The sequence below is a fragment of the Rhizobium sp. WSM1328 genome (assembly GCF_057653715.1).
This window is the reverse complement of the sequence record NZ_CM172788.1, coordinates 563,767-621,437: the sequence shown is the minus strand read 5'-3', so window position 1 is coordinate 621,437 and position 57,671 is coordinate 563,767. Positions and strand designations below refer to the sequence as shown.

The window sequence follows — 57,671 nt, the reverse complement described above, 5'->3', positions numbered from 1 at the left end:
CGTGAAGCAGATCCGTGATGCCGGCGGCGAGGCCGATTGCTGGACGGCCGATGTCTCGGACGAAGCCGCCGTCAAGGCCGCCGTCGCTGGTGTCGAGGCCCGTTACGGCGCAGTCACCGTGCTCTTCAATCACGCCGGCACGATCGTCATCAAACCCTTCCTGGAAACCACCGTCGAGGAATGGGACTGGCTGCATGCCGTCAACGTGCGCTCGATGTTCCTGATGACCAAGGCGGTGCTTCCAAAGATGATTGCCAGCGGCGGCGGGTCGATCGTCTGCACCTCGTCGATCTCGGCGGTCGCCGCTACGCCGATGGAAGTGCTTTACGACACGACCAAGGGGGCGGTGCATATGTTTGCCCGCGCCATCGCGGTGGAATTCCGCGATCGCAACATTCGCTGCAACGCCGTCTGCCCCGGCTTCATCCGCACGCCGCATGGCCTGCGCGAGGTGGCCGACCTGCAGGCGCTCGGCGTCGACGTTTCGGATGCCGCCATTGCCGCCCAGCAGGGGCGGATCGGCGAACCGGAAGACGTGGCGCGGGCCGCGCTTTACCTCGCCAGCGACGAATCGAGCTTCGTCAATGGCGCCCATCTCTTCGTCGACAATGGTTTTACCGCGATCTGAGCCCAACGCGCGTCCGATTGGACGCGCGGCGCGCTTTCAGATGCCGGAGCGTCTTGGCGCGTCCGATTGGACGCGCGGCGCTCCAGGCGCTATCTGTGGGCGATGACGCTCGGCACTGTAGCGATCGGAGATTCCAATGTCCTTCTTTCCCGGTAAAGACCCCCTGCCCGGCGATGCCTTCGCCTGCGATGCGATCGAGAACCTGATCATCCCGCGCACCAGCGATATCGGCGGTTTCCAGGTACGCCGCGCGCTGCCGAGCCGGCAGCGGCGGCTCGTCGGGCCGTTCATCTTCTTCGACCGGATGGGCCCGGCGATCCTGAAGCCGGACGAGGCGCTCGACGTCAAGCCGCATCCGCATATCGGGCTGTCGACGGTCACCTATCTGTTCGACGGCGAGATCCGCCATCGCGACAGCCTCGGCACCGAAAAGGTCATCCGTCCCGGCGATATCAACCTGATGACGGCCGGCCGCGGCATCGTGCATTCCGAGCGCACGCCCGACAATCTGCGTGGCCATCCGCTGCTGATGTCGGGGCTGCAGACCTGGCTGGCGCTGCCCGATGACAAGGAGGAGATCGATCCCGCCTTCGCCCATACGGAAAAATCCGCCATGCCGCTGATCGAGACGAGCGGCGTGCGCGGGCGTGTGGTCATCGGTTCGTTTGAAGGCATGACATCGCCGGTCGGCGTTTTCTCCGACACGCTCTATGTCGATCTCGACCTGCAGGCCGGCGCCAAATTTCCCTTCGGCGCTGCGCATGAAGAGCGCGCCGTCTATGTGCTGTCGGGCGAGGTCGTCATATCAGGCGACCGCTTCGCCGCCGACCAGCTGCTGGTCTTCCGGCCGGGCGATGCGATCACGCTGGAGGCCGGCCGCGATGGCTGCCACCTGATGCTCTTCGGAGGGGCGGCGCTCAATTCGAAACGTTATATCTGGTGGAATTTCGTCTCCTCCTCGAAGGAGCGGATCGAACAGGCCAAGGAGGAATGGCGCACCGGCCGCTTCGATATCGTTCCGGGTGATGAAGAGGAATTCGTGCCTTTGCCGGAAGGCTAAATGGATCCCGATGATCCGAATCCTCCGGATCGGATCGAGAAATAGAGCTGGATCTCCGCCGAAAACCGCTCACACTTTTCGGCACCATGCTTTAACAGTGGGAGCATGATGTTGCCCGAAAACCGCTCACACTTTTCGGCATCATGCTCTAAGGTGAAAACCTTCGGTTCCTGAAATGCACTTGTTTTGCCGCAATCTAATCGAATAAAGCGGAACAAGGAAAAGCAAGAAAGAGCGCCCGCCCGTGACACAACTGCCGAAGACCCCCCTGCTCGACCAGGTCATCTATCCCGCCGACCTGCGCAAGCTCGAGGATCGCGACCTACCGCAGCTTGCCCGCGAAGTCCGGGACGAAATGATCGATGCGGTGTCGCGCACCGGCGGCCATCTGGGCGCCGGTCTCGGCGTCGTCGAATTGACGATCGCCATCCACAGCGTCTTCGACACGCCTGATGATCGGCTGATCTTCGATGTCGGCCATCAATGTTATCCGCACAAGATTCTCACCGGCCGGCGTGACCGCATCCGGACGCTGCGCCAGGAAGACGGGCTGTCCGGCTTCACCCGCCGGGCGGAAAGCGAATATGATCCCTTCGGCGCGGCGCATTCCTCGACCTCGATCTCGGCCGGCCTCGGCATGGCGATTGCCGCCGACCTCGACAAATCAGACCGCCGCGTCATCGCCGTCATCGGCGACGGGGCGATGTCGGCCGGCATGGCCTATGAGGCGCTGAACAATGCCGGCGCACTCGATGCGCGCCTGATCGTCATCCTCAACGACAACGACATGTCGATCGCACCGCCGACGGGCGCGATGAGCGCCTATCTCGCGCGCCTTGCCTCGGGACGCACCTATATGGGCTTCCGTGACTTCGGCAAGAAGCTGACGGCCTATCTCGGCAAGAATATCGACCGGGCGATCACCCGCGCCGTCGAGCATGCGCGCGGCTACGTCACCGGCGGCACGATGTTCGAGGAGATGGGCTTCTATCATATCGGGCCGATCGACGGGCATTCCTTCGACCACCTGCTGCCCGTGTTGCGCAATGTGCGCGACAATGGGCGCGGGCCGGTGCTGATCCATGTCGTCACCCAGAAGGGCAAGGGCTATCCGCCGGCGGAAGCCGCGGCCGATAAATATCACGGCGTCAACAAGTTCGACGTCATCACCGGCGCCCAGGCAAGGGTGAAGCCGAATGCGCCGAGCTATACCAGCGTCTTTGCCGAAGCGCTGGTGCAGGAAGCCGCCCTCGACGACAAGATCGTCGGCATCACCGCCGCCATGCCAAACGGCACCGGCCTCGACAAGCTCGCCGAGGCCTATCCGTCACGCTGTTTCGACGTCGGCATTGCCGAACAGCATGCCGTGACCTTCGCCGCCGGCCTGGCAGCGGAAGGCTACAAGCCGTTCGCCGCCCTCTATTCCACCTTCCTGCAGCGCGCCTACGACCAGGTCGTGCACGACGTGGCGATCCAGGGACTGCCGGTGCGTTTCCCGATCGACCGTGCCGGCTTCGTCGGCGCCGACGGGCCGACCCATGCCGGCTCCTTCGACACCGCTTTCCTCACCACCCTGCCCGGCTTCGTGGTGATGGCGGCGGCCGACGAGGCCGAACTCAAGCATATGGTGCGCACGGCTGTCGCCTATGATGCCGGGCCGATCTCGTTCCGCTATCCCCGCGGCGAAGGCGTCGGCGTCGACATGCCGGTGCGCGGCGAAATCCTGCAGATCGGCAAGGGCCGCATCGTCAAGGAAGGCACCAAGGTGGCGCTGCTCTCCTTCGGCACACGTCTTGCCGATTGTCTGCTCGCCGCCGAGGATCTCGATGCCGCCGGGCTGTCGACGACGGTCGCCGATGCGCGCTTCGCCAAGCCGCTCGACCACGACCTGATCCGCCAGCTTGCCCGCCACCATGAGATCGTGATCACCGTCGAGGAAGGCTCGATCGGCGGCTTCGGCAGCCACGTGATGCACTTCCTCGCCACCGAAGGCCTGCTCGACAACGGGTTGAAGCTGCGCTCGCTCGTGATGCCCGATATCTGGATGGAACAGGCCAAGCCCGAAGCCATGAACGCCCACGCGGGGCTGGATCGCGCCGGCATCGTTTCGACGGTGTTCAAGGCGCTGGGGCGTGGGGTTGCGGTTGGGGTTGCTGGATAATGCTTTGGTGAGGGCGTGCCGTGTGGCCCCCTCATCCGCCCTACGGGCACCTTCTCCCCGCGGGGGAGAAGAGGGAATCGAGACGTCGCCGCAAATCTCTTCTCCCCCCGGGGAGAAGGTGCCGGCAGGCGGATGAGGGGGCTGCCCGGCAGGTCCTCTCAATAAAAAAGGCGGTGCATCACTGCACCGCCCGCTTCATTTAACGTCCCTTCGAAGGGCCTTCTCAGAACTCCGTCCAGTCTTCCTTCACGGCCGCAGCGGCTGCCTGTCTTCCGCCGAAAGCCTTGGCGACGGTGCGCGTCAAAGCGTGGGCCGGGGAGGCGACCGGGCGGGAGGTCGTGCCGGCAACGCTTGCGCGCGGCGTTGGAGCCACCTGGCCGAGCTTGAACTGGCGCAGCAGTTCTTCGAGGGCGTTTGCCTCCTGGGCGAGCGCATGGCTGGCCGCAGTCTGCTCCTCGACCATGGCCGCGTTCTGCTGCGTGCCCTGGTCCATGTTGTTGACGGCGGTGTTGATCTCCTGCAGGCCGATCGACTGTTCGCGCGTGGCGGTGACGATGGCACTGACATGGTGGTTGATCTCCTGCACCTCAGAGACGATGACCTCCAGCGCCTTGCCGGTCTCGCCGACGAGGCCGACGCCGGCAACGACTTGTTCGCCTGAGGTGGTGATCAGCGCCTTGATCTCCTTGGCCGCCTTAGCCGAGCGCTGGGCGAGCTCACGCACTTCCTGGGCGACGACCGCAAAGCCCTTGCCGGCATCGCCGGCACGAGCGGCTTCGACGCCTGCGTTCAAGGCCAAAAGGTTGGTCTGGAAGGCGATGTCGTCGATGACGCCGATGATGTTGGAGATTTCGCCGGAGGACTTCTCGATCTGTTGCATGGCGGAGACGGCCTTACGGACGACTTCGCCTGACTTTTCAGCACCGAGGCGGGCGCGCTCGACGAGATTGCCGACATCCTCGGCGCGCTTGGCGCTGTCGCGGACGGTCGTCGTCACTTCCTCGAGCGCTGCGGCCGTCTGTTCGACGGCGGCAGCCTGCTGCTCGGTGCGGTGGGCAAGATCGTCGGCGGCCGAGCGGATTTCGCCGGCGCCGGCATTGATCGCCGAAGCGTTGCGGCCGACCGATTGCAGTGCTGCCTGCAGCTTTTCGACAGCATGGTTGAAGTCATTGCGCAGGCTGTCATATTGCGACGCGAACGGCGTCTGGAGACGGCCGGCCATATCGCCATTGGCAAGCTCGGCAAGGCCGCCCGCCAGAGCGTCGATGGCATAGCGGATCTCGCCTTCCTCGCGCGCCTTCTGCTCGTCGCCTGCCCGGCGCTGGCGTTCGGCGTCGTCGCGCATGCGGTCGGTCTCGCCGGCAAGGCGCAGCTTCTCGATCGCCGCCTGCTTGAAGACCAGGACGGATTGAGCCATGCGGCCGATTTCGTCGCCGCGGTCGGTCGCGGGAACCTCGATGTCGTTCTGACCGCCGGCGAGGCGATCCATGGCCGCAGTCATGCCGACGACCGGGCGGACGATGGTGCGCGACATCAGCCAGGCGAGAACGGCAGCGGCAAGCGAGGCGAGGACGCCGCCGGCAAGCAGCGTCGTCTTCAGATCGCTGTTGGCATCGGCGCGGATCTCGGCGAGCGCGTTCGACTTTTCGCGCGCGGTGGCCTTGATCTTGGCTGAGGCCTGGCGGAACCCGTCGAGCTGGCCCTTGGTGGCGTTGACGCCGATCTTGACGACCTCTTCGATCGGCATGTCGGTTTCCTTGCGAGCCTTGGTCTGCGGCTCGGCAAGTTCGTGGAAATAGAGGTCGGCGGCCTTCTGCATGCCGTCGATCATCTCGACCAGCTGCGGCTCGCCGGCGGCCGTCTGCTTGGCAGCGGCAATCGCCTTCAGCATGCGCTCGCGGTTGGTGAAGACATCGCCATAGGTGCTGTCGCTGCGGAAGAGGATGAAGCCACGCAGGTTGACGGCCTGCTCGAGCATTGCCTGCAGCGCATCGTCGATCTGGTTGACGAGCAGCTCGGACTTTTCCTGCTCAGCAGAAGCGGCCGCGGACGCCGTCGCCTTGGAATAAACGAAAGTGGAAATGGCGACGAAAATGAGAATGAGGGCTGCGAACGTGGCCGCAAGTTTACCGTTCAAGGATATGTTTTTGGCGGACATCGGTGATTTCTCCTGACGACAGTCGACGCGGCGAAAGGCAGGTCGCACGAGACGCAACCGCCGGAATGTTTGAACTTGAGAACATGATCGGCGTGGAAACGCTTGCGCCTTCATGGCGCCGAGCGGCTTGGATGAACCGCTACAATCACGCTGAACCTATATGGCCAGGCTTTAAATTTGTTTAAATTTGTGCACCGCAACAGCGGCCGAGCCTACGGATTATTGTGCCGTTTCTGGAGGGTTGAGGATCAGGATGTCGAAATCCTTTGCGGGATCGAAATCCTGGGCCGTCATCCGGAAGGTGGTCGGGCCGATCTTCTGAACATTGCTGCCGCAGAAGCTTATGAGGCTGCCGGGCTTGCCCTTGTCGATCGTCAGCTGAAAGCGCTTGATCGGCCCCGCCCAGTTGGCGCCGGTCGACAGCACATAGGAGATCCAGCTTTCGGTATAGTTGGCGCCTCCGGCCTCGGCTTCCCGCGCACGCTGCTGGGCAACCCTGACGAAATCTCCGTCGAGGCAGTATTTGCGGGAATATTCCTCGAAGCGCTCACCCTTCGGCTCGCCACCTTCGAGAAAGCTGATGGCGACGGTGCCGCCGACGGCCGGCTTGTAACGGTGCGCGACGCTGACTTTCTTCTTTGCCGGGAAGGTGGTGCGCCACCAATAGGTCGAGCGCAGCGTCCAGAGCGGCACGAGATCGACCCCGGCGGCATCGCCGGCGCCCATGGGATAGACGAGGCCGCGGGCGATCCAGTCTTTGCGGACGGTTTCGGGGAGCTTGGCAAGCGCCTTGGTCGTCTTCTGGCTATAGGGCAGGACGGGAATGCCCTGCTTGGCGAACTCGTCGGTGACGTCGATGCCGAGCGAGACGACGCGCTGCTGCAGCTTGGCGGTGATCGGGCTGCCGTCCTGCACGGTGGAAAAATGCAGGAAATTATCGCTGTCATAATCGGAGATGGCGGAATTATTGTCGACCTGGCCCGATATGTCAGGCATCGGAAATGCGACCAGGCTTTCGACATCCTTGTCGGAGCTGTTCTCGAAGACGTAGTCGACACGCACTTCCGAAGCGGAGATGAAGAGATCCTCTTCCGCCATGCTGACATCGTCGGATTGGGCAAAGATCAGCCCGCCGGTCTTGACCTCGGCCATAGTGTCGTTCGCGAGCGCGGGCGATGCGATCCCCGCCGCGACAAGAAGAGTGAAGAGCTTCAGCATGGAACACCCCCGTGTCTGCGGCACGCCCCGCGATCGCCGCGGGGGGATTATCGCCGAAAGCTTTTGAGGGTCAATGACGGTCTTGGGAACAAAATGCTTGCAACCGGCGGCTTTGCCGGTCATGCACAGCCGATGTCAGATCAAAACACCCAACGTCTCGACCAGCTTCTCGTCTCCCTCGGCCTCTTTGCCAGCCGCTCACGCGCCCGCGACGCCGTGCAGCGCGGCACCGTCAAGATCGGCGGCCAGGTGGTCACGAAGGCCGGCGCGCTGTTTGGCGCGGACGCGGCCATCGAGATCGACGATCCGGCGCAGGACTATGTGTCGCGCGCCGCACTGAAGCTTGCCGCTGCCCTCGATCATTTCCGGCTCGATCCTGCCGGCCATCACTGTCTCGATGTCGGTGCCTCCACCGGCGGCTTCACCGAGGTGCTGCTGCAGCGCGGTGCCGCGCATGTCACCGCGATCGATGTCGGCCATGGGCAGATGCATCCGCGCATATCAGGCGATCCGCGCGTGACGAACAGGGAGGGCCTCAACGCCCGCAACCTGACGGCAGACGATATCGACCATCCCTCCACCTTCATCGTTTCCGACGTCTCCTTCATCACGCTGAAGCTGGCGCTCGCGCCGGCTCTTGAGATCGCCGAACCGGGCGCTGTCGCCGTGCTGCTGGTCAAGCCGCAGTTCGAGGCCGGGCGCGAAGCGATCGGCAAGGGCGGGATGCTGAAGGACCCCTCGTCTGCTCCCGCCGTTGCTGCAGAACTGGAGCGCTGGTTCGTCGAGGACATGGGCTGGAAAAGCCTCGGCCTCATCCCCTCCCCGATTTCCGGCGGCGACGGCAATCAGGAATTCCTTCTGGCAGGATTAAAACCGTGAGCACCGAAACCGTCACGATCGAGAAGCTCGGCGCCCAGGGCGACGGCATCGCCAGCAGCGCCGGCGGGCCTGTCTACGTACCCTTTTCCCTGCCAGGCGAAACCGTGGCGATTGCCCGGGTCAAGAGCCAGGGCACGATCATGTCGATCACGACGCCCTCGCCTGACCGGCAGGAGCCGCCCTGTCGGCATTTCGGTCCGGATGGTGTCAACGGCACCTGCGGCGGCTGCACGATCCAGCATATGGCCGATGCGCCCTACCGCGCCTTCAAGCGCCAGCTGGTCATCGATGCGCTGAAATCCAAGGGTCTGACATCAGAGGTCGGCGAGATCGTTCCGGCCCGGCCGGGCGAACGGCGGCGTGTCGTCTTTGCGGCGCGCAAGACCGAGAAGGACATGCTGGTCGGATTCAACCAGGCCGAAAGCCACCATATCGTCGCCATCGAGGAATGTCCGATCTCGTCGGCAGGGATCATCGCCCGGCTGCCGGCGATCAGGGCGATTGCTGCATCGCTGGCGACCAGTGCCGAACCCTTCCGCGTCGCCGTGCTCGAAACGCTTTCCGGTCTGGACATCTCCGTCGACGACGTGAAGAAGCTCTCCGATCCGCAGCGACGCAAGGCGATCGAGACCGCGCTCAGCTTGCGCGGCATCGCCCGTGTTTCGCTGAACGGCGAAATCCTGGTCGAGCCGTCGAAGCCGATGGTCGAATTCGGCGGCATCCAGGTTTCACCACCGCCGGGCGGTTTTACCCAGGCGACCAAGCCGGCGGAAGAGGCGATGGCGGAGCTGGTCATTGCCCATGCCGGCAAGTCGAAGCGGATCGCCGATCTCTTTGCCGGCTCCGGCACGTTTTCACTGCGGCTGGCGCGGATCGGCCGCGTGCACGCCGTCGAAGCCGAAGCAAAGGCGCTCGCAGCACTCGACCATGCCGCCCGCAACACGCAAGGGCTGAAGCCGGTCACCGTCGAAAAGCGCGATCTCTTTCGCCGTCCTTTGATGACGCAGGAGTTCAAGCCCTATGACGCCGTCGTCTTCGACCCGCCGCGCGCCGGTGCCGAGTTCCAGTGCCAGGAGCTCGCCCGCTCCGGCGTGAAGAAGATCGTGGCAGTCAGCTGCAATCCGCTAACGCTGGCGCGGGATCTGGCGATCCTCGTCGAGGGCGGCTACCGGATCACGCAAGTAACGCCGATCGACCAGTTCCTCTGGACCTCGCATGTCGAGGTGGTGGCGACGCTGGAGAAATAGGCGTGCCTGTCGGAAAGACCAAAAGACGCAACCCATACTATAACGGCCCAGTGTCCGATCACTTCGACGGCACGCATTTCTTCAATCCCGAAGGTATTGAGCCCCTTGGCTTCCGCGATCTGCTGCGCTGGCAATTCGGCGGTGGCCGTGAGCGCTGGCCTCAGTCGGTCCCAAGTCCGTACCCGGCGGCCAAGCCGGATCCATGCGTCGATGGCGAGGATCTGAGGGTGACCATGGTTGGTCATGCAACAATGCTCGTGCAGGTCGCTGGGCTCAATATCCTCACCGACCCGGTTTGGTCGGAGCGCGCGAGTCCCCTCGCTTTTGCCGGACCCAGGCGCGTCGTCCCACCGGGCATCGCGTTCGATGATTTGCCCCCGATTGATCTCGTGCTGGTGTCGCACAATCATTATGATCATCTCGATATCGCAACGCTCAGGCGGTTGGCTGCGAAGCATCGGCCGCTTGTCGTGACGCCACTTGGCAATGACACGATCATTCGCCGTGCCATGCCCGATATAGAGACGACATCGATGGACTGGGGCGAGCGCATTTCGCACGCCGGAATAAGCATTGATGCGGAGCCTGCACACCATTGGTCCGCCCGCGGAACCGCCGATCGGCGGATGGCACTTTGGGCGTCGTTCGTTTTATCGACTCCGGCCGGAAAAATTTATCACGTCGGTGACACGGGCTTTCACGACGGCATCAATTACAAAGCGGCACAGCAGAAACATGGCGGCTTTCGTTTGGCCATTTTACCCTTCGGCGCCTATGAGCCGCGCTGGTTCATGAAAGGGCAGCACCAGAATCCGCAAGAGGCGGTGATCGGAATGAAGTTGGCAAATGCGGCCTATGTGGCCGGGCATCACTTCGCCACGTTCCAACTGACAAATGAAGCGGTCGACGCGCCGGCAAGAGCGTTGCAAGACGCAATGAGCGAGCACGATATTCCCCCGGAGCGGTTCCGGCCACTCAGGGCCGGCGAAGTATTCAATGTGCCGGCGGTCTAATCGGTATCCGTTTGCTCCCGGACTGGTGCTACCAGGCGGCGCTCAGCGGCGCATGAAGGCTTCGAAGGCCGCCCGGGCCTCGGCACTTTTTAGCCGCGCGGAGAAATAGCGGGCCTCCTCGTCGATGCGGGCGATGATCTCGCCGCGATCGCCACGAATGAGGTCGCGGGCGATGCGCAGCGCCTCCGGCGGCTTGGCCGCGAGCTTTGCCGCCAGGCCAAGCGTCAGTGAATCGACCTCGCCTGGGTCGACGACCTTCCATACCAGGCCGGCTTCCTTGGCTTCTTCGGCGGAGAATGCTTCGCCGGCCGCCAGCAGGGCGAAGGCGCGCTGATGCCCCATCAGGCGCGGCGCGACGAGGCTGGAACCGGCCTCGGGCACCAGCGCCAGATCGACGAAGGGGGTGCGGAACTGGCTGCGGCTGGAGGCGATGGTCAGGTCGCAATGGAGATGGATCGTCGTGCCGATGCCGATCGCCAGGCCGTCGACGCCCGAGACGACGGGTTTTTCGGCATTCACCAGCGCATAGAGGAAATCGAGGATTTCCTGCTCCAGGCCGCGGCCGCCCATCGCGGCAGCAAGAAAGTCGTTCATGTCGTTGCCGGCCGAAAAGCAGCCTTCGGTGCCGAGCAAAGCGGTGGCACGGATGCCGGGATTTGTGTTGGCGGCATTCAGCGCATCGGCCATGGTCCGGTACATGGCGCGGGTGATGGCGTTCTTCTTCTCCGGCCGATTGAAGCGGATAGACTGGACGCCGGGATGGGCGGAAGGCTGCTCGACGATGATGTGATCGGTCATTGGGTTTCCTCAGGCAAGCAGGATACGGGCGGCGGCAAGGCTTGCCGCGCCATTGACGACGCGGTCGCGCAGGGCTGCGGTCTCGGCAAGCAGGTTTTCGGCGGCGAAGCGGCAGAGCGCGATGCGGTTTTCACCTGCCCCATCGGCTGCCTCGGCGAGACCACCCTTGGCAAGATAACAGCCGGTGAGCACCAGCCCGAACAGGCGCTGATAGGGGGTGGCACCCGAGAGCGCCTCGGCGGTGCTGTTCTCGGCAAGCGTCTTCATCAGCCAGGCGGTCGCCTGTTCGAGATCGACGATCGCCGCGTCGAGCCTGACAGCGGTCTCGCCGAAACCATCGAGATTGGAGCGGCGGACGTCGTCGGCGATCTCTCTAAGCTCGGCGATGAAGCCCTTCACCTGATCGCCGCCGGAGAGCGGCAGCTTGCGGGTGACGAGGTCGATCGCCTGGATGCCGTTGGTACCCTCGTAGATCGGGGCGATGCGGGCATCGCGGAGATAACGCGCCGCACCCGTCTCCTCGATGAAACCCATGCCGCCATGCACCTGGATGCCGAGCGAGGCGACGTCGACGCCGGCATCCGTCGAAAAGGATTTGGCAATCGGCGTCAAAAGGGCGGCGCGCTCCTGCCAGTGGCGGCTGGAGTCACCTGCCCGGTGCGACATGTCGATCGCATGGGCGCAGACATAGGAGATGGCGCGCGCCCCTTGCGTCAGCGCCTTCATGGTGAGGAGCATGCGGGCGACATCGGGATGTTCGACGATCGGGCTCATGCCGGCACTGCCTGAACCCGGTGCCCTGCCCTGGGTGCGTTCCCTGGCATAGGCGAGCGCCTTCTGGGTGGCGGCCTCCGCGATCGCCACGCCCTGCATGCCGACGGCAAGGCGGGCATTGTTCATCATCGTGAACATGCAGGCCAGCCCCTTGTTCTCCTCGCCGACCAGCCATCCCACAGCGCCCTTTTCACTGCCGAATTTTCCGTCGCCGTAGATCATCGTGCAGGTCGGCGAGCCATGGATGCCGAGCTTGTGCTCCAGCGAATGGCAGAACAGATCATTGCGGGGCCCAAGCGAGCCGTCGTCGTTCACCAGGAATTTCGGCACCAGGAAGAGCGAGATGCCGCGTGTGCCGGCCGGCGCATCCGGCAGGCGGGCGAGCACCAGATGGATGATGTTGTCGGCCGCGTCATGCTCACCCCAGGTGATGAAGATCTTCTGGCCGAACAGGCGGTAGCTGCCGTCATCGCGGCGCTCGGCGCGGGCTTTCAGCACGCCGAGATCGGAGCCGGCATGCGGCTCCGTCAGGTTCATGGTGCCGGTCCATTCGCCGGAGACCATCTTTTCCAGATATGTGTCTTTCAGCGCAGCACTGCCATGGGTGCTGACCGCCTCGATGGCGCCCATCGTCAGCGTCGGAGCGAGCGCAAAGGCCATGGAACCGGAATTCCACATTTCGAGTGCTGCGACATTCAGCATATGCGGCAAGGCCTGGCCGCCGAAAGCTTCGGGCGCCGTCAGGCCGTTCCAGCCGCCGGCAATCCAATGGCGATAGAGATCGCGCCAGCCATCCGGCAGCCTGACCTCGCCATCGATCAGGCGGGCGCCCTGGCGGTCGCCGATGTCGGCAAGCGGCGCCACTTCCTCTGTGGCAAAACGCCCGGCCTCGGCCAGGATGGCATCGACCAGATCTTCGCCGAGATCACCGAGCATCCCTTTTGACATCGCCTCGCCCATGCCCGCGACATGCTTCAACGTGAACGCGATTTCCTCGACGGGCGCCTTGTACATGGTTTTTCCTCCGCGGACCGGCCTCGCTCGCGGCAAAGCCCCTCCGAGGCAAGGGCTAATTGATTTTTACGTAAACGTCAATTTCGATTTCTTCGACCGGTATGCGATAAATCGCCCGGCATGACGCTTTGTTCTTGCACCGTTGGACAAATGGACGTCATGAACAAACTCTAAGGGAAGACATCGCCTTCGCAAAGGACCGGCGAACAATGGACACATTGCCCGTCAACATACCCGGTTTCGTCTGGGCCTATCGCTTCTCGCCCGAAGAAAAGACCGCGGTGCGGCTGAACAACAGTGCGACGGTGGCGGAACTGACCGCCGACAACTGTTTCTACTGGCTGCATCTCAACCTTGTCGACGCCCGCGTGCCGGCCTTGCTCGATACGCTGGACGGGCTGACGGAGGACGCGAAATCGGCGCTGACGACGCGTGACACACATGCGGCCATCACCGTCGACGAGCAGATGCTCTACGGCACGCTCGTCGATTGCCAGCGCGATTTCGCCGAGGATACCAACAATCTCGGCTGGCTGCATTTCGCCATGTCCGACCGCTTCCTCATCACCACAAGGCTGCAGCCGCTGCGCAGCGTCGAGCGGGCGCGGGCGCTGATCGATAGGAATCCGGGCAAATTTTCCCGGCCGGTCGATCTCTTCGAACTGCTGGTGATCGAGTTCCAGCGCACGCTGATCGCGATCGTCATCGAGCTCACCGAGGAGCTGAACCAGATCGAGGATATCGTCTACGACAGCGCGCAGCGCGACGAACGCCGACGCCTGGCGCCGGTGCGGCGCACCGTGGTCAGGCTGCATCGGCATCTGCGCACCGTGCTGGCGCTGATGCGCCGGGCGGCGGCGGCCGACGACGACGAGATGCCCTTCGGCTTCGACGACGTGGCGCGGCGGCTGACGAGCCGGCTGGAAACGGTCGACCACGATATCTATGCGCTGCAGGACCGGGCACGCCTGCTGCACGAAGAAATCGATTCGAAACAATCCTCCGAAACCAACCGCCACCTCTATCTGCTGTCGATCATGACGGCCTTCCTGCTGCCGCCGACGCTGGTGACCGGCTTCTTCGGCATGAACACGGCAAACCTGCCCTTCGCCGTCGGCGACTACGGCACGGAATACGCCGTCGTCCTCATCGTCGGCTCCATTGCCTTTGCCTGGTGGTTGCTGAGGAGAGTGGATATTCTTTGAGGGTGAAGTTTTCGGCATTCTGAGGGCGCGCAGCCCCTCATCCGGCTGCCGCCACCACCGGGGTCGAGCCACGGGTCTCGACCCGTCCTTCGGACCCCCGCGCGCGGGGAGAAGGGATGTGCCGCCACATCTCCGTTCCCACCAACCTCTCGCGGGGCACGTCCCTCTCCCCGTTTTTACGGGGAGAGGGTTAGGGTGAGGGGCAGACGTTTCTTGAGAACAGCACGTTTATCAATACGGCGAATAGCACTGCTGGCGCGGGCCGTTATAGGGCTGGAAGGTGTTGTCGTAGGCGCGATAGGACCGGTAGCGGTTGGCGCACCAGGCGACGTGGCTCGAACCCATGCGGGGCGCGGGCGCGACGTAACGCGGCTGCGCGACGATAGCGCCGCCGATGACCGCGCCGGCGCCGAAGGCGGCGAGCGGATACCAGTAGCCGTTATAACGGCGATAACCCGGACGGTAATAGGAATAGCCGCGATAGCCGCCGTAATAACCGGGCCGGTAATAGGCGCCGGGACGATAGCCAGGCCGATAGCCCGGACGGTAACCGGGGCGATAATAGCGGCGGTACTGGACATTCTCGACGTCGGAGGATTTTTCCACCTGCGGGGCGGTGGGCATCTGGATTGCCTGCGACGGCGCAAAGCCTGTCAGCACCACCGCGGCAGCCAGAACTGCGGTCGCGATCTTGTTTCTCAAACCGAACATTCTTCTCTCCCATTCAACAGCGAAAACCGCCTGCCCAGCAACGCTTTCGTGCCGGAATGGTTCCGAAAGCGGCCGGGGGCCAACTGCTTTCGTATGTGTACAGAAATCGATCTGAACCGGGCATTAACCGGGAGGCCGATGATGTCGCCCGGAACGCACTTCAGTCCTTTGTTCATGCATGCCGTTATCCCGGAACCGTAACAGTTCCGGGCTACATGCATTAGGCCACGGCGGAAATTTTCGCCTGGTCACCCTGCAGACGGTTCACCATGAAGTTCGAATACCATTCGAGGAACTGCATGACGCCGCCCTCGTGCAAGGCGGAATAGGGGCCGGGTTCATAGGCGGGCGAGTGAATGCCGAAGGCGTTTTCCTCGACGATGCGGCGATCCTGATCGTTGGTCTCGGTCCAGACGTGGGTCAGTTCTTCGAGATTATAATCCACGCCTTCGACGGCATCCTTGTGGACGAGCCACTTGGTCGTCACCGCTGTCTCGTTGGCGCTGAGCGGCAGCACGCGGAAGGAGATGGCGTGGTCACCGAGCAGGTGGTTCCACGTCGTCGGGTAGTGGAAGAGCAGCATGGCGCCGATATGGCTGATCGAAATATCGTCGGAGAGCTGGCGCTGGACGGCGCGCTTGCCCGACATGGTGTAGCTCTCGGCATCCTCGATCAGCGGCATGCGGGCGGTGCGGAACTGGCCGTCCGGCGAAATCTGGAACTTGCTCGGCAGGCCGGCGGCCTCGCAGCGCGCCCAATGGCCGGCGATCTCGGGATCGTCGGCGCCGCCATCCGTGCCGGTGACGCTCGGGGCTTCGGGATAGGTGCGGCAGAGCTCGGGATGATTGGCGGCGCAGTGATAGCACTCGCGGTTATTTTCCCAGACAAGCTTCCAGTTGCCCTTCTCGATGATCGTGCTCTGGAAGGCGACCTTGCTCTCACTGATCCGGTGCGGCGCGACATAGGGTTCGATCTTGTCGCGCACCGGCTGAAAATCCGGGGCGGTGTTGGCAAGGCAGATGAAGACATAGCCTGCAACGATCTCGCAATGGACGGGCTTCAGGTTGAAGCCGGTCTTGTCGAAATCATCGCCCATGTGGCGAGCAAAGGCGAGCTTGCCTTCGAGATCATAGGTCCATTGATGATAGGGACAGACGAGACGCACGGAGGAGCCGTGCTCCTTGGTGCAGACGCGCGAGCCGCGATGGCGGCAGCTGTTGTGGAAGGCGCGGATGACATTGTCGCGGCCGCGGACGATGACGACAGGATAGCTGCCGATCTGAACGGTGAAATAAGCGCCCGGCTTCGGCAGCTCGCAATCATGGCCGATGAACAGCCAATCGCGATAATAGATCATCTCCATGTCGAGCTGGAAATAATCCTCGTCGATATAGAACGGCTGTTCGAGGCTGAAGCCCTCACGGCGGCTCTTGAGCTGACGCAAAACGTTGCTGCGAATATCCATCTTCATGTCCTCGTGCACCGGTTGCCACCTTCGAGTGGGAAGGCCGGCGGAAGCGCGCCCGCTTCCTTCTCCTTCGGGAGAATTGTTCATGGCGTCATTTAAGCACCGAGCTTGCCTGGCGCTTGGTTGTAATGCGACATCGGCTTCGAAATTGACGACAGGATGCGGCAAGGCTTAAGGCTGCCCATCCCCGTCGATGACATCGCCCGACTCTCCGGGCAATTATCGTCAATTGCGACATGGCGTAAAGACCCGCTCCGCAAAGAGGTCGGCTGCCTGATATCGATATCAGTCGCGTTTGCGACACCTGCCGGCATTTGCCCCTCAGCCAGCCGGCTGCCGCGGCCGTTTTTTAACATCGCCTTAAGCATACGGTCCTATCCTGCTGCTGATTCAGACCGACCGAAGAACGCGAACCATGGCCAAACTCCGTTATTTCGACGCGAAAGAAGCAGGTAAACTGCAAGAGCCGCAGCTGATTGCCGCGCATTCCGAATTTTTGCGCACCGGCCGCATCCCCCGCGAGAGGCGGCACTGGCTGGCCGAGGAAAAACGCTATTTCACCCATGATGAGGTCGCGGCAAAGACCGGCCGCAAGCTGCAGGTGGCCGGCGAAAAGACGCATCAGCACATCAACGGCTTTCACCACTCGATCCAGTTTCCGAAGATGATCTTTCACCGGACGCTGGAGGACAGCCCGCATCTCGGCTATTGCCACGTCACCGCCGCGCGGACGAAATTCGCCCATTACGAAGAAGTCAGCTGGGCCTTCTACATCTCCAATTTCTATTCCGACATCGGCGAGAACGATAATTTCTTCGAGCGCATCGATGTCGGTTATTCCCGCATGTATTTCGCCGTCGCGATCAAACCCGGCGAAAACTCCGCCGAAAAGATGACCATCGACCGGTCGGTGCGCGGCAACGGCCTGCTCTTCCGCACCCATGATCCGCAGGCAGCGATCCGCAACATCCTCTTGCTCGGCGCCCGCAACGAACAGCTGCGCGAAATCATCCGGCAGCTTTAAGCGATTGATCGCGGGCGGCGGAAAGCCTAATGACTGCCAAGACTAACACGGGCAGGACATGGCACGCACGATCGATATCACGGCAGACAGGCAGGCAGCGCTGGAGGCGGCCTCCGCCGCCCTTGCCGACGGCTTTGCCATCGCCATCCCGACAGAGACCGTCTACGGCCTGGCGGCCGACGCCACAAATCCTGCAGCCATCACCCGCATCTACGAGACAAAAGGACGGCCGCGCTTCAATCCGCTGATCTGCCATATGGCCGACCTCGCCATGGCCGAAGAGCATGCCGAATTCGACCCGGTCTCACGGGCGCTCGCCAGAGCCTTCTGGCCCGGGCCGCTGACCCTCGTGCTGCCGCTGAAGCCTCAGAGCTCGATCCATTCGCTGGCGATCGCCGGGCTCGACAGCGTCGGCATCCGTGTGCCGAAGGGTTTCGCAGGCGCGTTGATAGGCGCCTTCGGACGGCCGCTCGCAGCCCCCAGCGCCAACACCTCAGGCGGGGTCAGCGCCACGAGTGCCGCCCATGTCGAAGCCGATCTCGGGGCAAGAATCCCATTGATCCTCGATGCGGGCCCAAGCGCCGTCGGCGTCGAATCGACGATCGTCAAGGCAGAGGGCGGCCGGCTGAGGCTGCTTCGCCCGGGTGGACTGGCGGCGCGCGAGATCGAGCGCGTCGCAGGCCAACCGCTGCTGCGGGCGAGAACGGCATCGGCGGCGATCGAGGCGCCAGGCATGCTCGCCTCGCATTATGCGCCGGGTGCTTCCGTGCGTCTCAATGCGACGGCGGTAGAACCCGGTGAGGCACTGATTGCCTTCGGCAGTGCTGCGGTCTCCGGCGCGGAGAGTGCACGGATCGTGCTTGATCTCAGCCCGCGCGGCGATCTGGCAGAGGCGGCGGCCAACCTTTTCGACTACATGAAGCGGGCCGATGCCAGCGGCGCCCAGAGCATCGCCTTTTCGCCGATTCCCGAGGAGGGGCTGGGCGAGGCGATCAACGACCGGCTGCAGCGGGCAGCTGCACCCCGCGACTGAAAAGACCTGCTGCATAATTCCTAAATCGGAATCGATTTAGGAATTATGCAGCAATTCAAAGTGCTACAGCGTCCTAAGCGCGTCTGAAAAGACGCGCGGCGCTGTAGATGACGATGGAGGACCGAGCCCGAATGAGCATTTCCACCGAACTCCTCGATCGCTTCGCTGCCATCGTCGGCGAAAAATACGCGCTGCGTAGCGAGGCCGATCTTGCACCGCATCTGATCGAAAACCGCGGGCTTTATCACGGCTCCTCCCCGCTCCTCCTGAAGCCCGGCTCGGTCGAGGAGGTCTCTGATATCATGAAGCTTGCGACGGAGACCGGAACGGCGATCGTGCCGCAGACCGGCAATACCGGCCTCGTCGGCGGCCAGACGCCGCGTCAGGGCAAGTCCGATATCATCCTGTCGCTCGAGCGGATGAACAAGATCCGAGATGTCGATCCGGTGGCGAACGTGCTGGTGGCCGATGGCGGCGCCATCCTGGCCGAGGTGCAGAAGGCAGCCGAGGCGCATGGGCGGCTTTTTCCGCTGTCGCTCGGCTCGGAGGGTTCTTGCCGCATCGGCGGCAACCTTTCCACCAATGCCGGCGGTACGGCCGTGCTTGCCTATGGCAATATGCGCCAGCTCTGCCTGGGCCTCGAAGTGGTGTTGCCGACCGGCGAGATCTGGGACGGTTTACGCCGCCTGAAAAAGGACAATACCGGTTACGACCTGCGCGATCTCTTCATCGGCGCCGAGGGCACGCTCGGCATCATCACCGGCGCGGTGCTCAAGCTCTTTCCCCAGCCGCTCGGCCATCAGGTGGCCTTCGCCGGCTTGAATTCGGTGACGGATGCGCTTGCCCTCTTCAACCTGGCCTCCAGCCTCTGCGGCGCCTCGCTGACCGGTTTCGAGCTGATGCCGCGTTTCGGGGTCGAGATCACCACACGCCACATCGACGGCGTGCGCGATCCGCTGGAAACGGCCTATCCCTGGTATGTGCTGATCGACATTTCGACGTCGGATTCGGCCGAGACGGCGGAGCGGATGATGAACGGGGTGCTGGAACAGGGTTTCGAGGCCGGGCTGGTGCTGGATGCCGCAATCGCCGCATCGGTAGCGCAGCAGAAGGCGATCTGGCACATGCGAGAAAGCATGTCGGATGCCCAGAAGCCGGAAGGTGGGTCGATCAAGCACGATGTTTCCGTGCCGGTGTCGAGGATCCCGCATTTCATGGCCGAGGCCGAAGAAGCGGTCATGGCGGCGATGCCGGGCGCCCGCATCTGCGCCTTCGGCCATATGGGCGACGGCAATATTCATTACAATATTTCCCAGCCGCTCGGCGCCGACAAGGCCGCCTTCATCGCTCGCTGGCGCGAGATGAACCACATCGTACATGGGCTGGTGTTGGCGCATGGCGGCTCGATCTCGGCCGAGCACGGCATCGGCCAGCTGAAGCGGGATGAACTGGCGGCGATCCGTCCAACGATTGAAATCGAGCTGATGCGCCGCATCAAGCGCGCCTTCGACCCCGCCAATATCATGAACCCGGGAAAGGTTGTCAGCCTCGATCCGTGAGGTTGACGGTCAGAGCGATCAAACCTGCTGCGTGCAGCAGGTTGGGGCGATCAGCTTTGCTGCGTGCCGCCGCCGGTCAGGATCATCAGCGCCGGCGACTGCTGGGCAGCGTTTTGGACATCGTACATCGCGGTGAACCGGCGCAGCAGCTTGTCGACCTTCTTCGGATCCTGGAGATCCTCGAGCTTGACGAAGCGGCTGAGGAGATCGCGCTGCTTGGTCACGTCCATGCCCGAGATCTGCGACGGCAGGTTGTAGGCTGTGGTGATGACCTGATAGAGCGCCTTGTCGCCGAGGATCGAATAGATCGAGGTGATGCTCGGGGCTTTGCGGGCGAAATAGAGCGCCAGGCGGACGCCGTCGTTGCTTTCGCCTTGCTGGGCTTCCATCGTCTGCTGGACGTAGAGTTCCTGGGTGTGCTCCTCGGCCGCCTTGTTCTGGATCGTGCCGATCTTGGCGCGGGTCAGATTGCCGTCCTTGTCGAAGTTGAAGGCGGCGACGATATCCTGGAAACGCGCATCGGCCTTGGTGTTGAGGTAGCTCTTCTTGTCGTCAGGATCGGAGGTGAAGATCTTCTTCAGCGTGGCCTTGTCGTAATCCTTGGGGTCAAGGTTGTTCGCCTTCAGCACCAGGTCGGTCAGGCGGCTGTCATCCAGGAAATCGTCGAGCGACTTCACCTTTGCCATGCCCTTGGCGAAATAGTCGACCTCGGCCGTCGCATCCTTTGCTGCCTTGTCCTTTACCGGTCCATCCTTCATCAGCATGGTGATATGCGACTTATAGTCGGTGGCGTATTTGGCCAGGGTCGCATCGGGAAGCGCCTGGAAAGGTGACGCCGCCTTGCCGTCGGGGCCGAAGTTGAAGGCGCGGGCAAGGTTGGTGATGCGTTCATCCTTGAGCGAGGCGATATAACCATCCGGATCATAGGCATCGCTCGTCAGGACCTTGCGCATCATCGAGCGCGGGACGTCCTGGTCGGTCAGGCCAAAGGCCTGCAGCGCCACATGGTAGAGATCCGGCAGATTGTCATTGCTCTTGCTGAAATCGGCGGCCGAATTGCTGCGCAGGAAATCATTGACACTCTTGACGTCGGAGAAATTCAGCAGGCTGCTGCTGTCGGCCATAAGCTTCTGGTAGTTGGATGCGACCTCGTCGAGCGCCTCGTCGCGCTCGTCGTCATAACGCGCCGCGTAATTGTCGTTGGTGGTCTGTGCCTGGTCGGCCGTCTGGACCGAGCTGACGACAGGAAGCGATCCGTCGGCAGCGAAGTTGAAGTCGGCATTGAGATCGGCATGGCCGGCGGCGGCAGCGGCCGTCGCATCGGTCAGGATGCTCTTCAGATCGGCGTCCGAGATATCGAAAGGCAGATTGTAGGTGCTCTTCAGGAAATTGGTGATGGCGGAATCGGCGAGCAGATCATCGACATTGGCGATCGTCGCCATCCGCGCGGAATAGTCGTCCGTGCGCGCTTCGGCGGCAAATTTCGTGCTGCTGATCTGGGTGGCCGTCTGCGCCTGCAAGCCGTCTTCGAGCGTGCCGTCCGCCTTGAAGTTGAAGGCGCCGGCGACATCGGCATAGGTGCCGGTACCGCTCTGATCGGTCAGGATATTGCGAAGAGCGACGTCGGTGACGGTCGACGGGATGCCGAAGGCGTTGCGGACGAAATTGTTCAGCTTCTGGTCCGCCAGCAACTGATCAACGTTTGAGATGCCGGCGATGGTTGCCTGGTAATAGACCGCCGCATCGCTGGCCTTGCTGGTGGTGCTGGCACTTTGCGTCGCACTTTGCGAGGCGTAAAGGGTCGGGACCGAACCATCCGATTTGAAATTGAAGAGATCGTGAACGTCGCTGTAGCCCTGGGCGCTGGCAGCCGTACGGTCGACGAGGAAAGTCCTCAACGTCGCATCGGAGACGCTATCGGCGATCTGCATGCTGTTTCTGATATAGCTGACCGCAACAGCATCGGACATGATGTCATCGACATTGGTGACATTGCCGATCATGCTGTTGAAGTGCGCTGCGTTCGCCGCCGACTTGTCGGTGGTCGATTTCCGCTGCGCCGCAGTCTGAATCACGGAACCGTTGATCGAGCCATCCGCCTGGAAGTTGAAGTCGGCATTGAGATCGGCATGGCCCTGGGCCGCGGCATAGGTCGAATCGGTCAGGATGCTCTTCAGGTCGGCATTGCTGAAACTCGTGCCGAGACCATAGGCATCCTTAATGTAGCGGGCCAGCACATTGTCAGCCAGCAGGGCGTCGACATTGGTGATGCCGCTCGACTGCGAGGTGACGGTATAATAGTTCTTCGTGCCCGATGCGGCCGCCTGCAGACTGTTTGCCTGATCGACCGTCTGGACGCGCGCCGTGCTGGAGGTCGACCCGTCAGCCTTGAAGTTGAAAGCATTGTAGACATTGGTAAAGCCCATCAGCTGGGCATAACCGGGGTCGGTCAGCACCGTGCGCAGTGCTGCGGCGGTGAAGTCGGCGCCCATGCTGTAGGCCGTCGTGATGTAGGATGTCAGGCGCTTGTCGGCGACCAGATCGTCGACATTGGTGATCGTGCCGATCTTCGCCGTGTAATAGGCCTTGTTGTAGTCTGCCGCCGTCTTGCCGACATAGTAGACATCCGAGCCGACCGAATTGTCGATGATGACAGACTGGGAATTCAGGGTGTAGGTCTCGATGACCGAGGCCTTCTGCGCAGCGGTCTGCGCCGTGCCGTTGACGGTGCCGTCGGCGTTGAAACCGAACTGGGCGGCAAGCGCCTTGTACTTGTCGCCGCCCTGCGTATTGACGACGCTGGTGGGGTCACTGAGATCGCTTGTCAGCACCTGCCGCAGAAAATCCTTCGACGCATAGGTCGGATCGATCTTGAAGGTCTTCAGCACATAGGTGCGCAGCCGCGTGTTGTTGACCAGATCGTCGACGGTCGTCACGCCGTCGATCGCCGTGCCGTAATAGCTGCTCTCGGCGCTGGCGGCTTTGTCGGCATCGATGAAGGACTGTTTGTAGAGGCCGATGAGATCGTCCTCCTGAGCGTCCGTCTGCACGTCCTTGGCCGGCTCGTTGAAATTGAAGGCGGCGGCGAACTCGCGGTAGCGTGTATCGGAAAGCTTGTTGGCGTAGCTGTTGGGATCGGTGAGATCGCTCTCGAGCACCTTCTTCATGAAGGCCTTGGCGTAGGTCATGTCCTCGAGGCCATAGGCCTTCATCGCATAGCTGTAGAGCTTGTAGTCGCCGAGGAAGTCGTCGACGGATGTGACCTTGTTGATATGGTCGGCGTAATATTGGGCATCCTTCTTGACCGTCGCCTGCGACGCAACCTTGTTGAGGCTCGACGTCATATCCCGCGACAGGATCGTGTAAGCGAGGGAAGCCGTGATCATGAAAAGCGCCCTTTTTGGCAAAATCTCTAAAAGAACGACGAAATGCTGGTGAGCACATTTTGCCACGGAAAGCTTACCTGAGGCTTACCTCCGGATGCATCGTTCCAGCACACCACACCGTTCACCTTCCGGAAACCCTGCCGGATTCGGTTTTGATAACCATCAGAGGAGGCAAAGTTTTCTTAACCGCAATTTTTAAGCTGTACGGAAGGGCGGCTGCCTATTGTCGGCCATAGAGGACGAAAAGTCCCAAGGAGAAGACCGGAAATCGGCTCTCAGGTAAGACAAGGGTAGAATGAAATGAACAATCCCGTTATGAAGCCCGCTTGGGCTGGCACGACGTTACGTCTCGATCCGTCCCGCTTTCCCCAACAGGTCAGCTACGCCATCCATGATTGTTCGGATGACGTCAATATCACCATAGACGAACGCGGCGCGGTCCTGCGCAAGGTCCTCCCCTCCAGCGGCCTGCCGCTCTCGATTGCGCTGCCCAAGCGCGTCTTCAAAGGTGTCGCCGCCCGCGCCATCGACCATGGCGACGGCGAAGTCACCGTGACGCTGGAGCTTCACCACACCGATCCGGAGCTCTGCATTCCGCTGCTCGTCGCCCATGATCTCAGCGATATCGCCGCCGACTGGCGCAGTTGGTCGGAAGCCTTCCGCATTCCGATGCTGATGGTCGAGGCCGACGGCGTTGCCCGGCCGCTCGAAGACCACATCGGCGCCTTACGCACCAGCGATCTCAAGCCGCGCCGCCGTCATTCCTACTTCGCCAATCGCCGTCCGCGCTTCCTCGTGCGCCGCACCACCGGCCGGCTGGGCGTCGCCATGAAGATCGAGGGCAAGGAAATCATCGCCCGCAACTGACCGAAATCGCGACACCGGACGCTCATTGGCGGGCATTCTGCGCACTCATCTGTCGCGGAATGCCCGTTTTGCGACGCTGTCGAACTCGGCCGCAAACTGTCGCTTCAATCTCAATCGGCACCGCGGGATGAATTTTGACAGGATCACTGCGTAGCCAGTAAAAATCCCCTCATTCAAGGACGGAAAGTCCCAATCCGTGCTTGACCGTTTTGAGTGCGATCAGGCTCTTGTATTTTCGCACGAGCGCCTGTTGCTCGCCCATAAGCCGCTCAATGAAGATATTATATTCCTCAAGATTGCGGACGGCCACGAGCAGGACATAGTCCATGTCGCCGGTGACATACCAGCATGACTGAACTTCAGGCGCATGGTCCAACCACCGCTGGAATTGCTCCAGCGTGTGTCGATGTTCGTTCTGGATTTCAAGCTCAACCAGAACGGACAGTGTGCGATCGACGGCTTTCGGACTGACCACCGCAACGATCCTCTCGATGATCCCATCCTGCTTCAGTTTGCTGATCCGCCGTTCGACGGCCGAAGGTGAGAGATTGACCGCGTCAGCAATGACCTTGCCGGGAATGTCGGCATTCTCCTGCAGCATCGACAGAATAGTTCGATCAATATCATCCACAGCGTATAACCAAGCCCATAAGCAGAAATTCCGCTATAAATTTGTCACGAGCGCGGTTTTTCCGCGCCGAAAATTCCTATCATCTGCCCATGACAAAACAAACACCTCTTTCAGCCGCCAAAATCGACGATGCACGCAAAAAAATCGATCCGATTTTCCTGAACACCAACTTGTTGCGTGCCGATAGGCTCGCGCTGTCACTCGTCGCCAAGGACGAAACGGAAAATCCCATCCGCAGCTTCAAGGGGCGCGGGACGGGGTATTTTCTCGCCGACGTCGTTGGAGACAGAACTCCTCTGGTCACGGCATCAGCCGGGAATTTCGGCCAGGGGCTTGCTTACAATGCCGCGCGGCATGGGCGATCTCTGGTCGTGTTCGCCAGTGTCAACGCCAATCCGTTGAAGATCGAAGCCATGCGCCGGTTTGGGGCAGAAGTCTTTCTCGCCGGAGAAGATTTTGACGCTGCAAAGGAGGCCGCCAAAATCTACGCCGCCGAACGGAAGCTGCAGTTCGTCGAGGATGGAGCGAGCGCAGCCATTGCCGAAGGAGCAGGAACGATTGCGGCGGAGCTGACTGAAGAGGTCGAAGATATCGACGCCGTTTTCATACCGCTCGGCAACGGTGCTCTGGCGGCCGGAATAGGATGCTGGTTCAAATCACGATCACCGCGAACAAGGGTCGTCGCAGTCGCCGCAAAGGGCGCACCTTGCATGGCACTGTCCTACAATGCGGGTGACGTGATCTCAACGCCGGAGGCACGCACGATTGCCGATGGAATTGCTGTGCGGATTCCCGTCCCGTCGGCCGTCGGCTGGCTTAAAGACACGATCGATGACGTCGTTCTCGTGGATGACGATCAGCTTCTCGATGCAATGCGATTTGCTCATGACACATGGAAGCGTCTCGTCGAACCAGCCGGAGCAGCCGGGCTCGCTGCTATTCTTGAGCAGGCATCTGCCCTGAAAGGCTGCCGTGTAGCGACTATGTTGTGTGGTGCTAACCTCACGGATCAACAGATCAAGGCATGGCTTCCATCTGCCATAAAGCACAACACGAATGCCTGCTAGACCAATCCTCCTATCTGGGGACAGGCGCCCGCGCCCGGTTCGTCCCAATCAGGGAATGGCAAACAGCAGCGAGACGAAGAGGCCGAAGAAGATGATCAGGCCGACGCGGTTGTTTGACTTGAAGAGCGCCAGGCACTGGTCGGCATCATCGATATCGAGCCGGACGATCTGCCAGGCGAACATGCCGGCCGCACCGAGCAGACCCAGAAAGGCGATGAGATTGGCGCCGGCGAGAACGAAAGCAATAAACATCAGCGCCAGCGTCAGTCCGTAAAGACCGATCAGCCACTGCCGCGTCCTGTCGCCGAATAGGCGCGCGGTGGAGCGGACGCCGATCAACTCGTCATCTTCCTTGTCCTGATGCGCATAGATCGTGTCATAGCCGATCGTCCAGGCGACGGAGGCGGCGTAGAGCAGGATGGCGGCAAAGGAGAGGCCGCCCAAAATCCCGGCCCAACCCATCAACGCGCCCCAGGAGAAGGCAAGCCCGAGGTAGAATTGCGGCCAGTCGGTGAAGCGTTTGGCAAAGGGATAAAATGCCACGATCCCGAGCGAGAGCACGCCGAGGAAGACGTTGAGCCAGTTGAACTGCAACAGCACGAACAGGCCGACCAGCGCCTGCAAGCCGATGAAGATCTTCGCCCGGCGGCGGGTGACGCGGCCGGAGGGCAGCGGACGTGACCGCGTGCGCGCCACTTCCATGTCGATCTCGTGGTCGACGAGATCGTTATAGGTGCAGCCGGCGCCGCGCATGGCGACCGCGCCGATGAAATAAAGGAACAGGTGAGACACCAGCAGGCTGCCGGAATAGAGCCCCTCGCCGATCGCCGCATTGGCGGCAAGTGTCGCCGACCAGAAGCACGGCCACATCAAGAGCTGCCAGCCGATCGGGCGATCCCAGCGCGCCAGCTGCGCATAGGGCCAAAGCCATGGCGGCAGGATCCGGTAGACCCAGTTATCGGAAGGTGCGTCGGAGACGCGATCGTTGAAGTCGCCGGTATCGTGCATGCCGCTCATCTAGCGGCGGGCCGCCGATCCGGTCAAGAAGCGATCATTGCGCTGCCACTTGCATCATCCCTAGATCAGAATCGATCCCGGGATGAAATTATCCTGCAATTCAAAGTGTTACAGCGCTGCGCATCTGAGAGGGATGCGCAGCCGCGTCAATCACTGCAGGGAAAAATTGAACTTGTAGGTCGCCGAGACGCCGATCAGGACCTGGTTCTTCGAGCCGCGCTCGCGCACGAGGCTGCTGTCGGCGGCGGGACCCGCCAGCCGCTTATATTCGAGGAAGGAACTTGCCGAAAGGTTTTCCGTCGCCTTCCAGGTCAGCGCCGCGCCTGCGCCATAGGATTGGATGCCCGACGACGGCTTATAGGGATCAAGCCCGCCTGCGGCCGCCTGCTTGGCGTTGACGCCGTAATAGGCGTCGTAATAGCCGCTGGTGGCGAAGGTCGCGCGCGGGCCGCCTGATAGCTGCAGGTCGGGGGCGATATCGGTGAAGGCATCGACCGCGAGATCGGCGACGATGCCGTCATGCGAGCGGATGCCCTGGCGGACTTCGGCGCGGGCGCGAAGGAAGTCGGTCGGGTAAACCTCGACGAAACCGCCGGCTTCCGCCCCCCATTTGACCTTCTTCAAGCCCTTCAGCTCGCTGCCGTCGCCGTCATCGCGCGACGGCACGAACTTGCCGACGATGCCGGCGCGGAAGGCGCCCTTGTCGATGAGGGCGAAGGACGGATTGTCGTTGCGCGAGGAAAAACGCGGGCCAGCACCCTGGCGGCCGACCGAGATCAGCGGGCTGAACTTGAATTCATTGTGCGACGAGCCCTCGAATTTCGGGGCGGAGAAGCCGGCGACGCCAACGCTCAGGTACCAGTCGCCGGACCAGAAGTGCTGGCCGCTTTCCTGGGCGACCGCCGATCCTGCAGAGAAAAGGGCAATAGCCAGAGAGATCGATACGACTGATCGATGAGACACATCCGCACTCCAGAAAACGCAAAAACAAAGCCGCGGAGGGCGGCGTTCGCTACATTTATCCTGATCTCGTTACCCCAGTGTTAACCACGGCAGCGAGATGACACAGGCAAAAATGACGGATGCCAGCGCTATCTCTGGTTCCAGCGGCGGATGACCGGCTCGGTCAGATCGTGCTCGTAGCCGAGCACGCTGATGCTGGCCGTATCGAGCACGAAACGGGAGCCGTCTTCGGGCGGCAGGCCAAGCCAGCGGGCGGCGAGGACGCGCAGGAAATGCGAGCTCGAAAAGATCAGGATGGTGCCGGCCGTTTGGCGAAGCGCATGGATGACGGCGTCCGCGCGGGCGCCGACATTGGCGGCGAACTCGCCCTTCGGGCAGCCGTCGCGGAAGAGCTGCCAGCCGGGGCGATCGGCAAGGATCGCCTTGGTGGTGATGCCTTCGTAAGCGCCGTAGTCCCACTCGGCGAGATCGTCCTTCATCACCGCGCCCGATCCGAATCCGGCGAGCGTGCAGGTCTTGCGGGCCCGCTCGGACGGGCTCGACCAGACGGCGGAGAAGCTAAGGCCCGCCAGCCGGTCGGCGAGTTTGCGGGCGGCGGCCTCGCCGTTCGCCGTCAAGGGAATATCGCTGCGTCCGGTATGGCGCCCGGACAGGCTCCATTCGGTTTCACCGTGGCGGACCAGGTAGATCTCGGGAAACGCACTGCTCATCGGCACGTCCTTTCATGAGAATCTGTCCCTTGGCAAAACTGCCAGCGGAAGCGGCACTTCCGCGGGATCAGAACGTCACCTTTTCGAGCGGAGCGCGCCCCGCCTCGAATTCCTTCAGCTTTGCTTCATTGCGGGCGATGTAATTGCGATTGTCGGGAACGGCGAACTGGTTCTTGGCGATCTGGATCTGCAGGATGAAGAGCTCGTCCCAGCGGAACCCTATTTCGGAACCGGCCAGATAGAACTCCCACATGCGGAAGAACTGCTCGTCGTAAAGCGCCACCGCTTCGGCCTTGCGCGCCACGAAACGCTCGCGCCAATGGCGCAGCGTATAGGCATAATGCAGCGGCAGGATTTCGATATCCTTGACCAGCAGTCCGGCCTTCTCAAGTGGCGGCACGACCTCGCCGACGGAAGGGATGTAGCCGCCCGGGAAGATGTATTTCTCGATGAACGCATTGGTGCCGAAGCTCGGCTTCGGGCGGCCGATCGAATGCAGCACCATGACGCCGTTGTCGTCGAGGAGATCCGATACCTTGCGGAAGAAATTGCCGTAGTGGCCGATGCCGACATGTTCGAACATGCCGACCGAGACGATACGGTCGAACTTCCTGCCCGTCATGGTGCGGTAGTCCTGCAGTTCGAACCGCACCCGGTCGGCAAGGCCGCGCTTTTCGGCGCGCGTACGCGAGACCTTGAGCTGCTCCTCACTCAGTGTGATGCCGGTGAACTCGGCACCGTCGGTCGCCTCCGTCAGGTACATGCCCATGCCGCCCCAGCCGGAGCCGATCTCCAGGATACGCTGGTTCGGCTCGAGCAGAAGCTTGGCGGCGATATGGCGTTTCTTGGCGAGCTGTGCCTCGTCGAGACCAATGCCCGGCGGCTCGAAATAGGCGCAGGAATATTGCCAGTCCTCGTCGAGGAAAAGATCGAAGAGCTTGGCCGACAGATCGTAATGGTGGGCGACATTGTGCTTGTTGCGATTGACCGGCACACGGCTCTTCAGCTGCTGCTTGGCAATGCGGCCGAGGAGCAGTGCCGCCATCTTGAAATCGAAGATCTCGTTGGTGGTGTTCTGTTTCACCAGCGACAGGAAATCGTAAATGTTGCCCTGTTCGAGAATGAACCGGCCTTGCATGTACATTTCGCCGAGTTTCATGGCCGGGTCGCGCCGGATGGCGTCCTCGGCCTCCTGATCGGCAAGGCGGGCGACAACGGTTTCACCGGTGCCGTCGCCGATAGTGTGGGTTTCGCCGTTGGCGATGGTAAGTTTCAACGAACCCTTGCGGATGATTTTTTCGACGATCGATAAGAATGCCGACGCCATGGACGCCTCGCAAATGTGACAGGATGGTCACATCAACTTAGTAGCTCTCTTTCGCCTTACAAGCGCCGGATTTAGCACTCTGTTCAGAACGCTGCCAAACTGTTGCATTTTTGCCGAAATGCCGGCTAAACCCTTATTTTCGCTTCATCGCTTCGGCAAGTGCCGCGCCGAAAGCGCCCTGGCTCTCGGGTTTCGCGGCCGCGGGCCGGCTCTCGTTCTGCGGCCGGGAACCCTGGTTCGCGCGAGAATCACCCCGCGGCGGCGGCGCTGAAGAACCGTCATCGCGTTTCATAGAAAGAGCGATGCGCTTGCGCTTGGCGTCGACTTCTACAACCCGCACCTTGACGACATCACCCGCCTTGACGACCTCGTGGGGATCCTTGACGAAGCGATCGGCAAGCTGGGACACATGCACCAGGCCATCCTGGTGCACGCCGATATCGACGAAGGCGCCGAAGGCCGCGACATTGGTCACCGTGCCTTCGAGCACCATGCCGGGCTTGAGGTCGGAAATTTCGTTGACGCCCTCGGCGAAGGTCGCGGTCTTGAAGCTCGGACGCGGGTCGCGGCCGGGCTTTTCCAGCTCCGCAATGATGTCCCTGACCGTCGGCAGGCCGAATTTCTCGTCGATGAACTGGCGCGGATCAACCGATTTCAACACCGCGCTATCGCCCATCAACGCGCGCAGATCGCGGCCGCAGGCAGCGACGATCTTCTTTGCGACGCCATAGGCCTCCGGGTGGACCGAGGAGGAATCGAGCGGCTCCTTGCCGTTCGGAATGCGCAGGAAGCCGGCGCACTGCTCGAAAGTGCGGCCGCCGAGGCGGGCGACCTTCAGAAGATCCTTTCGCGTCTCGAAACGGCCTTCGCTGTCGCGGTGGCGGACAATGGCGTCGGCGATCGACGGGCCGAGGCCGGAGACGCGCGACAGCAGCGGCGCAGACGCGGTATTGAGATCGACCCCGACGGCATTCACTGCGTCTTCCACCACGGCATCGAGCGAACGCGACAGCTTCTGCTGGTCGACGTCGTGCTGATATTGGCCGACGCCGATCGACTTCGGCTCGATCTTGACGAGTTCGGCCAGCGGATCCTGCAGGCGGCGTGCGATGGAGACGGCGCCGCGCAGTGATACGTCGAGATCGGGGAATTCAGCCGCTGCGGTCGCCGAGGCGGAATAGACCGAGGCGCCGGCTTCCGACACGATGACCTTGGTCGGCTTCGGCGCCGGCAACTCGGCCAGCATGTCGGCCACCAGCTTTTCGGTTTCGCGGCTGCCGGTGCCGTTGCCGATCGAGATCAGCTCGACATTGTGCTTGCGGATCAGCGATGCGAGCTCGACCTGGGCGCCGCGCACATCGTTCCTCGGCTGGAAGGGATAGACGGTCGATGTCGCCACCACCTTGCCGGTGCCGTCGACGACGGCGACCTTGACGCCGGTGCGGATGCCGGGATCAAGACCCATCGTCGCGCGCGAGCCGGCGGGTGCAGCCAAAAGCAGATCCTTGAGATTGCGGGCGAAGACATGGATCGCCTCCTCTTCGGCCCTTTCGCGCAGTTCCCGCATCAGGTCGAGCGAGAGCGACATGGAAAGCTTGACGCGCCAGGTCCAGCTTGCGACCTCCATCAGCCAGCGGTCGCCGGGACGGCTGGTACCGATCTCGTAGGCGGCCACGATCATGCGCTCGACCGGCTTGTTCGGAGAGGTCGTCTCGGCGTCGGCCTCGATCGTCAGCGTCAGCACCTCCTCGTTCCAGCCGCGCAGCATGGCGAGCGCGCGGTGGCCGGGGGCGGTCGCCCAGCGTTCGGAATGGTCGAAATAATCGGAAAACTTCTCGCCGGTCGCCTGCTTGCCATCAACGACTTTCGCCTTCAGCAGCGCGGCCTGGCGCATATGGGCGCGCAACCTGCCGAGCAGGTCGGCATTTTCGGCAATGCCTTCGGCGATGATGTCGCGCGCGCCTTCGAGCGCCGTCTTCACATCGGGCACATCCGCGGTGACGAAGCCTTCGGCCAATACCGCCGGTTCCCTGGCGCGGTCGGCGAGGATCGTCTCGGCGAGCGGGCCGAGGCCACGTTCACGGGCGATTTCGGCGCGCGTGCGGCGCTTCGGCTTGTAGGGCAGATAGAGATCCTCAAGCTCGGCCTTGGTTTCGGCGCCTGCGACCTTGGTCATCAGCTCGTCGGTCATCTTGCCCTGGCCGGTGATCGATTCGACGATCGCGTCGCGCCGAGCTTCTAGTTCGCGCAGATAGACCAGCCGCTCGGCGAGATTGCGCAGCTGCGTATCATCCAGCCCGCCCGTCACTTCCTTGCGGTAGCGGGCGATGAAGGGCACGGTAGAGCCTTCGTCGAGCAGCTCGATTGCAGCTTTGGCCTGTTCGGGCCGGGCGTTGATTTCGGCGGAGATGCGGGCTGCGAGAAAACGGAGGTCTGCGGCCATGGGATTTCCTGTTTCGTCAGAGGTGGCGGGACCATAGCCGCGAAAAGCGGCAAGGCAATGTTGGAGTTTACGGCCGAGCGCCGATCCACAGGATAAGCATGCCGGAAAGGCGGCGATTTTGCGGTTGTGCAGATGCGCCATTCTTTGCTAGCAGAAGCAACGTTTTGACCCGGCGCCCATGCCATCCCTCCCCTGTCGCGGGAGGCAAGGAAATTCGACATGCCAAACCTTCTTCTCGAACTCCGCTCCGAAGAGATTCCGGCCCGCATGCAGCGCAAGGCTGCCGGCGACCTGAAGAAGCTCGTCACCGATGCGCTTGTCGAAGCGGGTCTGTCCTACGAGGGCGCGCGCGAATATTGGACGCCCCGGCGGCTCGCCCTCGACATTCACGGACTGACGGCGCGCTCGGCCGATGTGCGCGAGGAGCGCAAGGGACCGCGCACCGACGCCAACGAGAAGGCGATCGAAGGCTTCCTGCGCGGCGCCGGCCTTTCCTCCGTCTCCGAAGCGCAGGTGGTCAGCGATCCGAAGAAGGGCGATTTCTACGTCGCGGTCATCTCCAAGCCCGGCCGCGCAACGGAAGAGATCGTCAGCGATGTCATGCCCGGCATCATCCGCGATTTTCCCTGGCCGAAATCGATGCGCTGGGGCAAGGCCTCGTCGAAGCCCGGCGCGCTGCGCTGGGTGCGGCCGCTGCAGTCGATCGTCTGCACCTTCGGCCCGGAGCATGAAGAGACCACCGTGATCCCCTTCGAGATCGACGGCATCACCGCCTCCAACATCACCTACGGCCATCGTTTCCACGCGCCCGAGGCGATCACCGTCCGGCGCTTCGACGATTATGCGGCGAACCTGGAAAAGGCCAAGGTCATCCTCGATGCCGAGCGGCGCAAGGACATCATCCTGCACGACGCCCGCGATATCGCCTTTGCCAACGGGCTGGAGCTGGTGGAAGACGAAGGCCTGCTGGAGGAAGTCTCCGGCCTCGTCGAATGGCCGCAGGTGCTGATGGGCAGCTTCGAGGAGGATTACCTCTCGATCCCCTCCGAGATCATCCGGCTGACGATCAAGACCAACCAGAAGTGTTTCGTGACGCGGCCGCAGGGTGGCGAAACACTGTCGAACAAGTTCATCCTCGTCTCCAATATCCAGGCAAGCGACGGCGGCAAGGAAATCGTCCACGGCAACGGCAAGGTGGTGCGGGCCCGGCTTTCGGATGCGCTGCATTTCTGGAAGCGCGACCAGGGCAACTTGCCCGATCTCGAGACGCTGGAAGCTTCGGCAGCAAAGTTCGGCCTCGACCTGAAGAAGCCGCTCGACCAGCGCATGGCCAAGCTCGATGCGCTTGATGTGACCTTCCATGCCAAGCTCGGCACACAGGGCGCGCGTGTTGCGCGCATCCGCACGCTGGCCAAGGAATTGGCTGATATCACCGGCGCCGACGCGGCTCTCATCGATCGCGCCGCCGTGCTCGCCAAGGCCGATCTGCGCACCGAAGCCGTTGGCGAATTCCCGGAACTGCAGGGATTGATGGGCCGCAAATATGCGGTGCTGCAGGGTGAGGACGCCTCCGTTGCCGCAGCGATAGAGGACCACTACAAGCCCCAGGGTCCGTCGGACCGCGTGCCGGAGGACAGAGTGGCGATCACCATCGCCCTTGCCGACAAGCTCGATACGCTGATCGGTTTCTGGGCGATCGACGAAAAGCCGACGGGGTCGAAGGATCCGTTCGCCCTGCGGCGTGCGGCACTCGGTGTCGTCAGGATCCTGCTGGAGCGAAGGATCCGCCTGCCGCTGCTGGCAACGACCAAGGATGGCGACCTGCTCTCCTTCTTCCACGACCGTCTCAAGGTCTATCTGCGCGACCAGGGCGCCCGCCACGATCTGATCGACGCCGTGCTGACTTCAGATGCCGACGACCTGTTGATGGTGGCGCGCCGCGTCGAAGCGCTGACGGCCTTCATCACCTCGGAAGACGGCAAGAACCTGCTTTCCGGCACCAAGCGGGCGACGCAGCTGCTTGCCGCCGAGGAAAAGAAGGGCACCGTGATCGCCGATGGCGTTTCGCCAGCGCTTCTGACGCTCGATGCCGAGAAGGAGCTATTCGCCGCAATCTCCGGCGCATCGAAGGACGCCTCGGACGCCGTCGCCGGGGAGGATTTCCGCTCGGCGATGGAAGCGCTTTCCAAACTGCGCGGCCCGGTCGACCGCTTCTTCGAAGACGTGCTCGTCAACGACGAGGACGCCGCCATCCGCGCCAACCGTCTCGCCCTGCTGCGGCTGATCCGCGAGGCGACGGGAACGGTTGCCGATTTCTCGAAGATCTCGGGCTAATATTCGGCCGCCATCGGCGGTCTGGCATTGCCGCGGCTCCGGCTGTATTCAAGCAGACATGCAGAGCAAGATTCTCGTCAGCGCCTGTCTCATGGGCCAAGCCGTCCGCTATGACGGGCGGGCGAAGCCGTTGCTTCATCCGGTTATCGAGACATGGCGGGCCGAGGGCCGGTTGGTGACGATCTGTCCGGAGATGTCGGCGGGCATGACGGTGCCGCGGCCGCCGGCGGAGATCGCAGAAGCGGCGACCGGCGAGGATGTGCTGGCCGGCACGGCGCGGGTTGTCGAGCTGACGGGCGCCGACGTAACGGAAGAGTTCCTGCTGGCGGCGGAAAATGCCGTGGCGCTCGCGCGGCAAGCCGGCTGCCACTATGCGCTGCTCATCGACGGCAGCCCGTCCTGCGGCTCCGGTTTCATCTATGACGGCACGTTTTCCGGCCGCAAGCAGGCCGGCAACGGCGTGACGGCGGCTGCGCTGAAAGCAGCCGGCGTTGAAGTGTTTTCCGATCGCGAGATCGAGCGGCTGATCGAACGCATCGGGCAATGAGCCTCAAAAGGCACGGCCGCCGGAGAACCGACGGCCGCTAAAAATTTGGTGATAAAAACGCTTTTGTCCCCGCGCCGTTTATGCGGCGCGGCGACCCTGATGCATGGCCGGGGCAGCGCTTTCGCCACTGACGCGGAAGCCGCGGATGAGGTCGATCAGCTCGTCGGTATCGGTGGCCAGCGTCTCGGCCGATGCCGTGGTCTCTTCGGCCATGGCGGCATTCTGCTGGGTGGCGGCGTCGAGCTGGTTCATCGACGAGGAGATCGAACGCAGCGTCGTATCCTGTTCGGAAGCGCTGTGGGCGATCTTGGCGACGATCTCGTTGGCAGCCTTGATCTGGTCGGAGATCCGCTTCAGCGCCTCGCCTGCCTCGCCGACCAGACGGACGCCATGGTCGACCTGGCTGGAGGAGCGGGCGATCTGGTCCTTGATCTCCTTGGCCGCAGCGGCGGAGCGCTGGGCAAGTTCACGGACTTCCTGGGCGACAACCGCAAAACCCTTGCCGGATTCACCGGCACGGGCTGCCTCGACGCCGGCGTTCAGCGCCAAGAGGTTGGTCTGGAAGGCGATCTCGTCGATGACGCCGATGATCTTGGTGATCTCCGAGGACGACTTCTCGATGCCGCTCATCGCCTCGATCGCCTGGGTGACGATCGCATCGCTATGAGTGGCTTCGGTGCTGACCGAATGGACGCGCTTGCTCGCCTCATGGGCGCCATCGGCCGTCTGACGGACGGCGACGGTGAGCTCATCGAGAGCGGCCGAGGTTTCTTCCAGGCTGGCGGCCTGGCGCTCGGTGCGCTGCGACAGTTCGTTGGAGGCGCGGCGGATCTCTTCCTTGCTGGTGCCGATATCGGTGCCCTTGGCGCTGACCTTGGCCATGGCGGCCTCGAGATGCGACAGCGCATCGTTGAAGTTGTCGCGAAGGGCGGCGTATTTCTGGCCTAGATCGGCGCAGCGGACGGTAAGATCACCGCGGGCAATCATCTCCAGCGCCTGGCCGATCGTCGTCACCACGCGTGCCTGGAGCGTTGCTTCATCCTGCTGCTGGCGCAGATTGTTTTCGCGCTCGCTTTCCAGCGCCAGTTGCTGGGCCGCCTCGCGATCGGACATCGCATGACGCTCCCTGATCTTTTCCTGCAGTGACTGCGTCGCCTTCGCCATCATGCCGACTTCGTTGTTCATGCCGGTATGCGGGATGGCAATGGAGACATCCTCTTCGGCGACAGCCTTCAGGGCGGCATGGACGTTGTTGAGAGGTCCCGATATGCCGCGGATGACGACGTAGGCGGCGGCCATGGCAAGGAAGAACAGGACGATGCTGCCGGAGAGCGCGGTCAGGATCGTGCTGTTTATCTGAGCATCGAGATCGTCCATGTAGACGCCGGTGACGACGACGACCTTCCAAGGATCGAAGGCCTGTGCATAGGCCGTCTTGCGAAAATCGCCGGCGGGCTGGCCTGGTTTGGCTGTGGAATAATATTCGACGAGACCGCCGCCCTGCTGCCCGAGCTTGACCAGCTCTTCTCGATAGAGCTTTCCTTTGCTGTCCGGCTGACCCTTGTTGACCTGACCGATTTTCGCGGCATCGTAGTGGAACATCATCTGGATGTCGTAGCTATAGCCGAAGAAATAACCATCGGGGTCGTATTTCATTGCATTGACCGTGGCGTAGGCCTGCTTCTGGGCATCTTCCAGCGTCATTTCGCCGGCAGTCACCTTTGCCTGGTAGATTTTGAGAACAGAGACCGCAGACTGTACCTCCGCCCGCAGCATGTCATAGCGTTCGTTGTAGATCGCATTGACCGAGGAGCGGATCTGCAGGGAGGTGGCGATTGCAAACGCCACCATCAGGCCGACGACCAGCAATATGAGCTGCTTCGATATCTTCAAATTTTTCATGACGCCTCGCAACGGGAATGGGTGAATACATTCCGGTGCGGTTTTCTACCGCCTGTGCGAGCGCGCCGAAAAAGAAGACGCGTCTACCGCTGCTAAAATAAACATGCTGCGACCGGGTAAAGTAACAATTGATGCCCACCCTATAAAAAAGCTTTAATTTTATTATTCGCGACGTGCATTTCCCTAAAAATCCGGGGGTGCTTACAAAGCAAAACCGCCGGATTTTCATCCGGCGGTCGAATATCGCTTGTTTTCAAATTTTCAGCTGGCTCGGCGCATCGGTTCGGCCTGGCGGTGCTGTGGTGCACTGACGCGGAAGCCGCGGATGAGGTCGATCAGCTCGTCGGTATCGGTGGCCAGCGTCTCGGCCGATGCCGTGGTCTCTTCGGCCATGGCGGCATTCTGCTGGGTGGCGGCGTCGAGCTGGTTCATCGACGAGGAGATCGAGCGCAGCGTCGTATCCTGTTCGGAAGCGCTGTGGGCGATCTTGGCGACGATCTCGTTGGCAGCCTTGATCTGGTCGGAGATCCGCTTCAGCGCCTCGCCTGCCTCGCCGACCAGACGGACGCCATGATCCACCTGGCTGGAGGAGCGGGCGATCTGGTCCTTGATCTCCTTGGCCGCAGCGGCAGAGCGCTGGGCAAGTTCACGCACTTCCTGGGCGACAACCGCAAAACCCTTGCCGGATTCACCGGCACGGGCTGCCTCGACGCCTGCGTTGAGAGCAAGCAGGTTGGTCTGGAAGGCGATCTCGTCGATGACGCCGATGATCTTGGTGATCTCCGACGACGATTTCTCGATGCCGCTCATCGCCTCGATCGCCTGGGTGACGATCGCATCGCTATGGGTCGCTTCGGTGCTGACCGAATGGACACGCTTGCTCGCCTCATGGGCGCCGTCAGCCGTCTGACGGACGGCGACGGTGAGTTCGTCGAGAGCGGCCGAGGTTTCTTCCAGGCTGGCGGCCTGGCGCTCGGTGCGCTGCGACAGTTCGTTGGAGGCGCGGCGGATCTCTTCCTTGCTGGTGCCGATATCGGTGCCCTTGGCGCTGACCTTGGCCATGGCGGCCTCGAGATGCGACAGCGCATCGTTGAAGTTGTCGCGAAGGGCGGCATACTTCTGGCCGAGATCGGCGCAGCGGACGGTGAGATCACCACGGGCAATCATCTCCAGCGCCTGGCCGATCGTCGCCACCACCCTCGCCTGCAGCGTCGTCTCATCCTGCTGCTGGCGCAGATTGTTTTCGCGCTCGCTTTCCAGCGCCAGTTGCTGGGCCGCCTCGCGATCGGACATCGCATGACGCTCCCTGATCTTTTCCTGCAGTGACTGCGTCGCCTTCGCCATCATGCCGACTTCGTTGTTCATGCCGGTATGCGGGATGCTGATCGAAACATCCTCTTCGGCGACCGACTGCAGGGCATTGTGGATGTCCTTCAGCGGATGGGAGATGCCACGGATGAAGAAGACGGCGGCGGCGATGCCGCAGACGAAGACGATCAGCGAAGCGGTCAGCGCCTTCCAGATCGTCGCATTGACCTTCTGCTGCAAGTCATCGAGATAGACGCCGGTGCCGACGACGATCTTCCAGGGCTCGAAGGCCTTGGAATAACCGCCCTTGAGGAAGACCTGGTCTTCCGGCTGGCCCGGTTTGGTCCAATAGTAGAAGGTGCGGCCGCCGCCGGCCTTGCCGTTGTCGACCAGCGCCTGGCTGAATTTCGCGCCGGTCTTGTCGACCTGGCCGCTCATGTCCTTGCCGAGATTGACCGGGCTCGGATGAAAAAGCTGAACGACGTTGTAGTCGAAACCGAAGAGGTAACCGGATGGCTGGAAGCTGACGCGCTTCAGGATCTCGAAGGCTTCCGTCTGGGCGGCCTCATGCGTCATCTGGCCGGCCTTCTCGCGCTCATAGAAGGTATTGAGAACGGAGATGCCCGATTCGACCTGTGTGCGCAGCATGTCGAAACGCTCGTCGTAAATTGCCTGTTCGGAGGTGCGGATTTCGAAATAGGTGGCGACTGCAAAAGCAGCCATTAGGACGCCGATCAGCGCAAAAAGTTGATGCGCAATCTTGAGCTTTTTCATGATTTGCCTCGCAAAGCAGCTGAATTAGAAACAATTCCGGATCGGGCAACTCCCGACCTGCGGACGTCTCATATCGCCCGCGCAGCTAGCGCAATCATGCGTCCTCCGGCCTTTCGATTGGTAAAATTAGAGTGGATGGCTGAATTATGTTTTAACGGGTCATGGCATCTATTTGCATGACTTGTGACGATTGAAATATAACTTCTCGAATAATTTCGTAAGTTGCATTTCTTCTATCCAACTTCAATAATTCAGCTTGTGATTGCGCATAAACAAGAATGCACCCTCGCTGCTCATCGAGGGTGCATTCGGTCCACCGGTGGTGGGACCCCAATCGATCGAAACCTTGATCAGGCAGGGGCAGGGAACTTATTTGTTTTGGGCAATTCCGGACGGAAATCGCTTCGCACTTTTCCTGGAGGTTGCTCCTAGAAACGCAGCTTGAATTCGGAAGCGTTAAGAGCTGCCGGTTGTTCCGTCATGCCTGCTTCAACAGGCCTGGCGTCGTCGCCAATGACGGCCGCCGTCGTCGCATTCATGTCGATGCCGTCTACCGGCGCCGCCGGCGGCGCGGCCGCAATCATGGATTCAGGCGTCGCCTTGCTGACGAAGACGACCGGCGAGCCGCCCATCCAGCCTTCGGTGCGATAGATCTTCTTTTCGCCGCCGACATCGCGGACTTCACTCGCCTGGAGGACGCCGGGTTTCAGCTCCGGCACCGTATAGTCCTTCTTGGTGAGCTCGGCCTGGAGCGGCGGGCAATGGGCGCAGCTTTCGGTGACGATGCTGCTTTCAGCGCGCGGCGCGGTCTTGCCGACCACCTCTATCGAGGACGCCATCACAGGGCCTGCCATCAGCAGGATTGCCGCACCGAGGAAAATCTGACGCATCAATGCCACTCCGTCTCATCTTGGGAGCAAATTAGCGCAGCTTTGTTTCCATCCCGTCAGGGGAAAGGGTAAAAATTTAAAGAACGCGGCGGTTTATACTCATTCCGAGCCCATTTCGCGCTCGATCGCGCGCCAGCCGATGTCGCGCCGGCAGAAGCCGTTTTCCCATCTCACCCTGTCGAGCAGCGCGTAGGCGCGGCTCTTCGCCTCGGCGACCGTGCCGCCTGACGCGGTGACATTCAGCACACGGCCGCCGGTCGCAACCAGCGCGCCGTCCTTCAGACCCGTGCCGGCATGAAACACCTTCTCGCCCTTGCCTGCGTCCGGCAGGGAAAGGATCGGCGTGTTCTTGTCGTAGGCGCCCGGATAACCCTTCGAGGCCATGACCACCGTCAGTGCCGGATCCTCGTTCCATTCGGCCTTGACCTGATCGAGCGTGCCGTTGGCGGTGGCGAGCAGCAGCGGCAGGAGATCGCTCTTCAACCGCATCATCATCACCTGGCATTCGGGATCGCCGAAGCGGACATTGTATTCGATCAGCTCCGGCCCCTTCTTGGTGATCATCAGCCCGGCGAAAAAGACACCGGAGAAAGGATGACCACTCTCGGCCATGCCGCGCATCGTCGGTTCGATGATCTCTTTCATAGTGCGCTCGACCATTTCGGCGGTCATCACAGGCGCCGGCGAATAGGCGCCCATGCCGCCGGTATTGACGCCGGTATCGCCCTCGCCCACCCGCTTGTGATCCTGGGCGGTTGCAAGCGGCAGCGCATGTTTGCCATCGCAGAGGCAGAAGAAGCTCGCTTCCTCGCCATCGAGATAAGCTTCGACGACGACTTCGGCGCCGGCAGCACCAAAGGCGCCCTCGAAGCAGTCGTCGACCGCGGCCAAAGCTTCATCGAGCGTCATCGCAACCGTCACGCCCTTGCCGGCGGCAAGACCATCGGCCTTGACGACGATCGGCACGCCCTCGGCGCGGATATAGGCTTTGGCCTTCGGTCCATTGTTGAAGCGCTGGTAGGCGCCTGTCGGAATGCCGTAGCGGGCGCAGATATCCTTGGTGAAACCTTTGGAACCCTCGAGCTGGGCTGCGGCAGCGGAGGGACCGAAGACCGCCAGGCCATCGGCGCGCAGCCGGTCGGCGAGGCCGGCAACCAGCGGCGCTTCCGGGCCGACGACGACGAAATCGATCGCCTTGTCCTTGCAGAAGGCCACGACCGCTTCGTGATCCTCGATGTCAACCGGCACGAGCACGGCGTGTTCGGCAATGCCGGGATTGCCGGGTGCGGCGTAGAATTCGCTCATCAGCGGCGATTGCGCCAGCTTCCAGGCGAGCGCGTGCTCGCGTCCGCCCGATCCGATCAACAGAACCTTCATGCGCGACCCTTTCCTTTTCTGTCTGGCGGTTAAGGGCCAAGGGCCGAAAGGTCAAGCGGGAAAGCTTACCAGCCCCCGCCTCCCCCACCTCCGCCACCGCCGCCGGACGAGCCGCCGCCGGAAAAACCGGAGGATGAACTTGAGGGCGGCGGCGCGGGTATCGTCGACGCGATGGTCGAGGCCATGGACGAGGAAAAACCACCGATACGATCGGAAAAGCTGCCGCTGTTGAAATTGCCGGCATACCAGGCGGGCGCATAGGCTGCAGCCGCACCGGCAGCGGCTGCAGCAAGCCAGGTCTCGAAGGTGCGTGACCAGGGTTTTTCGACGCCGAGCGCCACCGCATAGGGCAGCAGCGTCTCGAAATGCCGTGGCGACATTTCCGGGGCGCCGGCCGTGTTCATCCGGTCCTTCTCGGCAAGCGTCAGATATTGGCGCAGGCCGTCTATGCCATCCATCATCTTGGCGCCGAGCGGGGTCGGTGCACCCATGATGAAGACATAGAGGATGTTGAGCAGCACGATGCCGCCGACGGCAAACAGCATCGGCGTTTCGTGCAGTTCCACCAGCGACGAGGCAAGCGCCAGCACCATGGTCGCCAGGATGCTGATGCCGACGAAGACGCCGATCGCGGCGGAGATGATGGCGATGATCTTACCGAACAGCGACTTGCCGCGATGCAGCGACCTGACGAGGCCGGCGGCGAACACCGCAACGAAGACCGAAATGGCGATCGGGATCAGCATCAGCGCGATGGTATCCGGCGCCAGCGAACCGAAGACGAACAGGATCACTAGGGCTGCGGCGCTGAGCACGATGCCGCCGGCGGTATAGCCGAGGTTGGAATTGTAATATTTGCCGCGATGTTCTTTCTCGATCGCCGAGCGAAAGGCCTGGCCGACGGACTTCACCCGCTCGCCATTGGCCTTGTCGATCGTCAGCGTCGAACCGGCGCCGCCGGCGACCTTCAGCAATTCGATTTCGCCGGCCTGGAATTTCTCCTTGCCGAGTGGCTTGCCGGTGCCTTGAATGACAATCGAATTCTTCAGGTCTTCGAGCTTGACGTAACCGCGGACGGCAAGATTGAGCGCGGTGGCGGACAGCGCCGTCCAGCCCTCGCCGGAGAAGCCCTTATTGTCGATATAGTTGACCAGCGCCGGCGAGATACCATCAGGCGCGTCCCAGCGCGGCACGACGACGCCACGGGCAGGATCGCGGCCGACCTTCAGCCAGGAGCGCGTGTAATATGCCAAAACCAGGAGCAGACCGCCGAAGCCGATGAAATAATTGCGGTTGTCCTTCAGCCACCAGGTGCTTTCCATATCCGCGCTCGGCGGATCGATAGACCCCTTCGGCATGCGAATCGCAAAGGTCAGGCCTTCGTAGGCATCAAGCGGCGCGGTGGTGGAAAAGACCAAGCCAGCGCCGCTCTCGCTGACGCGGGCATTCTTTCCGGTGGCTCCCTCAGGGCCGGTGAAGAAGGTCGTCTCCGTCGCGCCGACATCAGGCGGCAGCTTCACCGTCGCCGTGGCCGAGCGGATCGGGAAGATCCAGCCGTTGCCGGTGACGTTCCAATAGAGTTCGTCATGATCGTCGAAATAGCGGATCTGGCGATTGGTCCTGTAGGTGAAGACGTATCGATGACGGCCCGGCGTCACGGTCACGTCGGCAGAACCGGCATAGATGCGGATGCCGCCTGATATCGATTCAGTGTGCCAGGGCTCGTTATCGCCGTCGCGCTGGACCGACACCATATCGAAATCGACGCTGCGGCGGCGACCCGCGGCATCGGTGAAATAGAGCGGGAAATCACGGAAGATGCCGTGGTTGATCTGATTGCCTTCGGCATTGACGGTGATCGTTTCCGTCACCGTCATCGCACCGCTTTTTTCGAGCGTAATGTCGGAGGCAAAACTGTCGATCACCTCGGCGGCAAAGGCCGCCGGGGCGGCGAGCATCAACAGCAGTGCAAAGCAAAATCCGAAAAACCGACGCCCCATCCCTGTCTCCCCGCCGGCAGCCTCGGCTGCGCGTTTCGTCAATCTTTGTCCTGATAGGTCACGCCGAGGGCGGCCAGCGTCCGCCAATAGGCGGGGAAGGTCTTGCCGACGCAATCGGGATCGAGAATGGTGATGCCGTCGATCTTCAGGCCGGCCAGCGCGAAACTCATAGCTATGCGGTGGTCGGCGAAGCTGTCGATCTCCGCCGGCAGATGTTGGCCCACAAGTGCGGGATCCGACTGCACGATCAGATCGTCACCCTCCTCGCGGGCAAGGCCTGAAACAATGCGGTTGAGGCCGGTCGAGAGCGCCTGGATGCGGTCGCATTCCTTGACGCGCAGGTTGGCGATGCCGACGAAGCGAACCGGCGTCTCGTTGAAGGCGGCAAGCACGGCAAGGGTGGGAACGGCATCCTGCATCTGCGAGCCGTCGATCTCCGACGGCAGATGCGGGAATTTGGCGATCATGTCATAGGCGCGCGCATCCGGCTGCGAAAAGGCGTCGGAGGGAACACCGAGATCGATCGCGCCGCCTGTGAGGACTTCGGCGGCCCAGAGATAGGTCGCGGCCGAGGCATCCGGCTCGACGATGAAGTCGGCAGCGTGGTAGCCGGTCGGCTCGACGCGCCATGTGACCGGGCTGGTCTTCTCGACCTTGGCGCCGAAAGCCTTCATCGCCGCCGTGGTCAGATCGATATAGCCGAGCGCGCCGATATCCTCGCCGACGAGTTCGATGTCGATCGGCCGGTCGCCGCCGGCCGCCATCATCAGCAGCGCCGAAACATACTGGCTGGACAGGCCGCCATCGATGCGGATGCGGTCGGCCTGGAAGCGGCCGGTGCCCTTGACGGTGACCGGCGGGCAGCCGGTCTCGGCACTCACGTCGATGCCGAGCGTTCGCATCGCCTCGACCAGCGGCCCGATCGGGCGCTTGCGCATATGTTCGTCGCCATCGACGATGACCGTGCCGTCGACCAAAGCCGCAGCCGCCGTCAGGAAACGTGTCGCCGTGCCGGCATTGCCGAGGAAGAGCGGCGCCTTCGGCGGCAGTAGCCTGCCGCTGCCGGTGACGACGAAGGTGGTATCGTCAGGCTCGTCGATCGTAACACCCATGGCACGCAGCGCTTCGGCCATATAACGCGTATCGTCGCTCTTCAGCGCCCCGGTCAGCCGGCTCGTGCCCTTCGCAAGGCCGGCAAGCAGCAGCGCGCGATTGGTGATCGACTTGGAGCCGGGCGGCATGGCGCGGCCCGAAAGCGGCCTGCCCGGCGGAATGATCGTGAGTTTGGCTGTGCGTGTCATGCTGTTCTTCCGTCCCTGGGGCGACCCTGAAGCGCGTCGCGATCTTTCAGATTCGCTTGGCCCACCCTTCAGGTCTTTGGTTTTGCGCGACATGCTCTAGCCGGCCGCGATCCGCCCCCTGCTCTTAATCGCTTTCTCGCAAAGGCAAAATGCCGGATCGTCAGAATTTCACGGTGGGAACGGCACGATCGGCCTCATTCGTGATCTCGAAATATTCCCGCTTGGCAAAACCGAACTGACCGGCAACGAGATTGGACGGGAAGCTTTCAACCTTGACGTTCAGGTCGCGGGCAGCACCATTGTAATAACGCCGGGCCATCTGCAGCTCGCCTTCCATGGTTTCCAGCGAGGCCTGCAGCTCGGCAAAATTCTGGTTGGCCTTGAGATCCGGATAGGCTTCGGCGAGCGCGATGACGCGACCGAGCGCCTGGCCGAGCAGACCTTCCGCCTGCGCCCTGCCGGCGACATCGCCTGATGGTACGGCCTGCGCCTTGTTGCGGAGCTCAACCACCTCTTCGAGCGTCGATTTTTCGTGGGCGGCATAACCCTTGACCGTCTCGATAAGGTTCGGGATCAGGTCGGCGCGGCGCTTGAGCTGGACGTCGATGCCCGACCAGGCTTCTTCCGCCATCTGTCGCGCGCGAACCAGGCCGTTGTAAATGAAGACGAGATAGAGAGCGATGACAACGATAATAGCGAGTATCACATACATGCAGATGAGCTCCCCCGATTTGATGATCGCACGTTAGTGATTCGGCATAACAAAGTCATCTTGGCGCAGTCATTCTTTGACTGATTTCGATCAGACTTTGAAAATACCGCTCGTCTAAGAACTTATTCGCCAATCCGGAGCATAGGCATCCATCTTCTCGCTCTCTCGCCAGAGGTTGAAACGTTCGGTCCAGCGTTGCTCGACACCAAGCGCGACGGCGAAGGGCAGATGGTGCTCGTAGCATTCGATCGACATTGGCGGGCCATCGATCTCACCGTGGAAATAACGATGCAAACTGAGGATGTGATTGCGGATCTGCCGCTGCTTCGACGTTGGCATGCGCAGCATCGCCAAAACGGCGATAATGCCGGCAATGTGCAGCAAGATCGCCACCAGATATGGCTGCTGTTCGCCGATCACCTCGGTCGTGCCGATATAGCAAAGTGCAACAATCAGTATCGCCGGAAGACCCACAAACAAACTAATCGCCTGTTTGAACTGCTCGGAGGTGCCGGTGGCCACGGGAAACCGCTCTGGATGGCGGAACATTGTTACCACCAGAAAAACAATGAGCAATATCCCGCAGATGGCCGCGGAAAAAATCAAGAGGCCCGACAAATAGGCAGTGGCAATGCCAAGAACTAGAATTGTAGCCGAAGTCGTCAACGCTGCTCGATCTGCGCCGCCTCTAACTTTCCAATATTCCTCGGCGACTATCTGGTGCAAGTCACGTTCGAAACCATACAGGGCATATACGACGGTGCGCCGATCATTGACGGGCCGCTCTCCTTCAATTCGACCAAATACCGAACGTGTCACAGCTGGAAGACCATACCATCTGGCGCGCGCCACCTTGCCCTTCTTGCGCACCTGCCTGGCAGACAAATCCGAAGCTTCAGCATTCTCCCCAAGGCCAGAAATGCGAAGCAGTCTCTTCGTTGCGAGATGGCAGACAGACGCCATGAAGGCCGCCTTTGCAGTATCCGGCTTCCAGTTCCAAAACACATAGGCGGCTAAAGCAGGCGAGATGCTCTCCGTCTTTTTGCTATCGCCAGCAATTGAAGGTGCAGGCAATCGCCAGCCCTGCCCCAATCTCATGAGGACAAACAGACCGGCGATGAGCGGTCCCAAAATGCTTATGAATGGGAGAAAGTGATCGGAAAGCCACCACTGCACCCGCTCGCCGCTCGTTACGGTCACAAAGGTCCCTGCGGGATATTCGATCTCGATGTCCGGCAGCTTTCGATCCGCTTTACCTACTGGAATAGATACCAAGATCTCATTCGGTGCGCTCCGCGTAATGTCATAGCCCGCCGCCCGATCCTGTTGCGAGGGGCGTACCGTTCCGCCCGGCGGCAGCTTCAGAGTAAGCGTTTTTTTCGCTCCCTGGCCGTGCACGCGGCCCATATAGGCCGGCAGGAAGAGAACCTCGTGATCGCCTTCCTGACGAACCAGGCGTCCGAGCCAGTAAGCGATCTGGATCTTTGTAACACCGGTGAGCAGATCTGCAGAACAGCTTTTGCAGTGCTCCGCTCCTATGTAAACCGAATAGCCCGGCACATTGTTTTCTTTGAAATAATATTCGTCGATTCCGTCACGCCGGGCTGCGGCCAGTTCGAAATCGCGCCAGTGAACACCACCTGACGCATCCGTGAAACGTTGAGGGATATCAACGTAGACGCCGCCGTAATTTTCCGCCTTTTTGACCAAAATGTCGAAGTGTTCCGACACAAACGCACTGCCGTCGGTATAGACTTCGATCGTAGTGTTTGCCGAATAGACGGTGAATTCTTTGTCGAAATTGCTGCACGAAGTCAGGACGAACAGCATGGCGCATAAGATGGGCCATGCTAAAAGGCGCAACATCCTGGGGGCGGAATTTTCATACAAAAGTTTAAAGTAAAGAATACCGCTCTTCAAAAGAGATACCGAAGCCATACGTGATCGCAACACCCACAAGACATGTGGGGGCGGTTTGCGCAATACAAAAGAAGCGGAGCGACGGAAGCGACGGAAATTTTCGAGACGGCTTTTACGCCGCCTCTTTCGAGAGATTGACGCCGCCGGCGTCGGTCAGCAGAAAGGCTTCGCCGCAGGCCTTGGCAAGCGTGCGAACGCGCAGGATATAGCTTTGGCGCTCGGTGACCGAGATGACGCCGCGGGCGTCGAGCAGGTTGAAGACATGGCTTGCCTTGATGCACTGGTCATAGGCCGGGAAGACGCATTTGTGCAGGCGCTGGTTGGCGTTGTCGCCGGGGGCGCCGGCATCGAGCAGCGCCCGGCATTCCTTCTCGGCATCGACGAAATGGCGGTGCAGCATCTCGGTATTGGCGAACTCGAAATTATGACGCGAATATTCCTGCTCGGCCTGCAGGAAGACATCGCCATAGCTGATCTTTTCGTCGCCGTCGCGGCCGTTGAAGTTCAGGTCGTAGACATTGTCGACGCCCTGGACATACATGGCGAGCCGTTCGAGACCATAGGTCAATTCGCCAGCGACCGGCGAGCATTCGATACCGCAGACCTGCTGGAAATAGGTGAATTGCGAGACTTCCATGCCGTCGCACCAGCATTCCCAGCCGAGGCCCCAGGCGCCGAGCGTCGGGCTTTCCCAGTCATCCTCGACGAAGCGGATGTCATGCAGCAGCGGATCGAGACCGATCGCCGCCAGCGAGCCGAGATAAAGCTCCTGCAGGTTTGGCGGGTTCGGCTTCAGGATGACCTGGTATTGGTAATAATGCTGCAGCCGGTTCGGGTTTTCGCCATAGCGGCCGTCGGACGGGCGCCGCGACGGCTGGACGTAAGCGGCCTTCCAGGGCTTGGGGCCGAGGGCGCGCAGCGTGGTGGCAGGGTGGAAGGTGCCGGCGCCGACTTCCATGTCATAGGGCTGCAGCACCGCGCAACCCTTGTCCGCCCAGTAATTATGCAGGGTCAGGATCAGCGCCTGGAAGGAGCGCTTCGGGTTCATATGGTCTGGGATAGCTGACATCGAACGGCACCGATTGCTTGGGATTTATCGGCGCGACAGGTGCCATGGAGGGCGGCGGGGGTCAAGACTTTTGCAGCGGCGGAGAGCCATCGAATGCCGATATGGAAGAGGAATTCTTTCTTGTGCTGTGGGGGGTGCCCCCCTCTGTCCTGCCGGACATCTCCCCCACAAAGGGGGAGATCGGCTGGGGGGAATGTGCCGGCTTTCATAACGGCTCCGCGCAGGCGTTCCGTTGTTTGGGGAAGCCTTAGCCACTTGCCGATCTCCCACCTGTGGGGGAGATGCCCGGCAGGGCAGAGGGGGGCTTCCACCTGCAGAGCGCCCGGAGCCATTGCCGGATGAGAGGCAAATGAGTGGCGACGCCTCTTATTCTCCCTCGCGCTTCAGCCGGTACTCTCCCGTCGCCGGGTCCTTGACCAGCGTGCCGATCGCGCCGGTCTGGCGCTCTTTTTCAGCACGGCGCGACTTTTCGGCGAGCTTGCGGGCATCGGAGACGAAGCGGCGGTAAAGCCACCAGGCTGAGAAGACCAGGATCAGAATAGTAATTAACTGCGGCATGCCCCTCTCTTGCTCCCTTCAAAGCCCGAAACGGCTCCACAATGCTCTTTCTTCCGCCGCTTCGACAAGCCCTGTCGCGAGACCGGATGCAGCGTCCTCGAGCGAAACCGGCGACACACCTGGAATCCGGCGGCCGAACAGGCCGCGGCCGGCGGTGACGAGCTCCAGTTTGGTCTTCTGGCCGTAGCGCCTCTTCAATTCCTGGCGCATATCGCCGAGGCCATCGATGAGGCCGAGTTCGAGGCCGCGCGTGCCGCTCCAGAACAGGCCGGAAAATACCGTCGCATCGTCCCTCAGCTTGCTGGCGCGACGTTCGCGCACCATGGAGATGAAGACCTGGTGGATTTCGAGCTGCAGGCTCTTCAGATACTCGATATCCTTTTCCTTTTCCGGCTGGAAGGGATCGAGGATCACCTTGTTTTCGCCCGCCGTATAGACGCGGCGTTCGACGCCGATCTTCTTCAAGAGTTCGGGAAAGCCGAAACCGCCGGAAACGACGCCGATCGAGCCGACGATGGAGGTGGCGTCGGCAATGATCTCGTCGCCGGCAAGCGCGATCATGTAACCGCCGGAGGCAGCGACATCCTCGACGAAGACCAGAACCTTCTTCTGTTTCTCACGGGCGAGCTCGCGAATGCGGGTGAAGATCAGGCGCGACTGGACGGGCGAGCCGCCCGGCGAATTGATGGAGATGGCGATCGCCGGCGCGTCCTTCATGGCGAAGGCCTTTTCCAGAACCGGAGAGACATTGGCGAGATTGAGGGTCGGTCGGAACTGGCCGCCGCCGCTGATAATCGCCCCTTGCAGCCGGACGACCGGAATGGTGATGCCGTCCTTGCGGAACCGTTTCGGCAGCAGTTTTCTCAAGAATCCGGCCATTTTCCATCCTTCGCTTCGGGTCGCACGATCGCCTCCATGTATGCGCTGGAACGGCAAACGCAATGGCCGCGTTCCTGAAAATAGCGGGTTTGAATTTGTTATTGCGAATGACTTGCATTATCATTCTAATTCGTCATAGTGCGCTGACGATAAAACAGGTGGAAATCGCATGGACGCCCTCAATCCGAATGCAAAGAACGGCTGGCGGCACGAACGCGGAGAAGCGTCGCTGTCGGATGTTTACCGCACCGTCGGTACTGGGCGTCACAGCTCGAGATGGCGAAGGGCGGCAGCCTTCGCCGGACCGGGCTACATGGTCGCCGTTGGCTATATGGACCCCGGCAACTGGGCGACCTCGCTCGCCGGCGGCTCGAAATTCGGCTATGCGCTGCTCACCGTCGCTCTGCTTTCCAACCTGATGGCGATCGTGCTGCAATCGCTCTGCGCGCGCCTGGCGATCGCCTCCGGCCGCGACCTCGCCCAGGCCTGCCGCGACGCCTTTCCGAAATATGTCTCGCTGCCGCTCTGGGCCTTTGCGGAAATCGCCATCATCGCCACCGATATCGCCGAGGTGATCGGCACGGCGATCGGCCTCAACCTGTTGATGGGCATCCCGCTCGAACTCGGCGTGCTGATCACCGCGCTCGACGTCTTCGTGATCCTCTTCCTGCAGAAGCTCGGCTTCCGCTGGGTGGAAGCCTTCATCATCGCGCTGCTCGGCGTTATCGCCGTCTGCTTCGGCGTGCAGATACTGCTGGCCGACCCGCAATGGGGCGCGGTCCTCACCGGCTTCTTCCCGACGACGGAGATCGTCACCAATCCCGAGATGCTCTATCTGGCGCTCGGCATTCTCGGCGCGACCGTCATGCCGCACAATCTCTACCTCCACTCCGGTATCGTGCAGACGCGGGCCTATGGCCATACGGTTCCCGAAAAGAGGGAGGCGCTCACCTTTGCGACGATCGACTCGACCGTCGCGCTCTGTTTCGCGCTGCTGATCAACGCCTCGATCCTGATCCTGGCTGCCGCCGCCTTCAATGCGCACGGCAAGACTGACGTCGTCGAACTCGGCGATGCCTATTCGCTGCTGTCGCCGCTGCTCGGCCTCGCCATCGCGCCGACGCTGTTCGGCATCGCGCTTCTCTGCTGCGGTCTCAACTCGACGGTGACGGCGACGCTTGCCGGCCAGATCGTCATGGAAGGCTTCCTCAAGATTCGGCTGAAGCCGTGGGTGCGCCGCCTGATTACCCGGGCCATCGCCATCGTGCCGGCAGCGATCGTCACCATCTGGTATGGCGACCAGGGCACGGCAGAGCTTTTGATCCTGACCCAGGTGGTGCTCAGCCTGCAGCTTTCCTTCGCCGTCTTCCCGCTGGTGATGTTCACCGCCAACAAAGCCAAGATGGGTGAACTCGTGGCACCGCGCTGGCTGAGTGGGGTTGCGTATCTGATCGCGATCGTCATCGCCGGGCTGAACGTCAAGCTGCTCTTCGACTTCGTCACCGGCTGAAGCATTTTTCAGGAAAAGTGTGGCGCCAGTCTAAAGCCTGGCATAGGCCGCCCGGCCATTATTGAAATCATCAACGAGAGGGGAGAACTTGTGGCTCCCCTCTTCGTGCATGATGAGGGCCGCACGCAGCGACAGCCGCGCCCGCGATCCCTTGATACCAGTCACCAGTATCCGCACGGCGTTTTCACCCTGACGCGGATGGATGGCGGTGATCTCGATGCCGCCGAAGCGCCGGCCGCAGGCGGCGACGATCTCGGCGATCGACTGTGGCCTGGCGATCAGCGACAATTGCCCGCCTGGGATTATGATGGCGCCGGCGGTGCGGATCCAGCTTTCGAACAGGCCGTCGGTCATCGCATGGGCTTCGGCCTTCAGCGCGTCCGGTGTGCGCCGGTCGCCGGCGTCGTTGAAGGGCGGGTTCATGATGACGTGGTGGAAGCTCTCATCGGTGAGCCCGGCATCGTTGCGCGCCTTGGCGGTCAGCGTCACATCGGCCTCGACGACGCTGACGCGGCCGGCGAGATGGGCATTGTCGGGCAAGAGGATGCTGCGGCGGGCATAATCGGCCATCTCGGCCGAGCGCTCGAAAAGCACGACTTGCGTATTGGCAAGCCGCGAGGCGACGGCAAGGCCGGCAGCGCCGGCGCCGGCGCCGAGATCGGCGACCCTGACCGGACGATCGTCGGCGACGAGCGCCGCAAGCAGCATCGCATCCATGCCGGAGCGATGACCCCTGCCCTTCGGCTGCACCACATGGAAGCCGCCGCGATGAAAGGCATCGACAGTGTCAGTGGCGGTCATCGGAGCTCACTTCCGCTCGCGCAGCTCGCCGCCGAGACCGGCATCGGTGAGGATGCGGCGCGCCTGATCGGCCATCTCCTCATCCACCAGCAGGCGGCGCGACAGCATGCCGAGCGAGCCTTCCAGCACGCTCATGCCCTGATCGGCGATGAAGCAGTGAATTCCGGCATCCTTCATCAAACTCTCGGCAAAGGAGAGCAGAACGGGGTCGTTGGCGCGGATAAGCTCATGCATTTGCCGTCGTTTTCCTTCCAATTTCGCTCAGCGCGACAATTCACCCCTTGCCGCGTCCATCGCCCCTTTCTATTGTCAGGTGCAATGAATGAATAGGAGTCCGGGTCGTTGGGCGTGGTCATACCGCTTGAAGAAAGCAAAAACAAACTGGCATCCATAAAGCCGCTGGTCGATCTCACCAGGGCGGATATGGAGCGAGTAAACCAGCTCATTCTGTCTAAGGCCGGCTCCGACGTGCAGATGATCCCCGAAGTGGCGAACCATCTGATCTCGTCCGGCGGCAAGCGGCTACGGCCGATGCTGACGCTGGCTTCCGCCTCGCTGTTCGACTACAGGGGCGAAAACCACGTCAAGCTCGCCACATCGGTCGAGTTCATGCACACGGCAACGCTGCTGCACGACGATGTCGTCGACGAAAGCGATCTGCGCCGCGGCAAATCGACGGCGCGGATGATCTGGGGCAACCAGGCAAGCGTGCTGGTCGGCGACTTCCTGCTCGGCCAGGCCTTCCGGATGATGGTCGATGTCGGCTCGCTCGATGCGCTGGATGTCTTGTCTTCCGCCGCCTGCGTGATCGCCGAAGGCGAGGTGCTGCAGCTTTCCGTCGCCAAGAACATGGAGACGACGGAGGACGATTATCTCTCCGTCATCCGCGCCAAGACGGCGGCTCTCTTTGCCGCCGCCGCCGAAGTCGGGCCAATCGTCGCCGAGGCCGGCCGGTCCGGCCGCAATGCGCTGAAATCCTACGGCATGAATCTCGGGCTCGCCTTCCAGCTGGTCGACGACGCGCTCGACTATGGCGGCAAGGCGGCCGATCTCGGCAAGAATGTCGGCGACGATTTCCGCGAGGGCAAGATCACCCTGCCGGTCATTCTCGCCTATCGCCGCGGCACCGAGGACGAGCGCGCCTTCTGGCGCGATGCGATCGAAGCCGGCAACAGCACTGACGCAAACCTCGAAAAAGCGCTGGGGCTGATCACCAAATATGGCACGCTGAGCGACACGATCGGCCGCGCGATCCATTACGGCACGATCGCACGGGATGCGCTTGCGCCCCTTCCCGATACGGTCTGGAAATCCGCCCTGATGGAAGTGATCGACTTCTGCATCGAGCGCGTCAATTGATCAAACGTCCTTGATCGCAGGCTGATTTTCTTGCGGCGCCGCTTCAAAAAAGCCATCCTGTTATGAATCAGTGATCGCAACTTGTTTTGCGACCGGCACATTGTCCGGGACGCTGTCGAAGAAAGGTTTCCTAATGCGGCAGAGACTTGCCATCCGTCTTCTTACGAGCGCAGCGCTTGCCGCTGTCCTTTCGCTCAGCGGTGTCGGCGGCGCGAACGCCGAGGATGCGGCCAAGACAGACGATGCCGGCACGGCCGTTCACTTTGATGCGGACAGCGTCACCACTTTCTCCGGCGCCTTCCTCGCCGCGCGCACGGCCGATGTCGATCATGACTACGAAACCGCGATCGAACTCTACAAGAAGGCGCTGCAGATCGAGCCCGGCAATCCCGAGATTCGCCAGCGGCTGATGATCTCGCTGCTGCTAAATGGCGATATCAAGGACGGCGTCAAATATGCCAACGACCTGAAGGGCGATCCTTCCGTCGAGCGCATCACCACGATCGTGCGCGGCATGGATGCCGTGCGCCGCGACGACTACAAGTCCGCCGAGGCCATCCTGAAATATAAGGGGCCAAACGATCTCGACCGGATGATGAACGACCTGCTGCTCGCCTGGGCCCGCGTCGGCGCCGGCCGCGGTAAGGAAGCGCTCACCATGGTCGAGAAGATGAAGGGCCCGGACTGGTTCCGCATCTTCCAGAATTACAATGCCGGCGCGATCGCCATCGTCACCGGCGACGTGAAATCCGCCCGCCAGCATCTGAACGATGCCGTGCTCGACAAGGAAGGCGGCGCGACGGCGCCCGACACCTTCATGCGCGCCGTGATGGCGCTTGCCCGCCTCGAAGCAACACAAGGCAATAAGCAGAAGGCGCTCGACGCCGTTTCCGTCGGCGACAACCTGCTGCCGAATTATGCGCCGCTGAACGCGTTGCGCGACAGTATCGAGAAGAACGAGAAGCAGGACCAGCAGGTCAAGACGGCCGAAGAGGGTGCTGCCGGCGTGCTCTTTTCGGTCGGCGGCGCGCTGAACCGCGACGGCGCCGAAGACATCGTCTCGCTGTATCTGCAGACGGCCAATGCGCTCGATCCGAACAGCGCCGATACGCTGGTGCTGCTTGGCGGCATTGCCGAGAAGCAGAACCAGATGGACCGCGCCATCGCGCTCTACAAGAAGGTGCCGGAGAATTCGCCGATGCGGCGCATCTCCGAGCTGCAGCTCGGCCTTGCGCTTGCCCAGGGCGGCAAGGTGGATGAGGCGCGCAAGCACCTGCAGGCGCTTATCACCTCCGACCCGAAGGACATCCGCAGTTACCTCGCTTATGGCAGCGTGCTCTCCGACGCCAAGGACTACCAGGCGATGGCCACGAATTACGACAAGGCCGTCGAAACGATCGGCCCCATTCCCGGCCGCGCCAACTGGAGCGTCTTCTTCCAGCGCGGCATCGCCTATGAGCGGCTGAAGAAGTGGGACCAGGCGGAACCGAACTTCCGCAAGGCGCTGGAGCTCAATCCCGACCAGCCGCAGGTGCTGAATTATCTCGGCTATTCCTGGATCGACATGAACCGGAACCTCGATGAAGGTCTCGGCATGATCAAGAAGGCCGTCGACCTTCGCCCTGACGACGGCTACATCATCGATTCGCTCGGCTGGGCCTATTTCCGCCTCAACCGCTTCGACGATGCCGTCGACGAGCTGGAGCGGGCCGCACAGATCAAGGCCGGCGACGCGACGATCAACGACCATCTCGGCGATGCCTATTGGCGCGTCGGGCGCAAGCTCGAGGCCGTCTACCAGTGGAACCGGGCGCTCGCCTCCGAGCCCGAAGCTGCCGAGATCCCGAAGATCAAGGACAAGGTCGCCAACGGCCTGCCTCCCGCCAGTGACGATGCCAAGGCGGCCGACAAGAAGCAGCCGGATCCGGCGCCCGTCACCCCGCCGCCGGTCGACAAGAAATCCTGACGGACCATGCCTGATGAGGGCGTGGCCGGCGTGAGATCAAAGAAATAGAGCATGATGTCGTCCGAAAACCGCTCACACTTTTCGGCATCATGCTCTAGCTTTTCCGAGGAAGCACGCGCGAAAATCAACCTCGCCCTGCATGTGACGGGCCAACGGCCGGATGGCTATCATCTGCTCGATATGCTGGTGACCTTCGCAGATCACGGCGATCGGCTGGACTTCATGCGGTCGCCGACCGACGCATTGACCCTGTCCGGCCGTTTTGGCGAAACGCTTGCCGGCGACGGCGGCACCAACCTGGTGCTGAAGGCCCGCGACCTTCTGCGTGAGGTGGTCGGTCCCCTCGCCTTTCCCGTCCGCATCCATTTGGAAAAGAACCTGCCGATCGCCTCCGGCATCGGCGGCGGCTCGGCCGATGCGGCCGCGACGCTGCGCGGGCTGATGCGGCTCTGGGGCACGACGTTATCTGCGGAGACGCTCGCAGCATTGGCTCTGAAGCTCGGCGCCGACGTGCCGATGTGCCTGGAGAGCCGGCCGCTGATTGCCCGCGGCATCGGCGAAAAGATCGAACCGGTGCCTGATCTGCCGGCCTTTGCCATGGTGCTTGCCAATCCGCTGAAGGGCGTCGCGACGCCTGAGGTTTTCCGCCGGCTGGCGACAAAGAACAATCCGGCCCTGAGCCTGGCTTTGAGCGGGTCTCAGGCTGCCGACTGGCTCGCGGCGATTGCTGCTGCCCGCAACGACCTGGAGCCGCCGGCGCGCGGACTCGTGCCCGAGATTGCGGCGATCTCGGCGATGCTGCAGGCTCGCGGCGCCCTGTTGACCCGCATGTCCGGTTCCGGCGCCACCTGTTTCGGCATCTTTGCGAGCATGACTGCTGCCGAAGGTGCGGCGGCAGCTCTTCACGACAAGCGCCCTGACTGGTATTTCCAGGCGACAGAAACGGTTTCGGGAGGCGCGTGATGGCAGGTCTGGACGAAAAGCGACCCTTCATCGCGGTCGGCATTGCGGTTTTGACGATCTCGGATACCCGCACGCCGGAGACGGACAAATCAGGCGACACGCTGGCGGCGCGGATCAGGGAGGCGGGGCACAGGCTGGTCGACCGGGGCATCGTGCCCGATGATCGCGAAAAGATTGCCGCGCGGGTGAAGGCCTGGACTGAGAACCAAGACATAGACGTCGTCATCACCACAGGCGGCACCGGCTTTACCGGCCGTGACGTGACGCCAGAGGCGCTGGAGCCTTTGTTCGAAAAGCGCATGGACGGCTTTTCCGCCATCTTCCACCGGATCTCCTACGAGAAGATCGGCACGGCGACGATCCAGTCGCGCGCCACGGCAGGTGTTGCCAACGCCACCTTCATCTTCGTGCTGCCGGGTTCGCCCGGCGCCTGCCGGGATGCCTGGGACGGCATTCTGAAAGGACAGCTCGACTATCGCAGCGCGCCGTGCAATTTCGTCGAGATCATGCCGCGGCTGGACGAGCACCTGAAACGCGGCGCGACGAAGTAGGGCATGGTTGCCCCTGGCGCACAGGGGCCTTCACTATGTGGCCAGGCCTGGCAGGACGGGCATCGTGTCCCAGCTGTCACCCGACAGCAGAACACAGCTTATGCCGTGAACATCCGTGACGATGAGGGTCCAGGTGCCGCTTTCGGCGGCATAGACCTCAAGAATGGCGTTCTCGTTGATTAGTCCGACTGCCGTGAGCTTTTCGGCGAAGTTCTTGTCCAGGAAATTGACGATTTCGGGTCGGCCTGCGCAACTGCGCATCATCTGCGATGCAGCCGAATGCGGATGCGCGATCACCAATGTCGGCAATATGACGGCTATGAGGCCGTAGATCATACTGCGTACGCCGTAGATCCTACCGCGTGCCATGACGCACCTCCTTTCGCCGGGAGCCCGGCAGAATAGGAGATTTTCGCTGACCTGTTCTGCCGTTCACCGGCATTCCATGGCCATTCCGTTGCGAAGCGAGGCGCTTCGACGGCGCCATGTTGAATTATAGCGCGAAATCCTATTGGGCGCCATCTTTTGCTCATGGAGAGAGTTGTGGCACCTATCGCGCAGCGCGGGCAACCCAGGACGGAATCAATTC

At 61.8% G+C, this 57,671-nt stretch carries 47 protein-coding genes and 1 pseudogene (2 of these 48 only partly in view); 20 read left to right on the top strand and 28 right to left on the bottom strand.

Annotation, left to right across the window (positions count from 1 at the left end):
- From AC2444_RS02990 to AC2444_RS02975, 4 genes and pseudogenes are all read left to right on the top strand, one after another.
- Nucleotides 1-628 carry the 3' portion of an SDR family NAD(P)-dependent oxidoreductase gene (locus AC2444_RS02990; RefSeq protein WP_012756287.1) on the top strand. The gene continues 140 nt to the left of window position 1, outside the view, so only the last 628 of its 768 coding nucleotides appear in the window; the start codon falls outside the window, past its left edge; the stop codon is at nt 626-628.
- A 136-nt stretch (nt 629-764) separates the two neighbouring features.
- A complete protein-coding gene (locus AC2444_RS02985; RefSeq protein ID WP_012756286.1) occupies nt 765-1,688 on the top strand; it encodes a pirin family protein in 924 nt (307 codons plus the stop codon).
- Between the two features lie 244 nt (nt 1,689-1,932).
- A complete protein-coding gene (gene dxs / locus AC2444_RS02980) occupies nt 1,933-3,849 on the top strand; it encodes a 1-deoxy-D-xylulose-5-phosphate synthase (protein WP_012756285.1) in 1,917 nt (638 codons plus the stop codon).
- Nucleotides 3,850-3,869: 20 nt separating this feature from the next.
- Nucleotides 3,870-3,999 (top strand): annotated as a pseudogene (locus AC2444_RS02975) (endonuclease domain-containing protein); the annotation flags it as partial.
- Nucleotides 4,000-4,072: 73 nt separating this feature from the next.
- Here AC2444_RS02975 and AC2444_RS02970 read toward each other — a convergent pair.
- Together AC2444_RS02970 and AC2444_RS02965 are read right to left on the bottom strand one after the other, a co-directional pair.
- A complete protein-coding gene (locus AC2444_RS02970; protein WP_012756284.1) occupies nt 4,073-6,007 on the bottom strand; it encodes a methyl-accepting chemotaxis protein in 1,935 nt (644 codons plus the stop codon).
- 219 nt (nt 6,008-6,226) lie between these two features.
- Nucleotides 6,227-7,225, bottom strand: coding sequence for a DUF4424 domain-containing protein (locus AC2444_RS02965; RefSeq protein ID WP_012756283.1), 999 nt, complete (start codon nt 7,223-7,225; stop codon nt 6,227-6,229).
- A 93-nt stretch (nt 7,226-7,318) separates the two neighbouring features.
- On the opposite strand from AC2444_RS02965, the gene AC2444_RS02960 reads away from it, so the two are divergent.
- Genes AC2444_RS02960 through AC2444_RS02950 form a run of 3 tightly spaced genes read left to right on the top strand, consistent with a single transcriptional unit; the run spans nt 7,319 to nt 10,364 of the window.
- Complete coding sequence (locus tag AC2444_RS02960; RefSeq protein ID WP_244432242.1) at nt 7,319-8,104, top strand: TlyA family RNA methyltransferase; 786 nt, start codon at nt 7,319-7,321, stop codon at nt 8,102-8,104.
- On the top strand, nt 8,101-9,351 hold the full coding sequence (locus AC2444_RS02955) for a class I SAM-dependent RNA methyltransferase (protein WP_012756281.1): 1,251 nt from the start codon (nt 8,101-8,103) through the stop codon (nt 9,349-9,351). The genes AC2444_RS02960 and AC2444_RS02955 overlap by 4 nt, the downstream gene beginning before the upstream one ends.
- 2 nt (nt 9,352-9,353) lie before the next feature.
- Nucleotides 9,354-10,364, top strand: coding sequence for an MBL fold metallo-hydrolase (locus AC2444_RS02950; protein WP_012756280.1), 1,011 nt, complete (start codon nt 9,354-9,356; stop codon nt 10,362-10,364).
- A 42-nt stretch (nt 10,365-10,406) separates the two neighbouring features.
- Here the strand turns inward: AC2444_RS02950 and AC2444_RS02945 are convergent, their stop codons facing one another.
- Together AC2444_RS02945 and AC2444_RS02940 are read right to left on the bottom strand one after the other, a co-directional pair.
- Entirely contained in the window at nt 10,407-11,162 is a 756-nt protein-coding gene (locus AC2444_RS02945) for a crotonase/enoyl-CoA hydratase family protein (RefSeq protein WP_012756279.1), read from the bottom strand.
- 9 nt (nt 11,163-11,171) lie between these two features.
- The gene (locus AC2444_RS02940) at nt 11,172-12,950 is read right to left on the bottom strand and encodes an acyl-CoA dehydrogenase family protein (RefSeq protein ID WP_012756278.1); all 1,779 of its coding nucleotides are present in this window, start codon (nt 12,948-12,950) and stop codon (nt 11,172-11,174) included.
- A 209-nt stretch (nt 12,951-13,159) separates the two neighbouring features.
- Here AC2444_RS02940 and AC2444_RS02935 point away from each other — a divergent pair, with 209 nt between their 5' ends.
- Complete coding sequence (locus AC2444_RS02935) at nt 13,160-14,155, top strand: transporter (protein WP_012756277.1); 996 nt, start codon at nt 13,160-13,162, stop codon at nt 14,153-14,155.
- Nucleotides 14,156-14,386: 231 nt separating this feature from the next.
- Here AC2444_RS02935 and AC2444_RS02930 read toward each other — a convergent pair whose 3' ends face one another.
- Both AC2444_RS02930 and AC2444_RS02925 read right to left on the bottom strand, forming a co-directional pair.
- Entirely contained in the window at nt 14,387-14,866 is a 480-nt protein-coding gene (locus AC2444_RS02930) for a BA14K family protein (protein WP_012756276.1), read from the bottom strand.
- 220 nt (nt 14,867-15,086) lie between these two features.
- Nucleotides 15,087-16,331, bottom strand: coding sequence for an aromatic ring-hydroxylating oxygenase subunit alpha (locus AC2444_RS02925; RefSeq protein ID WP_012756275.1), 1,245 nt, complete (start codon nt 16,329-16,331; stop codon nt 15,087-15,089).
- Nucleotides 16,332-16,749: 418 nt separating this feature from the next.
- Between AC2444_RS02925 and AC2444_RS02920 the strand changes: the two genes are divergently transcribed.
- The 3 genes from AC2444_RS02920 (at nt 16,750) to AC2444_RS02910 (ending at nt 19,950) form a co-directional block, all read left to right on the top strand.
- Entirely contained in the window at nt 16,750-17,358 is a 609-nt protein-coding gene (locus AC2444_RS02920; protein ID WP_003556968.1) for a DUF6656 family protein, read from the top strand.
- A 58-nt stretch (nt 17,359-17,416) separates the two neighbouring features.
- The gene (locus AC2444_RS02915) at nt 17,417-18,391 is read left to right on the top strand and encodes an L-threonylcarbamoyladenylate synthase (protein WP_012756273.1); all 975 of its coding nucleotides are present in this window, start codon (nt 17,417-17,419) and stop codon (nt 18,389-18,391) included.
- A gap of 131 nt (nt 18,392-18,522) precedes the next feature.
- Entirely contained in the window at nt 18,523-19,950 is a 1,428-nt protein-coding gene (locus AC2444_RS02910; protein WP_012756272.1) for an FAD-binding oxidoreductase, read from the top strand.
- A gap of 50 nt (nt 19,951-20,000) precedes the next feature.
- Here AC2444_RS02910 and AC2444_RS02905 read toward each other — a convergent pair whose 3' ends face one another.
- The gene (locus AC2444_RS02905; RefSeq protein ID WP_012756271.1) at nt 20,001-23,336 is read right to left on the bottom strand and encodes a DUF1217 domain-containing protein; all 3,336 of its coding nucleotides are present in this window, start codon (nt 23,334-23,336) and stop codon (nt 20,001-20,003) included.
- A gap of 300 nt (nt 23,337-23,636) precedes the next feature.
- On the opposite strand from AC2444_RS02905, the gene AC2444_RS02900 reads away from it, so the two are divergent.
- Nucleotides 23,637-24,203, top strand: coding sequence for a DUF6101 family protein (locus AC2444_RS02900; RefSeq protein WP_003556960.1), 567 nt, complete (start codon nt 23,637-23,639; stop codon nt 24,201-24,203).
- A gap of 169 nt (nt 24,204-24,372) precedes the next feature.
- Here AC2444_RS02900 and AC2444_RS02895 read toward each other — a convergent pair whose 3' ends face one another.
- Entirely contained in the window at nt 24,373-24,804 is a 432-nt protein-coding gene (locus tag AC2444_RS02895; RefSeq protein WP_041935466.1) for an Lrp/AsnC family transcriptional regulator, read from the bottom strand.
- A 119-nt stretch (nt 24,805-24,923) separates the two neighbouring features.
- On the opposite strand from AC2444_RS02895, the gene AC2444_RS02890 reads away from it, so the two are divergent.
- Nucleotides 24,924-25,901 carry a threonine ammonia-lyase gene (locus AC2444_RS02890; RefSeq protein WP_012756269.1) on the top strand — a complete coding sequence of 326 codons (978 nt, stop codon included), beginning with the start codon at nt 24,924-24,926 and terminating at the stop codon, nt 25,899-25,901.
- A gap of 48 nt (nt 25,902-25,949) precedes the next feature.
- Here AC2444_RS02890 and ubiA read toward each other — a convergent pair whose 3' ends face one another.
- From ubiA to AC2444_RS02865, 5 genes are all read right to left on the bottom strand, one after another.
- Nucleotides 25,950-26,909, bottom strand: coding sequence for a 4-hydroxybenzoate octaprenyltransferase (gene ubiA / locus AC2444_RS02885; RefSeq protein WP_020486917.1), 960 nt, complete (start codon nt 26,907-26,909; stop codon nt 25,950-25,952).
- 159 nt (nt 26,910-27,068) lie between these two features.
- Nucleotides 27,069-27,881 carry a MipA/OmpV family protein gene (locus AC2444_RS02880; RefSeq protein WP_012756267.1) on the bottom strand — a complete coding sequence of 271 codons (813 nt, stop codon included), beginning with the start codon at nt 27,879-27,881 and terminating at the stop codon, nt 27,069-27,071.
- Nucleotides 27,882-28,009: 128 nt separating this feature from the next.
- Nucleotides 28,010-28,591 (bottom strand): histidine phosphatase family protein, encoded by a 582-nt coding sequence (locus AC2444_RS02875; protein WP_012756266.1) that lies wholly within the window; start codon nt 28,589-28,591, stop codon nt 28,010-28,012.
- A gap of 67 nt (nt 28,592-28,658) precedes the next feature.
- On the bottom strand, nt 28,659-29,918 hold the full coding sequence (locus AC2444_RS02870) for a cyclopropane fatty acid synthase (RefSeq protein WP_012756265.1): 1,260 nt from the start codon (nt 29,916-29,918) through the stop codon (nt 28,659-28,661).
- A gap of 133 nt (nt 29,919-30,051) precedes the next feature.
- Nucleotides 30,052-32,361 (bottom strand): Tex family protein, encoded by a 2,310-nt coding sequence (locus AC2444_RS02865; protein ID WP_012756264.1) that lies wholly within the window; start codon nt 32,359-32,361, stop codon nt 30,052-30,054.
- Nucleotides 32,362-32,580: 219 nt separating this feature from the next.
- Between AC2444_RS02865 and glyS the strand changes: the two genes are divergently transcribed.
- Together glyS and AC2444_RS02855 are read left to right on the top strand one after the other, a co-directional pair.
- On the top strand, nt 32,581-34,695 hold the full coding sequence (gene glyS, locus AC2444_RS02860; protein ID WP_012756263.1) for a glycine--tRNA ligase subunit beta: 2,115 nt from the start codon (nt 32,581-32,583) through the stop codon (nt 34,693-34,695).
- Nucleotides 34,696-34,753: 58 nt separating this feature from the next.
- Nucleotides 34,754-35,242: a 2-thiouracil desulfurase family protein gene (locus AC2444_RS02855; protein ID WP_128449649.1), complete on the top strand. Its 489-nt coding sequence runs from the start codon at nt 34,754-34,756 to the stop codon at nt 35,240-35,242.
- A gap of 78 nt (nt 35,243-35,320) precedes the next feature.
- On the opposite strand, the gene AC2444_RS02850 is transcribed toward AC2444_RS02855, so the two are convergent.
- From AC2444_RS02850 to AC2444_RS02800, 11 genes are all read right to left on the bottom strand, one after another.
- Complete coding sequence (locus AC2444_RS02850) at nt 35,321-37,144, bottom strand: methyl-accepting chemotaxis protein (protein ID WP_012756261.1); 1,824 nt, start codon at nt 37,142-37,144, stop codon at nt 35,321-35,323.
- 261 nt (nt 37,145-37,405) lie between these two features.
- Nucleotides 37,406-39,226 (bottom strand): methyl-accepting chemotaxis protein, encoded by a 1,821-nt coding sequence (locus AC2444_RS02845; RefSeq protein WP_012756260.1) that lies wholly within the window; start codon nt 39,224-39,226, stop codon nt 37,406-37,408.
- A gap of 428 nt (nt 39,227-39,654) precedes the next feature.
- The gene (locus AC2444_RS02840) at nt 39,655-40,116 is read right to left on the bottom strand and encodes a plant virulence effector HPE1-like domain-containing protein (protein ID WP_012756259.1); all 462 of its coding nucleotides are present in this window, start codon (nt 40,114-40,116) and stop codon (nt 39,655-39,657) included.
- A gap of 99 nt (nt 40,117-40,215) precedes the next feature.
- Nucleotides 40,216-41,493, bottom strand: coding sequence for a phosphoribosylamine--glycine ligase (gene purD / locus AC2444_RS02835; protein WP_012756258.1), 1,278 nt, complete (start codon nt 41,491-41,493; stop codon nt 40,216-40,218).
- A gap of 65 nt (nt 41,494-41,558) precedes the next feature.
- On the bottom strand, nt 41,559-43,493 hold the full coding sequence (locus tag AC2444_RS02830) for a DUF2207 domain-containing protein (protein WP_012756257.1): 1,935 nt from the start codon (nt 43,491-43,493) through the stop codon (nt 41,559-41,561).
- 38 nt (nt 43,494-43,531) lie between these two features.
- Complete coding sequence (locus AC2444_RS02825; RefSeq protein WP_012756256.1) at nt 43,532-44,794, bottom strand: 3-phosphoshikimate 1-carboxyvinyltransferase; 1,263 nt, start codon at nt 44,792-44,794, stop codon at nt 43,532-43,534.
- Nucleotides 44,795-44,954: 160 nt separating this feature from the next.
- Nucleotides 44,955-45,506 (bottom strand): LemA family protein, encoded by a 552-nt coding sequence (locus tag AC2444_RS02820; protein ID WP_012756255.1) that lies wholly within the window; start codon nt 45,504-45,506, stop codon nt 44,955-44,957.
- 114 nt (nt 45,507-45,620) lie between these two features.
- Nucleotides 45,621-47,444 carry a DUF2207 family protein gene (locus AC2444_RS02815; RefSeq protein ID WP_012756254.1) on the bottom strand — a complete coding sequence of 608 codons (1,824 nt, stop codon included), beginning with the start codon at nt 47,442-47,444 and terminating at the stop codon, nt 45,621-45,623.
- A gap of 94 nt (nt 47,445-47,538) precedes the next feature.
- Nucleotides 47,539-48,495, bottom strand: coding sequence for a glycine--tRNA ligase subunit alpha (locus tag AC2444_RS02810; protein WP_011650682.1), 957 nt, complete (start codon nt 48,493-48,495; stop codon nt 47,539-47,541).
- Nucleotides 48,496-48,861: 366 nt separating this feature from the next.
- A complete protein-coding gene (locus AC2444_RS02805; protein ID WP_003556931.1) occupies nt 48,862-49,053 on the bottom strand; it encodes a membrane protein in 192 nt (63 codons plus the stop codon).
- 18 nt (nt 49,054-49,071) lie between these two features.
- Nucleotides 49,072-49,932, bottom strand: a complete 861-nt coding sequence (locus AC2444_RS02800; RefSeq protein WP_012756253.1) for a S49 family peptidase — start codon at nt 49,930-49,932, stop codon at nt 49,072-49,074.
- A 169-nt stretch (nt 49,933-50,101) separates the two neighbouring features.
- Here AC2444_RS02800 and AC2444_RS02795 point away from each other — a divergent pair, with 169 nt between their 5' ends.
- Nucleotides 50,102-51,442 (top strand): Nramp family divalent metal transporter, encoded by a 1,341-nt coding sequence (locus tag AC2444_RS02795; protein WP_012756252.1) that lies wholly within the window; start codon nt 50,102-50,104, stop codon nt 51,440-51,442.
- A 30-nt stretch (nt 51,443-51,472) separates the two neighbouring features.
- Here the strand turns inward: AC2444_RS02795 and AC2444_RS02790 are convergent, their stop codons facing one another.
- Together AC2444_RS02790 and AC2444_RS02785 are read right to left on the bottom strand one after the other, a co-directional pair.
- Nucleotides 51,473-52,243, bottom strand: coding sequence for a tRNA1(Val) (adenine(37)-N6)-methyltransferase (locus tag AC2444_RS02790; RefSeq protein ID WP_012756251.1), 771 nt, complete (start codon nt 52,241-52,243; stop codon nt 51,473-51,475).
- A gap of 6 nt (nt 52,244-52,249) precedes the next feature.
- Nucleotides 52,250-52,477 carry a putative signal transducing protein gene (locus tag AC2444_RS02785; RefSeq protein WP_003556924.1) on the bottom strand — a complete coding sequence of 76 codons (228 nt, stop codon included), beginning with the start codon at nt 52,475-52,477 and terminating at the stop codon, nt 52,250-52,252.
- 108 nt (nt 52,478-52,585) lie between these two features.
- Between AC2444_RS02785 and AC2444_RS02780 the strand changes: the two genes are divergently transcribed.
- The 4 genes from AC2444_RS02780 (at nt 52,586) to moaB (ending at nt 57,082) form a co-directional block, all read left to right on the top strand.
- A complete protein-coding gene (locus tag AC2444_RS02780) occupies nt 52,586-53,602 on the top strand; it encodes a polyprenyl synthetase family protein (protein WP_003556922.1) in 1,017 nt (338 codons plus the stop codon).
- A 133-nt stretch (nt 53,603-53,735) separates the two neighbouring features.
- Nucleotides 53,736-55,568, top strand: a complete 1,833-nt coding sequence (locus tag AC2444_RS02775; protein WP_012756250.1) for a tetratricopeptide repeat protein — start codon at nt 53,736-53,738, stop codon at nt 55,566-55,568.
- A gap of 51 nt (nt 55,569-55,619) precedes the next feature.
- A complete protein-coding gene (locus AC2444_RS02770) occupies nt 55,620-56,531 on the top strand; it encodes a 4-(cytidine 5'-diphospho)-2-C-methyl-D-erythritol kinase (RefSeq protein ID WP_012756249.1) in 912 nt (303 codons plus the stop codon).
- The gene (gene moaB, locus AC2444_RS02765; protein WP_012756248.1) at nt 56,531-57,082 is read left to right on the top strand and encodes a molybdenum cofactor biosynthesis protein B; all 552 of its coding nucleotides are present in this window, start codon (nt 56,531-56,533) and stop codon (nt 57,080-57,082) included. The genes AC2444_RS02770 and moaB overlap by 1 nt, the downstream gene beginning before the upstream one ends.
- Nucleotides 57,083-57,115: 33 nt before the next feature.
- Here the strand turns inward: moaB and AC2444_RS02760 are convergent, their stop codons facing one another.
- Together AC2444_RS02760 and AC2444_RS02755 are read right to left on the bottom strand one after the other, a co-directional pair.
- A complete protein-coding gene (locus tag AC2444_RS02760) occupies nt 57,116-57,451 on the bottom strand; it encodes a hypothetical protein (RefSeq protein ID WP_012756247.1) in 336 nt (111 codons plus the stop codon).
- A 181-nt stretch (nt 57,452-57,632) separates the two neighbouring features.
- Nucleotides 57,633-57,671, bottom strand: the 3' portion of a protein-coding gene (locus AC2444_RS02755; RefSeq protein WP_017993099.1) for a glycosyltransferase family 2 protein. 480 nt of this gene lie beyond the right edge of the window; 39 of the gene's 519 nt are visible here — the last part of the coding sequence; its start codon lies beyond the right edge, outside the window; it ends in the stop codon at nt 57,633-57,635.

Coding starts and splice junctions, on each gene's coding strand:
- AC2444_RS02985 (WP_012756286.1), top strand. CDS start 765: ATGTCCTTCTTTCCCGGTAAAGACCCCCTGCCCGGCGATGCCTTCGCC.
- AC2444_RS02970 (WP_012756284.1), bottom strand. CDS start 6,007: ATGTCCGCCAAAAACATATCCTTGAACGGTAAACTTGCGGCCACGTTC.
- AC2444_RS02965 (WP_012756283.1), bottom strand. CDS start 7,225: ATGCTGAAGCTCTTCACTCTTCTTGTCGCGGCGGGGATCGCATCGCCC.
- AC2444_RS02960 (WP_244432242.1), top strand. CDS start 7,319: ATGCTTGCAACCGGCGGCTTTGCCGGTCATGCACAGCCGATGTCAGAT.
- AC2444_RS02945 (WP_012756279.1), bottom strand. CDS start 11,162: ATGACCGATCACATCATCGTCGAGCAGCCTTCCGCCCATCCCGGCGTC.
- AC2444_RS02940 (WP_012756278.1), bottom strand. CDS start 12,950: ATGTACAAGGCGCCCGTCGAGGAAATCGCGTTCACGTTGAAGCATGTC.
- AC2444_RS02935 (WP_012756277.1), top strand. CDS start 13,160: ATGGACACATTGCCCGTCAACATACCCGGTTTCGTCTGGGCCTATCGC.
- AC2444_RS02930 (WP_012756276.1), bottom strand. CDS start 14,866: ATGTTCGGTTTGAGAAACAAGATCGCGACCGCAGTTCTGGCTGCCGCG.
- AC2444_RS02925 (WP_012756275.1), bottom strand. CDS start 16,331: ATGGATATTCGCAGCAACGTTTTGCGTCAGCTCAAGAGCCGCCGTGAG.
- AC2444_RS02920 (WP_003556968.1), top strand. CDS start 16,750: ATGGCCAAACTCCGTTATTTCGACGCGAAAGAAGCAGGTAAACTGCAA.
- AC2444_RS02915 (WP_012756273.1), top strand. CDS start 17,417: ATGGCACGCACGATCGATATCACGGCAGACAGGCAGGCAGCGCTGGAG.
- AC2444_RS02910 (WP_012756272.1), top strand. CDS start 18,523: ATGAGCATTTCCACCGAACTCCTCGATCGCTTCGCTGCCATCGTCGGC.
- AC2444_RS02905 (WP_012756271.1), bottom strand. CDS start 23,336: ATGATCACGGCTTCCCTCGCTTACACGATCCTGTCGCGGGATATGACG.
- AC2444_RS02900 (WP_003556960.1), top strand. CDS start 23,637: ATGAACAATCCCGTTATGAAGCCCGCTTGGGCTGGCACGACGTTACGT.
- AC2444_RS02895 (WP_041935466.1), bottom strand. CDS start 24,804: ATGCTGCAGGAGAATGCCGACATTCCCGGCAAGGTCATTGCTGACGCG.
- AC2444_RS02890 (WP_012756269.1), top strand. CDS start 24,924: ATGACAAAACAAACACCTCTTTCAGCCGCCAAAATCGACGATGCACGC.
- ubiA (WP_020486917.1), bottom strand. CDS start 26,909: ATGCACGATACCGGCGACTTCAACGATCGCGTCTCCGACGCACCTTCC.
- AC2444_RS02875 (WP_012756266.1), bottom strand. CDS start 28,591: ATGAGCAGTGCGTTTCCCGAGATCTACCTGGTCCGCCACGGTGAAACC.
- AC2444_RS02870 (WP_012756265.1), bottom strand. CDS start 29,918: ATGGCGTCGGCATTCTTATCGATCGTCGAAAAAATCATCCGCAAGGGT.
- AC2444_RS02865 (WP_012756264.1), bottom strand. CDS start 32,361: ATGGCCGCAGACCTCCGTTTTCTCGCAGCCCGCATCTCCGCCGAAATC.
- glyS (WP_012756263.1), top strand. CDS start 32,581: ATGCCAAACCTTCTTCTCGAACTCCGCTCCGAAGAGATTCCGGCCCGC.
- AC2444_RS02855 (WP_128449649.1), top strand. CDS start 34,754: ATGCAGAGCAAGATTCTCGTCAGCGCCTGTCTCATGGGCCAAGCCGTC.
- AC2444_RS02850 (WP_012756261.1), bottom strand. CDS start 37,144: ATGAAAAATTTGAAGATATCGAAGCAGCTCATATTGCTGGTCGTCGGC.
- AC2444_RS02845 (WP_012756260.1), bottom strand. CDS start 39,226: ATGAAAAAGCTCAAGATTGCGCATCAACTTTTTGCGCTGATCGGCGTC.
- AC2444_RS02840 (WP_012756259.1), bottom strand. CDS start 40,116: ATGCGTCAGATTTTCCTCGGTGCGGCAATCCTGCTGATGGCAGGCCCT.
- purD (WP_012756258.1), bottom strand. CDS start 41,493: ATGAAGGTTCTGTTGATCGGATCGGGCGGACGCGAGCACGCGCTCGCC.
- AC2444_RS02830 (WP_012756257.1), bottom strand. CDS start 43,493: ATGGGGCGTCGGTTTTTCGGATTTTGCTTTGCACTGCTGTTGATGCTC.
- AC2444_RS02825 (WP_012756256.1), bottom strand. CDS start 44,794: ATGACACGCACAGCCAAACTCACGATCATTCCGCCGGGCAGGCCGCTT.
- AC2444_RS02820 (WP_012756255.1), bottom strand. CDS start 45,506: ATGTATGTGATACTCGCTATTATCGTTGTCATCGCTCTCTATCTCGTC.
- AC2444_RS02815 (WP_012756254.1), bottom strand. CDS start 47,444: ATGGCTTCGGTATCTCTTTTGAAGAGCGGTATTCTTTACTTTAAACTT.
- AC2444_RS02810 (WP_011650682.1), bottom strand. CDS start 48,495: ATGTCAGCTATCCCAGACCATATGAACCCGAAGCGCTCCTTCCAGGCG.
- AC2444_RS02805 (WP_003556931.1), bottom strand. CDS start 49,053: ATGCCGCAGTTAATTACTATTCTGATCCTGGTCTTCTCAGCCTGGTGG.
- AC2444_RS02800 (WP_012756253.1), bottom strand. CDS start 49,932: ATGGCCGGATTCTTGAGAAAACTGCTGCCGAAACGGTTCCGCAAGGAC.
- AC2444_RS02795 (WP_012756252.1), top strand. CDS start 50,102: ATGGACGCCCTCAATCCGAATGCAAAGAACGGCTGGCGGCACGAACGC.
- AC2444_RS02790 (WP_012756251.1), bottom strand. CDS start 52,243: ATGACCGCCACTGACACTGTCGATGCCTTTCATCGCGGCGGCTTCCAT.
- AC2444_RS02785 (WP_003556924.1), bottom strand. CDS start 52,477: ATGCATGAGCTTATCCGCGCCAACGACCCCGTTCTGCTCTCCTTTGCC.
- AC2444_RS02775 (WP_012756250.1), top strand. CDS start 53,736: ATGCGGCAGAGACTTGCCATCCGTCTTCTTACGAGCGCAGCGCTTGCC.
- AC2444_RS02770 (WP_012756249.1), top strand. CDS start 55,620: ATGATGTCGTCCGAAAACCGCTCACACTTTTCGGCATCATGCTCTAGC.
- moaB (WP_012756248.1), top strand. CDS start 56,531: ATGGCAGGTCTGGACGAAAAGCGACCCTTCATCGCGGTCGGCATTGCG.
- AC2444_RS02760 (WP_012756247.1), bottom strand. CDS start 57,451: ATGGCACGCGGTAGGATCTACGGCGTACGCAGTATGATCTACGGCCTC.